The 56,041-nt window shown below is 60.2% G+C and carries 55 protein-coding genes, 1 tRNA gene and 1 pseudogene (2 of these 57 cut by a window edge); 27 read left to right on the top strand and 30 right to left on the bottom strand.

Annotated features, from left to right (window positions below; translation table 11 throughout):
- The 6 genes in view from M2401_RS08390 to M2401_RS08415 are tightly spaced (at most 51 nt apart) and all read left to right on the top strand, a layout consistent with a single transcriptional unit that may run on beyond the window.
- A protein-coding gene (locus tag M2401_RS08390) for a pitrilysin family protein (RefSeq protein ID WP_259101469.1) crosses the window boundary here: on the top strand, positions 1-143 show its 3' end. It extends 1,234 nt beyond the left edge of the window; 143 of the gene's 1,377 nt are visible here — the last part of the coding sequence; its start codon lies beyond the left edge, outside the window; the stop codon is at positions 141-143.
- A 51-nt stretch (positions 144-194) separates the two neighbouring features.
- Positions 195-1,304 carry a DUF2914 domain-containing protein gene (locus M2401_RS08395; RefSeq protein WP_259101470.1) on the top strand — a complete coding sequence of 370 codons (1,110 nt, stop codon included), beginning with the start codon at positions 195-197 and terminating at the stop codon, positions 1,302-1,304.
- Positions 1,305-1,311: 7 nt separating this feature from the next.
- On the top strand, positions 1,312-2,499 hold the full coding sequence (locus M2401_RS08400) for an ABC transporter permease (protein ID WP_259101472.1): 1,188 nt from the start codon (positions 1,312-1,314) through the stop codon (positions 2,497-2,499).
- Positions 2,496-3,299, top strand: coding sequence for an ABC transporter ATP-binding protein (locus M2401_RS08405; RefSeq protein WP_409033891.1), 804 nt, complete (start codon positions 2,496-2,498; stop codon positions 3,297-3,299). Before M2401_RS08400 ends, M2401_RS08405 begins: the two co-directional genes overlap by 4 nt.
- Before the next feature lie 2 nt (positions 3,300-3,301).
- On the top strand, positions 3,302-4,240 hold the full coding sequence (locus M2401_RS08410; RefSeq protein WP_259101714.1) for an MlaD family protein: 939 nt from the start codon (positions 3,302-3,304) through the stop codon (positions 4,238-4,240).
- Positions 4,237-4,872, top strand: coding sequence for an ABC-type transport auxiliary lipoprotein family protein (locus M2401_RS08415; protein ID WP_259101473.1), 636 nt, complete (start codon positions 4,237-4,239; stop codon positions 4,870-4,872). Before M2401_RS08410 ends, M2401_RS08415 begins: the two co-directional genes overlap by 4 nt.
- A gap of 119 nt (positions 4,873-4,991) precedes the next feature.
- Here the strand turns inward: M2401_RS08415 and M2401_RS08420 are convergent, their stop codons facing one another.
- The 6 genes from M2401_RS08420 to M2401_RS08445 all read right to left on the bottom strand — a co-directional run bounded on the left by M2401_RS08420 (position 4,992) and on the right by M2401_RS08445 (position 10,518).
- On the bottom strand, positions 4,992-6,236 hold the full coding sequence (locus tag M2401_RS08420; protein WP_259101474.1) for a nucleoside recognition domain-containing protein: 1,245 nt from the start codon (positions 6,234-6,236) through the stop codon (positions 4,992-4,994).
- A gap of 235 nt (positions 6,237-6,471) precedes the next feature.
- Positions 6,472-7,803: a glutamate/aspartate:proton symporter GltP gene (gltP, locus tag M2401_RS08425; protein ID WP_259101476.1), complete on the bottom strand. Its 1,332-nt coding sequence runs from the start codon at positions 7,801-7,803 to the stop codon at positions 6,472-6,474.
- A 668-nt stretch (positions 7,804-8,471) separates the two neighbouring features.
- A complete protein-coding gene (locus M2401_RS08430; RefSeq protein ID WP_259101478.1) occupies positions 8,472-8,939 on the bottom strand; it encodes an inhibitor of vertebrate lysozyme family protein in 468 nt (155 codons plus the stop codon).
- Positions 8,940-8,941: 2 nt separating this feature from the next.
- Positions 8,942-9,106 (bottom strand): DUF1328 domain-containing protein, encoded by a 165-nt coding sequence (locus M2401_RS08435; protein WP_025257796.1) that lies wholly within the window; start codon positions 9,104-9,106, stop codon positions 8,942-8,944.
- A gap of 48 nt (positions 9,107-9,154) precedes the next feature.
- Positions 9,155-9,448, bottom strand: coding sequence for a hypothetical protein (locus M2401_RS08440; protein ID WP_259101482.1), 294 nt, complete (start codon positions 9,446-9,448; stop codon positions 9,155-9,157).
- Between the two features lie 221 nt (positions 9,449-9,669).
- Positions 9,670-10,518, bottom strand: a complete 849-nt coding sequence (locus tag M2401_RS08445) for a BON domain-containing protein (protein ID WP_259101483.1) — start codon at positions 10,516-10,518, stop codon at positions 9,670-9,672.
- 245 nt (positions 10,519-10,763) lie between these two features.
- On the opposite strand from M2401_RS08445, the gene algB reads away from it, so the two are divergent.
- Both algB and M2401_RS08455 read left to right on the top strand, forming a co-directional pair.
- A complete protein-coding gene (gene algB, locus M2401_RS08450) occupies positions 10,764-12,110 on the top strand; it encodes a sigma-54-dependent response regulator transcription factor AlgB (RefSeq protein ID WP_259101485.1) in 1,347 nt (448 codons plus the stop codon).
- Between the two features lie 7 nt (positions 12,111-12,117).
- Entirely contained in the window at positions 12,118-13,905 is a 1,788-nt protein-coding gene (locus M2401_RS08455) for a KinB sensor domain-containing domain (protein ID WP_259101486.1), read from the top strand.
- A 128-nt stretch (positions 13,906-14,033) separates the two neighbouring features.
- Here the strand turns inward: M2401_RS08455 and M2401_RS08460 are convergent, their stop codons facing one another.
- The 6 genes from M2401_RS08460 to M2401_RS08485 form a co-directional block, all read right to left on the bottom strand.
- Positions 14,034-15,653 (bottom strand): EAL domain-containing protein, encoded by a 1,620-nt coding sequence (locus tag M2401_RS08460; protein ID WP_259101488.1) that lies wholly within the window; start codon positions 15,651-15,653, stop codon positions 14,034-14,036.
- Positions 15,654-15,750: 97 nt separating this feature from the next.
- Complete coding sequence (locus M2401_RS08465; protein ID WP_259101489.1) at positions 15,751-16,530, bottom strand: N-acetylmuramoyl-L-alanine amidase; 780 nt, start codon at positions 16,528-16,530, stop codon at positions 15,751-15,753.
- A 93-nt stretch (positions 16,531-16,623) separates the two neighbouring features.
- Entirely contained in the window at positions 16,624-18,756 is a 2,133-nt protein-coding gene (locus M2401_RS08470) for a GGDEF domain-containing protein (RefSeq protein ID WP_259101491.1), read from the bottom strand.
- Positions 18,753-19,628 carry an endonuclease/exonuclease/phosphatase family protein gene (locus M2401_RS08475; protein WP_259101493.1) on the bottom strand — a complete coding sequence of 292 codons (876 nt, stop codon included), beginning with the start codon at positions 19,626-19,628 and terminating at the stop codon, positions 18,753-18,755. Before M2401_RS08475 ends, M2401_RS08470 begins: the two co-directional genes overlap by 4 nt.
- Positions 19,629-19,634: 6 nt before the next feature.
- Entirely contained in the window at positions 19,635-20,276 is a 642-nt protein-coding gene (locus M2401_RS08480) for a thiol:disulfide interchange protein DsbA/DsbL (protein WP_259101494.1), read from the bottom strand.
- Between the two features lie 198 nt (positions 20,277-20,474).
- Positions 20,475-21,089, bottom strand: coding sequence for a cytochrome c (locus tag M2401_RS08485; protein WP_259101496.1), 615 nt, complete (start codon positions 21,087-21,089; stop codon positions 20,475-20,477).
- A 358-nt stretch (positions 21,090-21,447) separates the two neighbouring features.
- On the opposite strand from M2401_RS08485, the gene yihA reads away from it, so the two are divergent.
- The gene (gene yihA, locus M2401_RS08490) at positions 21,448-22,083 is read left to right on the top strand and encodes a ribosome biogenesis GTP-binding protein YihA/YsxC (RefSeq protein WP_259101497.1); all 636 of its coding nucleotides are present in this window, start codon (positions 21,448-21,450) and stop codon (positions 22,081-22,083) included.
- 278 nt (positions 22,084-22,361) lie between these two features.
- Here yihA and polA read toward each other — a convergent pair whose 3' ends face one another.
- On the bottom strand, positions 22,362-25,124 hold the full coding sequence (polA, locus tag M2401_RS08495) for a DNA polymerase I (protein WP_259101499.1): 2,763 nt from the start codon (positions 25,122-25,124) through the stop codon (positions 22,362-22,364).
- A gap of 74 nt (positions 25,125-25,198) precedes the next feature.
- Between polA and M2401_RS08500 the strand changes: the two genes are divergently transcribed.
- On the top strand, positions 25,199-25,498 hold the full coding sequence (locus M2401_RS08500) for a DUF2782 domain-containing protein (RefSeq protein WP_259101501.1): 300 nt from the start codon (positions 25,199-25,201) through the stop codon (positions 25,496-25,498).
- A 36-nt stretch (positions 25,499-25,534) separates the two neighbouring features.
- The gene (locus tag M2401_RS08505; protein WP_259101503.1) at positions 25,535-26,485 is read left to right on the top strand and encodes a homoserine kinase; all 951 of its coding nucleotides are present in this window, start codon (positions 25,535-25,537) and stop codon (positions 26,483-26,485) included.
- Between the two features lie 177 nt (positions 26,486-26,662).
- Here the strand turns inward: M2401_RS08505 and M2401_RS08510 are convergent, their stop codons facing one another.
- Positions 26,663-27,589: a zinc ABC transporter substrate-binding protein gene (locus tag M2401_RS08510; protein ID WP_259101506.1), complete on the bottom strand. Its 927-nt coding sequence runs from the start codon at positions 27,587-27,589 to the stop codon at positions 26,663-26,665.
- Positions 27,590-27,656: 67 nt separating this feature from the next.
- Between M2401_RS08510 and M2401_RS08515 the strand changes: the two genes are divergently transcribed.
- The 7 genes from M2401_RS08515 (at position 27,657) to M2401_RS08545 (ending at position 33,266) form a co-directional block, all read left to right on the top strand.
- A complete protein-coding gene (locus M2401_RS08515) occupies positions 27,657-28,139 on the top strand; it encodes a Fur family transcriptional regulator (RefSeq protein ID WP_259101508.1) in 483 nt (160 codons plus the stop codon).
- Positions 28,139-28,936: a zinc ABC transporter ATP-binding protein ZnuC gene (gene znuC, locus M2401_RS08520; protein WP_259101511.1), complete on the top strand. Its 798-nt coding sequence runs from the start codon at positions 28,139-28,141 to the stop codon at positions 28,934-28,936. The genes M2401_RS08515 and znuC overlap by 1 nt, the downstream gene beginning before the upstream one ends.
- Entirely contained in the window at positions 28,929-29,711 is a 783-nt protein-coding gene (znuB, locus tag M2401_RS08525) for a zinc ABC transporter permease subunit ZnuB (protein ID WP_259101512.1), read from the top strand. Before znuC ends, znuB begins: the two co-directional genes overlap by 8 nt.
- Positions 29,712-29,867: 156 nt before the next feature.
- Entirely contained in the window at positions 29,868-30,584 is a 717-nt protein-coding gene (locus M2401_RS08530) for a PA5502 family lipoprotein (RefSeq protein ID WP_259101514.1), read from the top strand.
- 211 nt (positions 30,585-30,795) lie between these two features.
- Positions 30,796-31,803 (top strand): methionine ABC transporter ATP-binding protein, encoded by a 1,008-nt coding sequence (locus M2401_RS08535; RefSeq protein ID WP_259101515.1) that lies wholly within the window; start codon positions 30,796-30,798, stop codon positions 31,801-31,803.
- Positions 31,803-32,477 carry a methionine ABC transporter permease gene (locus tag M2401_RS08540; RefSeq protein WP_259101517.1) on the top strand — a complete coding sequence of 225 codons (675 nt, stop codon included), beginning with the start codon at positions 31,803-31,805 and terminating at the stop codon, positions 32,475-32,477. The genes M2401_RS08535 and M2401_RS08540 overlap by 1 nt, the downstream gene beginning before the upstream one ends.
- Positions 32,478-32,492: 15 nt before the next feature.
- Positions 32,493-33,266, top strand: coding sequence for a MetQ/NlpA family ABC transporter substrate-binding protein (locus M2401_RS08545; RefSeq protein WP_259101518.1), 774 nt, complete (start codon positions 32,493-32,495; stop codon positions 33,264-33,266).
- 177 nt (positions 33,267-33,443) lie between these two features.
- Here M2401_RS08545 and M2401_RS08550 read toward each other — a convergent pair whose 3' ends face one another.
- From M2401_RS08550 to M2401_RS08570, 5 genes are all read right to left on the bottom strand, one after another.
- Positions 33,444-33,959 (bottom strand): Dps family protein, encoded by a 516-nt coding sequence (locus M2401_RS08550; RefSeq protein ID WP_259101520.1) that lies wholly within the window; start codon positions 33,957-33,959, stop codon positions 33,444-33,446.
- Between the two features lie 396 nt (positions 33,960-34,355).
- A complete protein-coding gene (locus tag M2401_RS08555; protein WP_259101521.1) occupies positions 34,356-35,573 on the bottom strand; it encodes an SAM-dependent methyltransferase in 1,218 nt (405 codons plus the stop codon).
- A 123-nt stretch (positions 35,574-35,696) separates the two neighbouring features.
- Positions 35,697-36,461, bottom strand: a complete 765-nt coding sequence (locus M2401_RS08560) for a transporter substrate-binding domain-containing protein (protein ID WP_259101523.1) — start codon at positions 36,459-36,461, stop codon at positions 35,697-35,699.
- Between the two features lie 71 nt (positions 36,462-36,532).
- Complete coding sequence (locus tag M2401_RS08565) at positions 36,533-37,069, bottom strand: cytochrome b (RefSeq protein WP_259101524.1); 537 nt, start codon at positions 37,067-37,069, stop codon at positions 36,533-36,535.
- A 111-nt stretch (positions 37,070-37,180) separates the two neighbouring features.
- Positions 37,181-37,669, bottom strand: a complete 489-nt coding sequence (locus M2401_RS08570) for a hypothetical protein (protein ID WP_259101526.1) — start codon at positions 37,667-37,669, stop codon at positions 37,181-37,183.
- 548 nt (positions 37,670-38,217) lie between these two features.
- On the opposite strand from M2401_RS08570, the gene M2401_RS08575 reads away from it, so the two are divergent.
- A complete protein-coding gene (locus M2401_RS08575; protein ID WP_259101528.1) occupies positions 38,218-38,421 on the top strand; it encodes a DUF6124 family protein in 204 nt (67 codons plus the stop codon).
- A 172-nt stretch (positions 38,422-38,593) separates the two neighbouring features.
- A complete protein-coding gene (locus M2401_RS08580; protein ID WP_259101530.1) occupies positions 38,594-39,961 on the top strand; it encodes a diguanylate cyclase in 1,368 nt (455 codons plus the stop codon).
- A gap of 32 nt (positions 39,962-39,993) precedes the next feature.
- On the opposite strand, the gene M2401_RS08585 is transcribed toward M2401_RS08580, so the two are convergent.
- From M2401_RS08585 to M2401_RS08615, 7 genes are all read right to left on the bottom strand, one after another.
- Positions 39,994-40,449: a hypothetical protein gene (locus tag M2401_RS08585; protein ID WP_259101532.1), complete on the bottom strand. Its 456-nt coding sequence runs from the start codon at positions 40,447-40,449 to the stop codon at positions 39,994-39,996.
- A 118-nt stretch (positions 40,450-40,567) separates the two neighbouring features.
- Positions 40,568-40,747: a hypothetical protein gene (locus M2401_RS08590; protein WP_259101533.1), complete on the bottom strand. Its 180-nt coding sequence runs from the start codon at positions 40,745-40,747 to the stop codon at positions 40,568-40,570.
- A gap of 195 nt (positions 40,748-40,942) precedes the next feature.
- Positions 40,943-41,018 (bottom strand) — tRNA-Phe (locus tag M2401_RS08595).
- 101 nt (positions 41,019-41,119) lie between these two features.
- The gene (locus tag M2401_RS08600; protein WP_259101534.1) at positions 41,120-41,392 is read right to left on the bottom strand and encodes an oxidative damage protection protein; all 273 of its coding nucleotides are present in this window, start codon (positions 41,390-41,392) and stop codon (positions 41,120-41,122) included.
- Positions 41,389-42,456 (bottom strand): A/G-specific adenine glycosylase, encoded by a 1,068-nt coding sequence (gene mutY / locus M2401_RS08605; RefSeq protein WP_259101536.1) that lies wholly within the window; start codon positions 42,454-42,456, stop codon positions 41,389-41,391. Before mutY ends, M2401_RS08600 begins: the two co-directional genes overlap by 4 nt.
- Before the next feature lie 28 nt (positions 42,457-42,484).
- On the bottom strand, positions 42,485-44,695 hold the full coding sequence (locus M2401_RS08610; protein ID WP_259101538.1) for an AsmA family protein: 2,211 nt from the start codon (positions 44,693-44,695) through the stop codon (positions 42,485-42,487).
- Positions 44,696-44,799: 104 nt separating this feature from the next.
- Positions 44,800-45,198 carry a PanM family protein gene (locus M2401_RS08615; RefSeq protein WP_259101539.1) on the bottom strand — a complete coding sequence of 133 codons (399 nt, stop codon included), beginning with the start codon at positions 45,196-45,198 and terminating at the stop codon, positions 44,800-44,802.
- A 274-nt stretch (positions 45,199-45,472) separates the two neighbouring features.
- Between M2401_RS08615 and M2401_RS08620 the strand changes: the two genes are divergently transcribed.
- The 7 genes from M2401_RS08620 to M2401_RS08650 all read left to right on the top strand — a co-directional run bounded on the left by M2401_RS08620 (position 45,473) and on the right by M2401_RS08650 (position 51,539).
- On the top strand, positions 45,473-47,134 hold the full coding sequence (locus M2401_RS08620; protein ID WP_259101541.1) for an OFA family MFS transporter: 1,662 nt from the start codon (positions 45,473-45,475) through the stop codon (positions 47,132-47,134).
- Between the two features lie 265 nt (positions 47,135-47,399).
- On the top strand, positions 47,400-47,993 hold the full coding sequence (gene hisB, locus M2401_RS08625; protein WP_259101542.1) for an imidazoleglycerol-phosphate dehydratase HisB: 594 nt from the start codon (positions 47,400-47,402) through the stop codon (positions 47,991-47,993).
- Positions 47,993-48,631 (top strand): imidazole glycerol phosphate synthase subunit HisH, encoded by a 639-nt coding sequence (gene hisH / locus M2401_RS08630; protein ID WP_259101543.1) that lies wholly within the window; start codon positions 47,993-47,995, stop codon positions 48,629-48,631. Before hisB ends, hisH begins: the two co-directional genes overlap by 1 nt.
- Complete coding sequence (locus tag M2401_RS08635; RefSeq protein ID WP_259101545.1) at positions 48,631-48,888, top strand: DUF2164 domain-containing protein; 258 nt, start codon at positions 48,631-48,633, stop codon at positions 48,886-48,888. Before hisH ends, M2401_RS08635 begins: the two co-directional genes overlap by 1 nt.
- A 102-nt stretch (positions 48,889-48,990) precedes the next feature.
- Positions 48,991-49,728, top strand: a complete 738-nt coding sequence (gene hisA, locus M2401_RS08640) for a 1-(5-phosphoribosyl)-5-[(5-phosphoribosylamino)methylideneamino]imidazole-4-carboxamide isomerase (RefSeq protein ID WP_259101547.1) — start codon at positions 48,991-48,993, stop codon at positions 49,726-49,728.
- Between the two features lie 209 nt (positions 49,729-49,937).
- Complete coding sequence (gene hisF / locus M2401_RS08645) at positions 49,938-50,708, top strand: imidazole glycerol phosphate synthase subunit HisF (protein WP_259101548.1); 771 nt, start codon at positions 49,938-49,940, stop codon at positions 50,706-50,708.
- A gap of 75 nt (positions 50,709-50,783) precedes the next feature.
- Positions 50,784-51,539, top strand: coding sequence for an ABC transporter substrate-binding protein (locus tag M2401_RS08650; protein ID WP_259101550.1), 756 nt, complete (start codon positions 50,784-50,786; stop codon positions 51,537-51,539).
- Here M2401_RS08650 and M2401_RS08655 read toward each other — a convergent pair whose 3' ends face one another.
- From M2401_RS08655 to M2401_RS08670, 4 genes and pseudogenes are all read right to left on the bottom strand, one after another.
- On the bottom strand, positions 51,540-53,081 hold the full coding sequence (locus M2401_RS08655) for a serine protease (RefSeq protein WP_259101551.1): 1,542 nt from the start codon (positions 53,079-53,081) through the stop codon (positions 51,540-51,542).
- A 372-nt stretch (positions 53,082-53,453) separates the two neighbouring features.
- Positions 53,454-54,245 (bottom strand): annotated as a pseudogene (locus M2401_RS08660) (divergent polysaccharide deacetylase family protein); the annotation flags it as partial.
- Between the two features lie 9 nt (positions 54,246-54,254).
- The gene (locus M2401_RS08665) at positions 54,255-55,589 is read right to left on the bottom strand and encodes a S41 family peptidase (protein ID WP_259101553.1); all 1,335 of its coding nucleotides are present in this window, start codon (positions 55,587-55,589) and stop codon (positions 54,255-54,257) included.
- A 30-nt stretch (positions 55,590-55,619) separates the two neighbouring features.
- Positions 55,620-56,041, bottom strand: the end of a protein-coding gene (locus M2401_RS08670; RefSeq protein WP_259101554.1) for a murein hydrolase activator EnvC. It continues 907 nt past the right edge of the window; 422 of the gene's 1,329 nt are visible here — the last part of the coding sequence; its start codon lies beyond the right edge, outside the window — the gene reads right to left on this strand; its stop codon occupies positions 55,620-55,622.

The following is a 56,041-nucleotide window of genomic DNA, read 5'->3' on the forward strand; positions in this document are numbered from 1 at the left end:
TGCATCGTTTGTTGGTGCAGACACCCTACACGCGTATTGAAAAGCCACTATTGAGCTACGACGGCTTATATTGGCTGGTTGCCGCCATCGCGGGCCTGCTGCTGTTGCTGTGCATGCTGCTCATGTGGCGCAAGCGCAGGTAGAGGCTGTTATCCTGCGGCCCCTTTTTTTGTAACGACAAAGCGAACGCCTAAATGCTCGATTGGAACGCCCACATATCCCGCGTGCTTGGCCTGATGAAGCGCTATCCGGGGGTGATTGCGGCGGGCGGTTTCATTTCGGGGATTTGCAGCTTCATTCTGGTCGACCGGCAACAGGGCCTGGCCACCTGGATTGCCACGGTGATGCTGATCAGCTGGCTGTGGCTGATGATCGAAAACAGCGCCACCGCCCTGTTCACCCGGCTGTTCAAGCGCGAGATTCCTCAGGGGCTGCTGCGTTACGGCACCCAGATGATCCATCAGGAAAGCCTGTTTTTCGTCCTGCCGTTCTTCTTTATCACCACCACCTGGAACAGCGGCCAGTCGGTGTTTACCACGGTACTGGGCATCGCCGGGCTGATCTCCATCACCGACCCGTTGTACTACCACTGGCTGGCGCCGCGGCGGTGGCTGTTCATGGCCCTGCACACGCTTACCCTGTTCGCCGCGCTGCTGACGGCGCTGCCGATCATCCTGCACCTGACCACCGCTGAGAGCTACAAGCTGGCCCTGGGTATTGCCATGCTGCTGTCGTTTCCCAGCCTGGCCACGAGTTTCCCCATCAATACCTGGCGCCGAGGCATCGTTCTGGTGCTGATGACCTTTTCCATCGGCGCGGCGGGCTGGACCCTGCGTTCCTGGGTGCCGCCAGCCACCCTGTGGATGACCGAGTTCGCCGTCAGCACCAGCTTCGATGAGAAGAACCGCACTCCCGGCGACAATATCGAGCAGATCAGCGCCAATCAGATGCGCAGTGGCGGTCTTTACGCCTATACCTCGATCAACGCACCGCGCGGCCTGGACGAGCAGATTTTCCACGTCTGGTCGCGCGATGGCGTGGAAATGGACCGCATTGCCATGAACATTCATGGCGGGCGCAAAGAAGGCTATCGTGCGTGGACACACAAACAGAACTTTCCGGCTGATATCGTCGGCCACTGGCAGGTACGGGTGCTGACCGAAGACGGGCAAATGATCGGTGTGCTGCGCTTTGACGTGGTCGACGGTGATCAGCCTGCGGTGACCAGCCCCGTGGTCAAACCCATGGGCCTGAAGCCGCGCGATGACTCGGCCCCCGATAAGGCAGACGCTCCAGCGAAATAGAGGCAGCATGACCACGCAGACGCTGACCGCACATGACCATTCTCCGGCAGCCACTGCCCCCGGACGGGCCGGCAGCGCTGTGCTGGATACTTCGACTACGCCTGCGCAACTGCGCATCGACGGTGACTGGACGCTGCCCCATTACCGTGTGCTGAAGCAGCAGACCGACGCACTTGGCAGCAACTATGACGCCAGTGTGCCGGTGGACATGAGCCGCCTGCGCGCGCTGGACACGGCAGGCGCCTCGCTGTTGGTGGAGCTGCTCGGCACCGAACGCCTGGCCAGACTTGCGGTGAATGCTCCGGAGCTGCCCCTGTCCAGCCGCGCCCTGCTGCAAACCATCCAGACAGCTTTATGTGACTACTGCGCCCCGGCCAAGGAGCCGGAAATTGCCGTCGGCATGCAGTTGTTGGCGCGTATCGGTTGCGCAGTGGACAAGGTCTGGACCGACACCCTGCAACTGCTGGGCTTTATCGGCCTGATCCTGCAAACCGTAGTGTTCAATCTGCCCCGCCCCAAGCGCTGGCGCATGACGTCGGTGATCACCCATATCGAACAGACCGGCCTCGATGCCGCGCCCATCGTTGCGCTGCTGACCTTTCTGGTCGGCGCTGTGGTGGCGTTCCTGGGCGCCACGGTGCTGAAAACATTCGGCGCGAGTATCTTCACCGTCGACCTGGTGGCGTTCTCTTTCCTGCGCGAGTTTGGCGTGCTGCTGACCGCTATTCTGATGGCCGGCCGTACCGCCAGTGCCTTTACCGCGCAGATCGGCTCGATGAAGGCCAACGAAGAAATCGATGCCATCCGCACCCTCGGCTTGAGCCCTGTGGAATTGCTGGTCGCGCCGCGGGTATTGGCCTTGTTGATTTCCCTGCCGCTGCTGACCTTTCTGGCGATGATCTGCGGCATTATCGGCGGCGGTGTGGTCTGCGCCTTGTCCCTGGATATTTCCCCGGCCATGTTCCTCTCGTTGTTGCAGGCAGATATCGGGGTGCAGCACTTTCTGGTGGGGATCGTCAAAGCGCCGATCTTTGCCTTTTTGATTGCTGCCATTGGTTGCCTGGAAGGCTTCAAGGTCAGCGGCAGCGCCGAGTCTGTCGGCGCCCACACCACCTCCAGCGTGGTGCAGTCGATTTTCGTGGTCATCGTCCTCGACGCCATGGCCGCACTGTTTTTCATGGAGATGGGTTGGTGATCAAGAGTCCGCACCTGCGCAGTGAAGCGGTGATCGAAGTGCGTGGCCTGTGCAATCGTTTTGGCAGCCAGAGCGTGCACGAAAACCTCGATCTGGACCTGTATCGCGGCGAAATCCTCGGCGTGGTCGGTGGCTCGGGGACCGGCAAGTCAGTGCTGCTGCGCAGCATCGTCGGCCTGCAGCGGCCCAGCGCCGGGAGCATTCGGGTCTTTGGCGAGGATTTGCAGCAGTTATCCGAGAACGCTCGCTCCCAGGTCGAGCGGCGCTTTGGCGTGTTGTTTCAGAAGGGTGCGCTGTTTTCCTCCCTGACCCTCACGGAAAACGTCGCCCTGCCCTTGATTGAGCACGCCCGGCTCAGTCGCGACGAAGCCGAGCACTTGGCCGGGGTCAAGCTGGCTCTGGCCGGGTTGCCGCTGTCGGCGGCGCACAAGTACCCGGCCTCACTGTCGGGCGGCATGATCAAGCGTGCCGCTCTGGCCCGCGCGTTGGCTCTGGACCCGGACATCCTGTTTCTCGACGAGCCCACAGCGGGGCTTGATCCCATCGGCGCCGCAGCCTTCGACCAGTTGATCCTGACCCTGCGCGATGCCCTGGGCCTGAGCGTGTTTCTGGTCACCCATGACCTGGACACGCTCTATACCATCACCGACCGGGTCGCGGTGCTGTCGCAGAAACGCGTGCTGGTGGCCGCGCCCATCGACAAGGTCGCGGCGACTCAGGATGCGTGGATTCACGAGTATTTCCACGGGCCGCGCGGACGCGCTGCCTATTCCGCCATGTCCCTGCCCAAAGAGGTTTGATGATGGAAACCCGTGCCCATCATGTCTTGATCGGCCTGTTCACTGTGATCGTGGTGGCGGCGGCGCTGCTGTTCGGCCTGTGGCTGGCCAAGTCCAGTGTCGACAGCGCCTTCAAGGATTACGAAGTGGTGTTCAACGAGGCGGTGACCGGCCTGACCAAAGGCAGCGCCGTGCAGTACAGCGGCATTACTGTGGGCAGCGTCATGCAGCTGCGTCTGGACCCCAAGGACCCGCGCCGGGTGCTGGCGCAGATCCGCCTGGTCGGCGAAACCCCGATCAAGCAGGACACCCAGGCCAAGCTGGCGCTGACGGGCATCACCGGCACCTCGATCATCCAGCTCAGTGGCGGCACGCCGCAAAGTGCCGAGCTGATCGGCCTCGACGGGCGCCTGCCGGTGATCATCGCCTCGCCCTCGCCTATCTCGCGGCTGCTCAATGACAGCAATGACCTGATGAGCAGCATCAACCAGCTGCTGCATAACGCCAACCAGATGTTCTCCGCCGAGAACGTGCAGAACCTTTCCGCCACCCTCGCCCATCTGGAGCAGGCGACCGGCGCTGTCGCCGATCAGCGCGATGACATCCGCCAGACCCTCAAGCAGATGGGCCAGCTCAGCAAGCAGGCCAGTGCCACTCTGGAGCAGACCGCCGGGCTGATGCGCAGCGCTGGCGGCCTGCTTAACAATGAGGGCAAGCAGGCATTCACCAGTGCCGAGCAGGCGATGAAGTCCCTGGCCCAAAGCACGGCGACCATCAACGGCCTGCTCAAAGACAACCGCCAGTCTCTGGACAGCGGCATGCAGGGCCTCAATGACCTCGGCCCCGCCATCAACGAATTGCGCGAGACCCTGGCCTCGCTGCGGGCGGTGTCCAAGCGTCTGGAAGCCAACCCCAGCGGCTATTTGCTCGGGCGTGACAAGAACAAGGAGTTTGAACCATGACAGACCTGAAATCAGTGGTAGGCCGCTGCTTGATCGTGAGTGCGATGGCGCTATCCAGCGCCTGCTCGATCTTGCCGCCTGCTGAACCGATGGATGTCTATCAGTTGCACGGCGGGCCTTACTCGCGCCTGACCGGCACCAAAGAGCTGGTGCAATGGTCCCTGCGCATCGATCGGCCCAAGGCCAGCGAGGCTCTGGACAGCCCGCGCATTGCCGTGGTGCCCCAGGACAACCTGATCAGCAGCTACAAAGGCGCGCGCTGGAGCGACGCCGGGCCGCTGATGCTGCGTAACCAGATTCGCGACCTGTTCGTCACCGACCATCGGGTGCAGGCTGTCAGCACCGATGACACTAATCTGCAGGCCGATTTCGAGCTAAATGGCGACCTGCTGGCCTTTCAGAGCGAATACCGGGGGGCGGCGATTGACGTGGTGATTCGCTACGACGCGCGATTGGTCGACGACCGCCAGCGCATCATCGCCGGTCACCGCTTCGAAGTGCGTCAGCCAGCCAAGGGCAAGGAAGTACCGGCGGTAGTTGCGGCTTTTGACACTGCGAGCAACGAGCTGGCGTGGCAGGTATTGGAGTGGACGTTGCAGGAAGGGAGCAAGAATCACCCTTCCTCAAGATAAGCGCAGATCCGTGGGAGCGAGGCTTGCCCGCGAAGAGGCCGATACATTCAAAACATTTGTTATGAAAGATAAATCGCTTTCGCGGGCAAGCCTCGCTCCAACGCAGGCGTGTTTTATCACTAACCCTGGGCGGTAGCCCCAAAGAACCAATAGCAGACGAAAATCGCCGCAATCACTCCGGCCAGCTCCGCCAGCAGGGCGCAGCCCACTGCATGCCGGGCGCGCTGGATGCCGACGGCGCCGAAATACACCGCCAACACATAGAAGGTGGTCTCGGTACTGCCCTGAATCGTCGCCGCCACCAGCGCCGGGAAGCTATCCACGCCCTGGGTTTTCATGGTCTCGATCAGCATGGCCCTGGCCGCGCTGCCGGAGAACGGTTTGACCAGCGCGGTGGGTAGGGCATCGACGAAACGGGTGTCCAGGCCCAGCCACTGCACCACATGGCGAATGCCTTCAAGACCGAAGTCCAGCGCCCCGGATGCGCGCAACACGCCCACTGCGCAGAGCATCGCCACCAGATAGGGCAGCAGGCTCTTGGCCACGTCGAAGCCTTCCTTGGCGCCTTCGACAAACATCTCGTAGACCTTGACCTTGCGCAGCGCGCCGACGATCAGGAATAGCAGGATCAGGCCGAACATCATCAGATTGCCGAGGATCGACGACAGACTCGCCAAGGCCGTGGCCGACAGGGTCGCCAGCAGGGCCATGAAGCCACCCAGGATCAGCGCGCCAGGCACCAAGTACGCGAGCACCACCGGGTCCCACAGGCGCAGGCGCTGCATGAAGGCCACCGACAGCAGACCCACCAGGGTCGAGGCGCTGGTTGCCAGCAGGATCGGCAGGAACACCAGGGTAGGGTCCACGGCACCCTGCTGGGCGCGATAGATAAAAATCGTCACCGGCAGCAGGGTCAGGGACGACGCATTGAGTACCAGGAACAGGATCTGCGCGTTACTGGCCGTGGTTTCGCTGGGGTTAAGCTCCTGCAGCGAGCGCATGGCCTTCAGGCCGATCGGCGTGGCGGCGTTGTCCAGGCCCAGGGCGTTGGCAGCGAAGTTCAGGGTGATCAGGCCCAGGGCAGGGTGCCCGGCCGGCACGCCCGGCATCAGGCGCAAGAACAGCGGCCCAAGAACCTTGGCCAGCCAGTCGACGATCCCGGCCCGCTCGGCGATACGCAGGAAGCCCAGCCAAAGAGTGAGAGTGCCGAACAGCACCACCATCACCTCAACCGACAGCTTGGCCATGGCAAAGATACTTTCCACCATCGCGGCAAAGATCCCGGCGTTGCCGCCCACCAGCCATTGCGCCAGTGCCGACACCGCTGCCACGAGAAAAAAGCTGAGCCATAGGCCATTGAGCATCAGGCGGATCCTTCAACTGAAAACTACGGATTGTGGGACCGGCTTTAGCCGGGAAAGCGCCGGTCCAGCCGATACTCTTCTATCGTCTGGTAACCGGTCTTCCCGGCTAAAGCCGGTCCCACAACAACCCCCACACCGAGTGGGATTTTTATGTGACGCGGCGATGATAGCGGTGGCACCCCGGAAACAACAAACCCCGAAGATGTCGGGGTTTGTGTGTGCTGCGTTGCCGGGGTTATTCGGCGGCGGTACGGCCTGCCGGAATGGCTTCCTTGCTGCGCCAGTGCGGCAGGGAGTTCCAGTAGCGCTGGCCCTTGGCATCGTCGTACATGCCTTCCCAGCGCGCGATGACCAGCACGGCCAAGGCGTTGCCGATTACGTTCAGCGCGGTGCGGGCCATGTCCATGATGCGGTCGACGCCAGCAATAAAGGCCAGGCCTTCCAGCGGGATGCCAGCGCTGCCCAAGGTCGCGAGCAGGACCACGAAGGACACGCCCGGCACACCGGCAATACCCTTGGAGGTGACCATCAGCGTCAGCACCAGCATGATCTGAGCGCCGACCGACAGGTCAATGCCATACAGCTGGGCGATGAAGATGGCGGCGATGCTCTGGTACAGGGTCGAGCCGTCGAGGTTGAACGAGTAGCCGGTCGGCACCACGAAACTGCAGATGGCTTTCGGCGCGCCGTAGGCTTCCATCTTCTCGATGACCCGTGGCAGCACGGTTTCGGAGCTGGCGGTGGAGTAGGCCAGCACCAGCTCATCCTTGAAAATGCGCATCAGCTTGATCACCGAAAAGCCGAACAGGCGAGCAATCAGGCCCAGGACCACGAAGGCGAAGAAGGCAATCGCGATGTAAACCAGGATCACCAGCTTGGCCAGTGGCAGCAGCGAGGCGAAACCGAAGTTGGCGACGGTCACGGCGATCAGGGCGAACACACCGATCGGGGCGTAGTTCATGATCATGTGCGTGACCTTGAACATGGTCTCCGAAACGCCCTGGAATACCTTGACCAGAGGCTCGCGCACGTCGTTTTGCAAGGCCGACAGGCCCATGCCGAACAGTACCGAGAAGAAAATGATCGGCAGCATGTCGCCACGGGCAACAGCGGCGAAGATATTCGAGGGTATCAGGTTGAGAATGGTCGCGATAAAGGCGTGATCATGCTGAACTTCGGCAGTGGTCTTCTGGTACTGGGAGATATCCACAGTACCCAGGGTGCTCATGTCGATGCCGCTGCCTGGATGGAATAGATTGGCCAATACCAGCCCGACGATGATGGCGACCGTGGTGACAATTTCAAAGTAAATGATGGTTTTCAGGCCGATGCGGCCCAGCTTCTTGGCATCGCCAACCCCGGCGATCCCCACGATCAGCGACGATACGACAATCGGGATGACGATCATCTTGATCAGGCGAATGAAGATATCGCCTGCCGGTTGCAGAATGTTGCTGATCCACCAGGCCTTCTCGGCGCTGAAGTGGTTGAGCAGCGCCCCCAGCGCGACGCCCAGTACCAAGCCAATGACGATCTGCCAGGCGAGGCTCAGTTTTGCCTTCTTCATATCGTTACCCTTGTTTTCAAGTGGCCAGGGGTTCTGAAACCGACATTTCCCGTGCCGTTTTCAGGCATGGGCTTTTTACGCCGAAATGGATCCAGAATTGCCCTGAAGATCACTGCAAACGAGCGTCCCAGCTCTGTAGCAGGCGAAAAAAGGCGCAACTATTCCGATGCAGGCGGGGTGCGTCTAATGCCGTAAATGACTACCCCATGCCGAATCGGCATAACGCTTGGGGGCGGATAAAGCCGCAGGCGACTGGAAGGAGGGCGTGACGAAATGCCGCTATTCGGCTTCAGGCTGGCTAAAACGTCGCCTGTAGCGTGGCAAGGGAGGGCAACAAGAGATGTGTTTCAAATAAAGAACGTCACATCAGCTGCAAGGTGGGAGGATGAAAATTCTCGATAAGTGGCTGATTTATTTCAGGTCGGCTCAAGGGATTGACGATTTATAGGTCGAGCAGGACCGGCTTGGCAGGGAGGAAGTCGCTGACGTCCTTCCTGTTGAAACCGGTCCTGTCGCCTCACCTGACCCGGCCCTCATCGGAGGCACTCCCTGTGCCCCTAGGTCACACCGATTAACCTCATCAGCGCATCCCGGCCCCTTGGTCATGCGCGCACCGTCCTCGGGTGGCGCAGCGTTCGGAGAGCACAGTGTCGTGCTCTCGTCGTGATTCAGTACCAGTTCGGGTCTTTGCGCAGCTCTTCTTGCAACAGAGCCTGCATGCCCTCATTGGGTTTGCCCAGATAACGGACGGTGTCATGGCGCGTCGGAGATTTGTCCGCTGGCAAGCCAGCAGGCACCTCGACCAACATCGCATAGGCATCCTGTTTGTCGAAACTGAACGCCACGATCAGGCGTTTGTTTCGGCAGCTATCTGCTGTTTCGCACAGTGGCCCGACCAGGTATTTCTCGCCTTTTTCGGTCACTGCAGACATTTGCTCGGTACTGGCGCCGGAGAGATTGATCACCCAATCGGGTAAACGTTCCTCGCGTTTGACCAGGCCCGTCCAGGTTTCACGGTACTCGGGGGCGGCGTGCAGCAGCTCATTAACCCGAGATTGCCCGTCATTGCCTGCCATGACGCTGGCGCTGCCGCCCACTAGCAGGGCGGCGACCAGTGACTGCCAACGAGTCAGCATGTTCAGCCTCGACCGCGGCGACCGAAGAAGAACGACACTACGAACATCACCAGGAACACGATGAACAGGATCTTCGCGATACCAGTTGCAGTGCCTGCGATACCACCGAAGCCCAGTACGGCGGCGACAATGGCGATGATCAGAAACGTGATAGCCCAACTCAACATGGTGAATCTCCTTTCTTTCCGTTTTAAATCAAGTAAGCAACAGAGGGATCAGAAGACCCAGCTTTGACGTTGCGGCATTTCACCCACTTCTTTGGCTGCCGCCTGGTTTTCTACAGACGTGAAGCTCAGTGCCGCGTCTTTGGTAACAGGCGCGGTCGCTGCGGTGAAAGGGGTGTGATGAATCATGGAAATGCGGTTGACCGCAGGGGTTTGATCGACGGAGGTCCAATGAACGAACTGCTGAACCACGATCAAAGTCACCAACAGCGCCAGGCTCAAAAACAGGCCTTGCTGGATGTGCGCTGGGGAAACCTTTGATTTGGCAAAGTGCAGGCTGTTCATCCGAAGCTCCTTCCACCTGAGTGGCATTCAATCTTGTTGTGGCCGATACGTCCCGGCCTTGCTTGAAGGAGATATTGCAGCCTGCATGCCAGCTTTTTTTAAATAAAAAGTACAATAAAATCAGTTAGTTATAATTGATGTGGGAATCTTCCTGCGAGCATCCTGCACGATTAAACATTTAGCGTCGTGCGTTTTGCATGATCGCTCGCAGGGACTCTGGGTCAGCCCGTACTGCGTGCCATCACCTTGAGCGCATCTGCATTGACGCCTTTGACCCCACGGATGTTGCGGGTAATTTCCACTGCCAGTTCCTTTTCGGCGAAATTGGCGACCACCCCGTTGAGGGTGACCAGACCGTCCTTGGTCTCGACCTTGATATTCAAGCCGTCCAGATTGCGGCTATAAATCAGGCTGGATTTCACCTTGCTGGTGATCCACGCATCGCTGAGCTGCTCGGCGGGATTACTGGTCTGGGGTTCAGTGCGCGAGGCGATGGAGTCGGCGGCGCTGATGCTGATCAGGTTATTCACACTGGTCACACCATCGGTATTGCTCGCCAGGCTGCCGGCCAGATCCTTGCCTTCGGGGCTGGTCGCGCGGCCCTTGAGGGTGACCACGCCGGCCTCGCTATCGACGTCGATATTCAGCGCTTCAGTCACGCTGTTCCATAACAGCTTGGATTTCACCGTGGCGGTGAGGGTCGCGTCCTCAAAGCGCTGGGCCATATTGGCCTTGGTGCCCGGCTCGGCGGCGACGTTGGCGTCGATTTCCAGCTGGTTGTCGACCTTTTGAATGCCTTGGGTGTCGAGAGCAATGCGTTCGGCCAGTTCGCGGTCGACCTGGTTTTCCACTTTGCCCTTGAGCACCGCAGTGCCTTGTTCGACATGTACGTCGATCTTGAACGGGCTCAGGTGCCGATTGAGGGCGAAGGCCGTCCAGATTGAACCTTCTTGACGGGCTTCGGCCAATTGAGTGGGCAGGTCGTTCTGCGCCGCACTGGCCATGAGCGGGGTCAGGCCAAGGGCTATGGTGGTGGCGGTGGCCAGGGCGAGCTTTTTCAGCGGGGGCATGGCACGTCTCCATTGATGGCGATGCGTGGGTTTTCAGGTTTGTCATGTGCTTAGACAAGCCTGTGAACCTCGCAAGCCATGTGCCAGCCCTGATATACGGGTAAATACCCTTTAAATTCAGTCGGTTAAATTAAATCTTGGCAGATAGATACCATGCAGCCCGCATAATCAATCAGAATTCGCCATGCAACTTGCACGATTATTCCGTGACTAACCAAGATCATTCACTTAGGAGCGTAGGAAAAATGGAAGAAGCCACTGAGATTCAGGGCCGTATTCTGCTTGTGGATGACGAATCCGCGATCCTGCGAACGTTCCGCTATTGCCTTGAAGACGAGGGCTACACCGTCGCTACGGCTAACAGCGCGGCCCAGGCCGATTCGCTGTTGCAGCGCCAGGTGTTCGATCTGTGTTTCCTCGACCTGCGTCTTGGCGAAGACAACGGCCTTGAGGTGCTGGCACAAATGCGCATTCAGGCGCCATGGATGCGCGTAGTCATAGTGACCGCGCACTCGGCAGTGGATACGGCGGTGGACGCCATTCAAGCCGGCGCTGCCGATTACTTGGTCAAACCCTGCAGCCCGGACCAATTGCGTCTGGCCACGGCCAAACAGCTCGAAGTACGACAATTGTCGGCGCGCCTTGAAGCCTTGGAAGGCGAAGTGCGCAAGCCCAAGGACGGTCTGGACTCCCACAGCCCGTCGATGATGGCTGTGCTGGAAACCGCGCGGCAAGTTGCCAATACCGATGCCAACATCCTGATTCTCGGCGAGTCCGGTACCGGCAAGGGCGAGCTGGCCCGGGCCATTCACGGCTGGAGCAAGCGCGCCAAGAAGTCGTGCGTCACGATCAACTGTCCGTCGCTGACCGCCGAACTGATGGAAAGCGAGTTGTTCGGCCATAGCCGCGGCGCGTTTACCGGCGCCAGCGAGAGCACGCTGGGCCGCGTCAATCAGGCAGATGGCGGTACGTTGTTTCTCGACGAGATCGGCGATTTTCCTTTGACGTTGCAACCCAAGTTGCTGCGTTTTATTCAGGACAAGGAATACGAGCGTGTGGGCGACCCGGTTACCCGTCGCGCTGACGTGAGGATCCTGGCGGCCACCAACCTCAATCTGGAGGACATGGTACGCAGCGGTCGTTTCCGTGAAGACCTGCTGTATCGTCTGAACGTCATCACCTTAAACCTGCCGCCATTGCGCGAGCGCAGCGAAGACATCCTGACCCTGGCCGATCGTTTTCTCGCCCGCTTCGTCAAGGATTACGCGCGCCCGGCTCGTGGTTTCAGTGAAGAGGCCCAGGCAGCCCTGCTCAACTATCGCTGGCCCGGCAATATCCGTGAGCTGCGCAACGTAATCGAGCGTGCCAGCATCATCTGCGGGCAGGAGCGGGTGGAAGTCAGTCATCTCGGAATGGGTGAGCAGCCGACCAACAACGCCCCGCGTGTCGGCGCCGCATTGAGTCTTGATGAGTTGGAAAAGGCCCATATCGGTGCCGTGCTTGCCACCAGCGACACTCTGGATCAGGCAGCCAAGACCCTGGGCATTGACGCCTCCACGCTGTATCGCAAACGCAAGCAGTACAACCTGTGACCCGCCCATGAAACTGGCGATGAAGTTAAGAACCCGGCTATTTCTCAGCATTTCGGCGCTGATCACCGTCGCTTTGCTGGGGTTGCTGCTTGGATTGGTCAGTGTCGTGCAGATGGCCAAGACCCAGGAAGTTTTGATTCAGCACAGCTTTGAAACCCTCGACATGGGGCTCAAGCTGCGGCAGAACCTGGGTGATCAACTGGTGATCATGCTCAAGGGCAGGCCGGATGGTGATGTCCTGAGGAGCACGCAGGCGCAATTCAGCGAGTTGTTAAGCGGCGCGACTGAATATGAGCGCGAGAACCACCTTCGCACAGGCTTCGGCGACGTTTCCCAGGCTTACAAGAGCTTTATCGACACCTACGAGCAGTCTGATGGCGGCTCGCGCAGTCTGCGCGACAACCCGGCGCTGAGTTCCAGTTTCAATGCCTTGCGCACTTCACTACTGGCTTCGCACAAGCTCGCTCTGGACAGCATCAGCGAGGCCGAGAGTGATTCGCGCCAGCGCGCGCTGTGGATTGCCGGGCTGCTGGGGCTGGTCGGTATCGCAGTGTTGGGCATAGGTTTCATCACCGCTCACGGTATCGCCCGACGCTTTGGCGCGCCCATCGAGGCGCTGGCCAAGGCGGCGGACAATATCGGCCAGGGTAATTTCGAGGTGACACTGCCGATTTCGTCGGCGGCAGAGATGAACCAGTTGACCCGCCGCTTTGGCATCATGGCCGAAGCCTTGCGCCAGCATCAGGCCACCAATATCGATGAACTGCTGGCCGGTCAGCAACGCTTGCAGGCGGTGCTCGACAGTATCGACGACGGCCTGCTGATCATCGACCGTCAGGGTCGCCTGGAGCACCTTAACCCCGTGGCCCAGCGTCAGTTGGGCTGGGACGAGGAGCGCCTTGGTCAGGGCCTTGGCGAAGCCTTGGAACGTCCGGAAATGGACGAGCAGCTGTATTTGACCCTGCGCGGCGGTACGCCGGATCAGGCGCCTGAAGACCTGAGTGTGGAGGTGGATGGCGAATCGCGCCTGCTGACCTACAGCCTGACTCCGGTCAGCCACACCAAGGGGCATATTCTCGGAGCGGTGATGGTTCTGCACGATGTCACCGAACAGCGTGCCTTCGAGCGGGTACGCAGCGAGTTTGTCCTGCGCGCCTCTCACGAGTTGCGCACCCCGGTGACCGGCATGCATATGGCTTTCGGCCTGTTGCAGGAGCGTCTGCATTTCCCTTCCGAATCCCGGGAAACCGACCTGTTGACCACGGTCAACGAAGAAATGCAGCGCCTGATGCAGTTGATCAACGACCTGCTGAACTTCTCTCGTTATCAGAATGGCCTGCAAAAGCTCAGCCTTGGCGCGATCGCCGTCGACGAACTGCTTGAGCACACGCGTGACCGCTATGAAGCTCAGGCCCAGGAGCGCGGGATTGTGCTGATGGTGGAGATGCAGGGCACCCTGCCGCATCTGCATGCCGACCGCGCGCAGCTGGATCGGGTGCTGGAAAACCTGCTCGACAACGCCCTGCGCCACACGCCCGACAATGGCCTGATCCGCCTGCAGGCCCGACGTCACGCCGAGCGGCTGATCATCGGTGTCGAAGATAACGGCGAGGGCATTGCTTACGGGCAGCAGGGCCGGATCTTCGAGCCGTTCGTCCAGGTCGGCCGCAAGAAAGGCGGCGCGGGTCTTGGGCTGGCGCTGTGCAAGGAAATCGTCCAGTTGCATGGCGGACGCATGGGTGTGTATTCACGGCCGGGGCAGGGGACGCAGTTCTATATGGCGTTGCCGGTTTAGAAGTGAAACAAGCATGGTGGGAGCGAATGTATTCGCGAAGAGGTCGGTAGATTCAGTACATCTACATCGCCTGACTAAACAGCTTCGCGAATGAATTCGCTCCCACATAATTCGCTTATACCTTTGATTTACGCCACATCATCCGTGCGCCGTCCCTTCTGTCTGCGCCGCCCGCCTGTCACCAACTCCCGGAATTGACCTGCACTCAGCGGTCGGGCGAACAGCCAGCCCTGGCCGTAGAGCACGCCTTCGCTCCTGAGCAGCGTTGCTTGTGCCTCAAACTCGATGCCTTCGGCAATCACGCGCAGTTGCAGGGCGTGGGCCATGCGGATGATGTGAGGGGCGACGCCGCTGCTGGCCGCGTCATGGCCGAGGGCGTCGATAAATGCCTTGTCGATTTTCAGGCAGTCCACCGGCAGGGTCTGGAGATAGGCCAGGCTGCAATAACCGGTGCCAAAATCGTCGATCAGCACTTGGTGGCCGCGATCACGCAGGGTTTGCAGATGATTGCGCGCCACTACCACATCGATCAACCCGCGTTCGGTTACTTCAAAGGCGATTTGCTGCGGCGCAACTTTATGCAGGGCCAGCAGGCGCGCCGTGACCCGGCCGATACGTGGGGCCATGACGTCGCAGGCCGCCAGATTGACCGAGATATACAGCCGTGGATTGGCCCGTAGCAATGGCCCCAGCTGTTCCAGCGTCTGTTGCAGGACGAAGTCGGTGATCTGGCGAATCTGCCCGGTATTTTCCGCCAGCGGGATGAACAGGTCGGGGCTGGTCAGGGTACCGTCCGGGCGCCGCCAGCGCACCAATGCTTCAGCGCCGACGCACAGGCGGCTGTCGAGGTCGAATATCGGCTGATACAGCACCTGCAGCTCGCCACGGCGCACAGCGCCATGCAGCTCCCCGCCGAGGGAGCGGCGCTGCCGGGCCAGTTGTAGCACCAATGCGCCGACGCATAATGCAATCAGCAGGCTGATCGGCACCAGCAGCCACCATGCGGCAGTGATGTTTTGCTGCAGGCTGCTGCGCGGGGCGATGACCACCAGTTGATATTCGGGGCTTTGCGTAGGCATGCGGTAAATCAGCTGCGTGCCGGTGCTGATCAAGGTCTGGGAGCTGGTGTTGGACCAATCCGGGGTCGGCGGCCAAGGCTGATCCGCTCCAAGTACCGGTATGGCCTTCAGGCCGTTATTGAGCACCACCAACAGACTGGCTTTCGCGGGCAGGTCGACGACATCGGTCAGATGGCCGCGGGATGTAGAGACCCGGAAGTCCCCGCGACCCAATACCAGGGCGGCGAGGTTGTCATCCGGCTGGGCTGACGTGTTGAGCCAGTAATCATAAGCAGGCCCGCGAATGTCCGGGGCCCTTGGCGGCGCCAGCATGCTGGGTCGCGACCAGCTCGAACAAACCTGACCGTCGCCCACGTACGCCGCTTCGTAGATAAATCGATAGCTGAAAATCACCTGGCGCAGGCGCTCGACCAGTTGCGGTGTGCATTGGCGCAAGGGTTGCGCCTCCAGTTGGTCGAGCCCTGCACGCAATTGAGCGAACAACTGCTCAAGACGGATCAGGAAGCGCGAGCCCTGGGCGTTCATCTGCGCGCTCTCGTTCTGCCTGGCCTGATGCACCGCCAGCCCGGCACTGGCGCATAACAGCAGCACGGCACTGAGCAGTGCTGCGGACAGGGCCAGCGGCAAAGGGCGGCAGAATAGGGTTCGCAAGCTTGCAGCGTTGAACATTGCGGGCATCTCGGTAGATACCCATCAGGTATAGCAAGCGTCAGAAAAAAAGCACGCTTATGCGGCGAACGGCACTGATCAAGATAAGTACTGGTCCTTACTCGCTTTTATTCAGAACCTGCAGAATCGCTGCGCTTTGCACGTCGGCCTCGCCATCAAAGCGCTCGGGACGGTAATGCATCTGGAAGGCGGCCAGTACATGGCGGCTGGCTACGTCCCACTCACCGGTTTGCGGGGTTGCATAGCCAAGACGCGCCAGTTGCTGCTGGAACCAGGCCGGGCTGGGGATTTCTTCAATCATCATGGCCTGGCGTCGAGCGACCTCGGCTTCGTTGGGCCAGATGCCGATGCCTTCCTGGGCGAGGCGTTTCCACGGGAACATCGGGCCAGGATCGAGCTTGCGCAAAGGCGCGATATCGCTGTGGCCGAGGACATGACGCGGATCGATATGATTGCGTGCGATCACATCTTTTAGCAGCACAATCAGTGCCTGCACCTGATCTTCGTTGTACGGATACCAGACGCGTCCGGTCGGCGAGTCAGTGTAGCCAGGGTTGACGATCTCGATACCGATGGAGCTGGAATTGAGCCAGGTGCGGCCTTCCCACTCGCTTTCCCCGGCGTGCCAGGCGCGGTCGTTTTCATCGACCAGCTTGTAGATGGTCGCCGGTGAATCGCCGATCAGGTAATGGCTGCTGACCTCGCCGCGAGTCAGTAGCTCAAGGGAGCGTTCCAGCGAGGCGGAGGTGTAGTGGACGATGACGTATTGCACGCGGTTGTCATGATTGGTGGGCGTCAGGTGGCTGGTGTCGTACCGGTTGGCGGTGACACAGGAGGTCAGCAAGACGAAGAAAAACAGAGAAAGCAGCAGTTTCATGACACACCGGGCCTGGCTGGCAGGAAATGCAATAGCATAACGTAATGCTGTGCCGAGGTTGCATATTGACTGTAGTGGTAGTGTGTCAGGCTGTTAACCCTGTTCGACGCGGTTGCGGCCGTTTTCCTTGGCGCGGTACAAGGCCTGGTCCGCGCGCTTGAGCGCCACATCCGTGCGTTCGCCCTGACGCAGCGCGGTTACGCCGATCGATACAGTAATGGTCACCGGCTCGCTCTTGAAGTGAAACGGGCACGCTTCCACGGCGGCGCGCAGCTTTTCCAGGTGGACGAGGCCGGTGCCGACGGTGGTGTTGGGCAGCAGCATGACGAATTCTTCGCCGCCAAAGCGGGCGATGAAATCCTCCGAGCGCAGGCGCTGTTTGAGCTGGCTGGCGATGATCTTCAGGACCTTGTCGCCGGCCAGATGGCCGTAGCCATCGTTGATGCGCTTGAAATGGTCCAGATCGAAGATGCACATCAGCAGGCTGCTTTTGTTCTTCTGCCAGCGGTCGGTTTCCTGCTCCAGGCGCTCGCCCCAGGCCGCGCGGTTGGGCAGGTTGGTCAGCGGGTCGATCAGGGCTTTCTGCCGCTGTTCTTCGAGGTGGCTGCGGAAACCCAAGGCTTCCTGTTCCATGGTAGCCACCCGTGCAGACAGGCCTTGCAGCTTGGCTGCCACTTCCTGCTCGCGGGCATCGCGTTGCTGCTGGTGGTGGTCCATGGTGCCGATCAGGGTTTCCAGGCGGCTTTCCAGGATGTGCTTGAGAGTTGGCAAGTCTGCCGCGCCCTGAACGCTGGTCTGCAAGCCACCCACCTGTTCGCGCAGCTGGCTGTCGTACTGGCGTGAAGTGGCGTGGTGGTCGGCGTGGTCTTCGCTGGCTGCTTGCAGGTTGCTCTGAAATGACTCCAGACGCTCGTTGAGCTGTTGCAGATAAATTTCAAATTCGTGCTGACCACCGTCGGTGATTGCCAGCATCAATACCGCAAGATCGTCGAGGATCGGCAGCAATTCGTACCAGTTAAGCCCGTGTTCCAGGCGCAGGCGCATTGCTTCGGCCTGGGGCCGATGGTGTTCGGGCAGGACCAGATCGTTGAGCAGGCCCAGCAGGGTTTCTTCGATATGGGCGGCGACCGAGCTGTAGCTGGGCTCAGGGGAGGACGGCAGGGCGAATTCACCTTCGCCTTCGGTCTCTTCGCCTTCTTCGCCGCTTTCTTCGCTCTCGTCCCTGGCGGCTATCTCGGGCCGGTAGTCGAACTCCACGGCTGGGGTAGGGGCGAGCAGGAACTCCAGCGCCGGATCGACGACGGGGGCGACCGCTTGAGCTTCGTGTTGAGTGGCGAGCGGAGCCGCGACAGGCGCGCTCGTTACCGGTGCCGGTGCCTGTGTCGCGGGCTCGGGGGCGGCTACGAGTTCGTCCTGAGCGTTGACTGGAACAGGCTCGGCTGCGGCTATCGGCTCCGGAGTCGGGGCTGCAGCCGGTGCGGCCATCACCGCTGCGGCGGGAACTGCCTCTGTCACGGCAGTAGCGGCGACAGATGCAGCAGGTGCTGCCGGTTTTGCCGTTGCTGCTGGCGCTGCGGGGGTGGGCGCCACAGTTGCTACGTCATCATCCTCGTCGTCGTCATCGCCGCTATGCTGCGCAGCCTGGGGTGCGCTGGCGGTTGGCGAAGAGGCCGCGGGCGCCGGCTGTGTCTCGTCATGACCGGCTTCCTTGCTGCCAAACAGGCGTTGCAGCAGGCCGGGGCGCTCGGTTTCGTCTTTCTCCAGATAGGTCAGTGCCTGGCCCTGCAGGCCGCTCAGTTCGCTGAGCAGTAGCGGCAGTTCCCGGGCCTGGCCGGCGCGTTCTTCAAGATCCTTGGCGAAGCGCTTGAGTGGCTTGCTGACATCCCGCGGCAGCGGCAGGGTTTGCAGTTGTGTGACCAGTGCAGCCAGCGCGCTGCTGATTTGCCCCACGCGCACTTCGCGGCGCTGCTCGGAGTCGAGCACGGCTTTTTCCAGTCGCGGAATGAGGCCGGCAAGACCGGCGTCCATATCGTCCTTGCGCACGATCTCGCGCATTTCCTTCATGCACAGGTCGACCGCCTTGTCGGTGCCTTCCGCCGCCAGGCTGCTGCGCACCAGGCCGCGACGCAACAGGTCGAGGCGGGCATTCCAGCGCCGTTCGAGTTTGTCCTGTTGTTCGATGCCCTTGAGGTATTTCTCTTTCCAGCGCTCTGCTTCTTCGCTCATGCAAGGGGTCCGGCAGGGTTACCTGGCACAGGCAGCGAGTCCTTGCGCAGCGAATCGGGGAGGCGGATCTCCACGGCTACGGGCAGGTGATCGGATATGGGTTGGGCCAGCACTGCAACCCGTTCGAGGGTCAGTGTAGGGCTGAGCAAAATATGGTCAAGGCAGCGTTGCGGCCGCCAGCTGGGAAAAGTCGCTTCGACTTGCGGAGCGAGCAGCCCCAGATCGCGCAATGGCGAGTGTTCCAGCAGGTCGACGGCATGGGTGTTCATGTCGCCCATGAGAACCTGGTGCTTATAATCGCTGATCATGTCGCGAATATACGCAAGTTGCATGGTTCGAGTGCGTGCCCCCAGGGCGAGGTGCATCATCACCACGACCAGTGCGTCCGCGCCCTCACCAAAACGCACAAGAATCGCCCCGCGCCCGGCAGGGCCTGGCAGCGGATGGTCTTCAAGGGCGGTCGGGCACAGGCGGCTGAGTACGCCGTTGCTGTGCTGGGCAAAACGCCCGAGATTGCGATTGAGCTGTTGATACCAGTAAGGGAACGCGCCCAAGTGAGCCAGATGCTCGACCTGATTGACGTAGCCCGAGCGCATGCTGCCGCCGTCGACTTCCTGCAGGGCGACCAGATCAAAATCATTGAGCAGGTTGCCGATCTTCTGCAGGTTGTTGGCGCGCCCGGTGTGCGGCAGCAGATGCTGCCAGCTGCGGGTCAGGTAATGTTGGTAGCGCTCGGTGCTGATGCCCACCTGAATATTGAAGCTGAGCAAGCGCAGCCGACCGTCAGCCGGGAGTGCGCTTGCCTGCAGGTGGTGTTCGTTGACCTTGGGATCAGGTCGGCCAACTACACGTTCACTACGCCAGCGACGCATGGCCGCTTACTGCTTCACGCCCGCAGCGCGCTCTTTGGCGATAAGGTCGTCAGCAAGTTTCAAGGTTGCTTCCGGGCCGCCGGCAGAGGAGATGTCGAAGCGATACTTGCCATTGACGATCATGGTGGGTACGCCAGTAATCTCGTACTTCTTGGCCAATTCCTTGTACTGCGCGATCTTGCCTTTGACGGCGAACGAGTTGAAGGTTTCGAGGAACTTGGCTTTGTCGACGCCCTGGGTGGCCACGAATTCAGCCATGTCGTTTGGATCGGTCAGGCGCTTACCGCCTTTCTGAATAGCATCGAATACCGCTGCGTGAACCTTTTTCTCTACACCCATGGTGTCCAGAGTGATGAACAGTTGGCCGTGGGCATCCCATGGGCCGCCGAACATGGCTGGAATGCGGACGAAGTGAACGTCAGCCGGCAGCTTCTCGATCCATGGATTGATGGTCGGCTCGAACGCGTAGCAGTGCGGGCAGCCGTACCAGAACATTTCCACGACTTCGATCTTGCCTGGCTCGGAGACAGGTACGGCACTCTTCAGCTCCACGTAGGGTTGGCCGGCATTGGCTGGCTCAGCCGCCTGGGCGGACATACCGAATGCGCTGGCAACAACCAGTGCGGCGCTGAGAATCAGATTACGCATGCTTAACTCCTGAGACAGTTTGAGTCGTCTTCCAATGACCGTAATAGACAGATCGTGGAGACATCAGTTCGCTAGTGTAACGCTGGCAGGCACAAAAAAGGGCCGCCGAGGCCGCCCTTTTTAACACCGTGTAGCCACTCAAATCATGTGAAAAGATTTCTATTTATTTGAGCCGATTTCTTAACGATCCCTTAATTATCAATGCAGGCCCTGAATGTACTGCGACAGGGCTTCGATATCCTTGTTGCTCAGCTTCGCGGCGATGGAACGCATGACAGTAGTGTCGCCGTCATTGGTGCGCTCGCCTTCGCGGAATGCTGTGAGCTGCTTGGCGATATAGGCTGCATGTTGACCGCCCAGATGCGGGAAGCCGGCCGGGGAATTGCCTGCGCCGTCAGGCGAGTGACAGCCGATGCACGATGGCATGCCCTGGTCCAGCTTGCCGCCGCGGAACAGCGCTTCACCCTTGGCGACCAGATTCGGATCGGCGGCACCTACCGAGCCTTTCTGGCTCGAGAAGTAAGCGGCGATGTCTGCCATGTCCTGATCGCTGAGGTTGGTCAACAGGCCGGTCATTTCCAGTACGGTACGCTTGCCGTCCTTGATGTCATGCAGTTGTTTGAGCAGGTAACGATCGCCCTGGCCGGCCAGCTTCGGAAAGTTGGGAGCCATGCTGTTACCATCCGGACCGTGACAGGCACCGCACACGGCGGCCTTGGTTTGTCCGGCCGCAGCGTTGCCGATCAGATCGGCAGCCTGGGTCGCACCGCAAATGCCCAGGCTCAGGAGCAGACTCACGAGTATTTTGTTCATCAGGTAATCCAAATCGGCTTTAAGGTGAAAAGTTAGTAGAGGGATCGGGTTTGCTCACTTTTTTGTGATGGTTCACAAGCCCTTAACTACTGCTGTCCCTGCACTGTCCACGCATTGGCATCGCTTTGAATCCCCTGTCGCGAACGGCGCCAAAGTCTTCATGGCTAGCGAAACCCTTATCAGGTTGAAAGCGGATTGCGTTCTAATGCGCAATATTGGTTCTCGCTATAGCGGTGTTTGGTGCCGTGATACGGGACAAAACACACACAAAATCTGCGGCATTATATACTTGCGTCGCTTAAACGGAAATGACACCTCTTGCCGCACCCCTGCTGGCGCTGGCCTCACCGGAAATCACATGCAACTCAAGAATCCAATCCTCGGTCTGTGCCAACAGGCAACCTTCATGCTCAGCGCCGCCAAAGTCGATCAGTGCCCTGACGACGAAGGCTTCGAAGTGGCGTTTGCCGGTCGTTCCAACGCTGGTAAGTCTAGTGCACTGAACACGCTGACCCACGCCAGTCTTGCGCGAACTTCCAAAACTCCGGGCCGCACCCAGCTGCTCAACTTCTTTCAGCTCGACGATGAGCGCCGCCTGGTCGACTTGCCAGGTTATGGCTACGCCAAGGTGCCGATTCCGCTCAAGTTGCACTGGCAGCGCCACCTTGAGGCCTATCTGGGTAGCCGCGAGAGCTTGAAGGGCTTGATTCTGATGATGGACATCCGCCATCCGATGACCGACTTCGACCTGCTGATGCTGGATTGGGCAATCGCCAGTCAGATGCCGATGCACATTCTGCTGACCAAGGCCGACAAGCTGACCTATGGCGCGGCAAAAAATACCTTGCTCAAGGTGCAGTCCGATATTCGCAAGGGTTGGGGTGACGCCGTCACTATCCAGCTGTTCTCGGCACCCAAGCGCATGGGCCTGGAAGAGGCTTATGTGGTGCTGGCAGGCTGGATGGAGCTGGAAGACAAGGCGCCCGCCGAGTAAATCGCGGGCAAAAAAAACCCCGGACTTCATATGGGGAGGGGAAGTTCGGGGTTTAAGTCCGGAACCTTAGGGTGGGTTCCAGATATCTGCCAACACTTAACACAACTAGGAGCATTGAAAGGCTTTTCGGCCAATCGCAAGATCAGACCGGGGGTTTGCCTGCAAAGTTCCGTAACGCCTGAAATCTCTTTTAGCGCCCGGAGATAGCGCCCGTAGGAGCGGCTTGAGCCGCGAGGGCGTCCTCCCGGCTCAAGCAAGTCCTACAAGGCCGCGTTGGATCAATGCGCCTCATCCCAGTTATCGCCCACGCCCACTTCAACCAGCAGCGGCACATCCAGTTGCGCGGCGCCGCACATGTGCGGGCGGATCTGTTCGCTGACTTGCTCGACCAGGTCCTCGCGCACTTCCAGCACCAGTTCATCGTGTACCTGCAGGATCACGCGGGCGTCCAGGCCTGATATTTCCAGCCAGTCATTCACCGCCACCATGGCTTTCTTGATGATGTCCGCTGCTGTGCCCTGCATCGGCGCGTTGATCGCCGTACGTTCGGCGCCGGCGCGCTGCATTGGCTTGTCGGAGTTGATTTCCGGCAGATACAGGCGACGACCGAACAGGGTTTCCACGTAGCCCTGCTCCGAGGCTTTTTCCCGGGTCCGGTCCATGTACTCACGAACGCCTGGGTAGCGGGCGAAATAGCGTTCGATATAGGCCTTGGCCTGCTTGCCATCGACGCCGATCTGTCGCGCCAGGCCCTGTGCACCCATGCCGTAGATCAGGCCGAAGTTGATCGCCTTGGCACTGCGGCGCTGGTCGTTGGTCACCTGATCCAGTTCGACCGCAAAAACCTCTGCAGCCGTGGCCCGGTGAACGTCCAGACCTTCACGGAAGGCGCTGAGCAGCCCTTCGTCCTTGGCCAGGTGGGCCATGATCCGCAGTTCGATCTGCGAATAGTCGGCCGCCAGCAGCTTGTAGCCCGGCTTGGCGATGAAGGCCTGGCGAATCCGGCGACCTTCGGCAGTGCGCACCGGGATGTTCTGCAGGTTTGGTTCGCTGGACGAGAAGCGACCGGTGGCCGCGCCCGCCTGGTTGTAGGACGTATGCACACGGCCCGTACGAGGGTTGATCTGCCCTGGCAGGGTGTCGGTGTAGGTGCTTTTTAGTTTGCTGATGGTGCGGTACTGCAGGAGCACCTTGGGCAGCTCATGGTCCGCTTCGGCCAGCTTGACCAGTACTTCTTCCGCGGTGGACGGTTTGCCCCCCGGCGTCTTGCCCAGAATCGGCAGATTGAGTTTTTCGTAGAGAATTTTACCCAGCTGCGTCGGTGAGCCCAGGTTGAACTCTTCACCGGCGATGGCGAAGGCTTCACGCTCCAGCTCAACCATCTTGTTACCCAGTTCGACGCTTTGCAGGCCGAGCAATTTGGGATCAATCATGGCGCCTTCACGCTCGATTTTCGCCAATACCGGTACCAACGGCATCTCAATGTCGGTCAGTACGCTAAGCAGGCCGGGTTCTTTTTGCAGTTTGTCGAACAGCGCCTGATGCAGGCGCAGGGTAATGTCGGCATCTTCGGCGGCGTAGGGCCCGGCCTGTTCCAGGGCGATCTGGTCGAAGGTCAGTTGTTTCTTACCTTTACCAGCTATGTCAGTGAAGCTGGTGGTCTGATGCCCCAGATACTTCATCGCCAGGCTGTCCATGTCGTGCTGGGTCGCCACGGAATTCAGCACGTAGGATTCGAGCATGGTGTCGAAGGCCACGCCCTGCACGGCAATGCCGCACTCCACGTCGCCACCGATGGCGCAGTTGGCGAGGATATTCATGTCGAACTTGGCGTTTTGCCCGACCTTGGCCTTATTCGGGTCTTCCAGCAGCGGCTTGAGCGCGCGCAGGACGTCGTCGCGATTCAGTTGCTCAGGCACACCCATGTAGGAGTGGGTCAGCGGAATGTAAGCGGCTTCCCCGGCTTTGACGGCGAAGGACAGGCCCACCAGTTGCGCCTGTTGGGCGTCGAGGCCGGTGGTTTCAGTATCGAAGGCGATCAGGCTGGCACCGCGCAGCTTTTGCAGCCAAACATCGAGGCGGGCCTGATCAAGGATGGTCTCGTAGCTCGACTCGGCATTTGCCACCACCGGTACTGGCGCAACTTCAAGGCCTGCGCGCTTGGCATCACGCTCGATCTCAGCGATCCAGCTCTTGAATTCCAGTTCGGTGTACAGCGCCAGCAGGGCGGCGTGATCCGGTGTTGCGCAATGCAATGCGTCGATTTCCACTGCCAAGGGCACGTCAGTCTTGATCGTCGCCAGGGCGTAGGACATGAACGCGGCGTCCCGATGCAGCTCCAGCTTGGGGGCCAGGGTTTTCGCGCCGCGAATCGGCAGGCCGGCGACCGCATCAAGGTTTTCGTAGATATTTTTCAGGCCGCCGCCGATGCCGATCAGCAGACCGACGGCGGTTTTTTCGCCAACGCCCGGTACGCCGGGGATGTTGTCCGACGAATCTCCCATCAAGGCGAGCAAATCGATGATGTGCTCAGGACCGACGCCAAATTTCTCCTTTACGCCAGCGATGTCGCGCACGCTACCGGTCATGGTGTCGACCACGGTAATGTGATCGTCGACCAACTGAGCCATGTCCTTGTCGCCTGTGGAGATGATCACTGGCCGCGAGGCTGCCGCGCTGCTGCGGGCCAGGGTGCCGATCACGTCGTCGGCTTCCACGCCTTCCACGCACAGCAGCGGGTAGCCAATGCCCTTGATGCAGGCATGCAGCAGGTCGACCTGCACGCGCAGCTCCTCCGGCATGCTCGGGCGGTTGGCCTTGTACTCGGGGTACATGTCGTCACGGAAGGTCTTGCCCTTGGCGTCGAAGACGACTGCGAACGGGCTGTCGGGATATTGCTTGCGCAGGCTCTTGAGCATGTTCAGCACGCCCTTGACCGCGCCGGTCGGCAAGCCCTTGGAGGTGGTGAGGGGCGGCAGCGCGTTGAAGGCGCGGTACAGGTAGGACGAACCGTCCACCAGGACGAGGGGAGCTTGGCTCATGGGCAGAATCAACCTTTTCGGCGGGTGCGGCGCTAGAATGCGCGGACCATTGACGACAAAGCGACAAGGTTATCATGCGCAAAGAAAATCGCCTGTTGCTGGCAATCCTGTTGTTGTCCTCCTCGTTGGTGGGCTGCGCAGGGACCGGCGCACAGAAAGACCCGCTGGCAGCGGAGCCTGGTGTCACGGCGCATTACGACCCGGACACCCGCATCACCGAGTACCGCAAGAACGGCGCCGTGTATGCGGTCAAGGTCACGCCGGAGCGCGGCAAGCCGTATTTTCTGGTGCCGCCTGACGGTTCCAGTGCCGGTTTCACCCGCCCGGACTCGCGGGAAATGCTGATCCCCCAGTGGGAAATTTTCAGCTGGTAACGCCCCACATTCACTTTTTTGATTGGCAGTGCTGATATGTCCGTGTTCACTCCCCTGACTCGCCCCGAGCTGGAAACTTTCCTGGCCCCTTACGGCCTTGGCCGTCTGCGTGACTTTCAAGGCATTGCCGCCGGTAGTGAAAACACCAATTACTTCATCAGCCTGGAGCAGGGCGAGTATGTGCTGACCCTGGTCGAGCGCGGCCCGGTGCAGGAAATGCCGTTCTTCATCGAGCTGCTGGATGTGCTGCACGGCGCCGATCTGCCGGTGCCCTACGCTCTGCGCACCACCGACGGCGCCGCTCTGCGAGAATTGGCCGGCAAACCGGCGCTGCTGCAGCCGCGCCTGCCGGGCAAGCACATCAAGGACGCCAACGCACAGCATTGCGTGCAGGTAGGCGAGCTGTTGGGTCATCTGCACCTGGCGACCCGCGACAAGCCTTTGGAGCGCAAGACTGATCGCGGCCTGGACTGGATGCTGCGTGAAGGCAGCAACTTTCTTTCGCACCTGCAACCGGATCAGGCTGCGCTGTTGCGCAGCGCCCTGGAAGAGATCGAGCCGCGCAAGGAGCGAATCCTCGCCCTGCCCAAGGCCAATCTGCATGCCGACCTGTTTCGCGACAACGCCATGTTCGAGGGCACCCACCTCACCGGGCTGATCGACTTCTACAACGCCTGCTCCGGGCCGATGCTCTACGACGTGGCGATTGCCCTGAATGACTGGTGCTCCGACGCCGAAGGCCAGCTCGATGCCGCCCGCGCCCGGGCGATGCTGGGTGCCTACGCGGCGCTACGGCCGTTTACTGCGGCCGAAGCCGAGCTGTGGCCGACCATGCTGCGGGTCGCCTGCGTGCGTTTCTGGCTGTCACGTTTGATCGCTGCCGAGAGCTTTGCCGGTCAGGACGTGCTGATTCACGACCCGATGGAATTGCAGAAGCGCCTGGAACATCGCCAGGGCGTGGTGATTGCGTTGCCGTTTGCGCTCTAGGGCAGCGTCTCGGGCAAGTTGTGGGAGCGAATTCTGTGGGAGCGAATTCTGTGGGAGCGAATTCATTCGCGAAGAGGCCGGTTCACTCGATATATCCCTATCGATCAAAACATCGCCTTCGCGAATGAATTCGCTCCCACAGTTCGCTTCCATAGAATTCACTCCTAAGGGTTCAGGTTACAAACCCTCCAGACACCCCGCCAAATCATCCCCCAGCTTCTGCAGCACCTGCTCATAGCCATTGGCTGTAGCCGGTGTATAGCCGCCCAATCCATCCAGTTCCGCCAGCTTGACCGGCAAGCCGCTGGTCAAGGTTTCGGCCAGACGTGGGCGTAGCGGTGGCTCGCTGAACACGCAGGTCTTGCCTGCAGCGGTCAGGCGCGCGCGCATGGCAGCGACGTGCTGGGCGCCGGGCTGGACTTCGGCGGCGACGGTGAACACCCCTGCGTGCTTGAGGCCATAGGCTTCTTCGAAGTAATCGAAAGCTTCGTGGAACACAAAAAACGGCTTGTCAGCGACTTTGGCTACCCGCGCCTTGAGCTTGCCGTCCAATGCATCCAGACGGCCGATAAAGGCCTTGGTGTTGCTCTGATAGCGCTCGGCATGGGCGGCGTCGATGGCGCTGAGGTCGTCGGCCATCTTCTGCGCGATGACCCGGGCGTTGACCGTGGACAGCCACAAATGCGCGTCGAGGCTGCCGGGGCGGTGGTCGTGATCGTGCTCGTCCGCGTCTTCGTCATGGTCGTGGGACTCGCCATCAGCCGCGAAATGGCGCAGGTGCATGCCTGGCAACGATTCCACGGCGACGTTCGGCAGGGTCCGGCCGGTCAGCACGCGAGGCAGGAAGCTCTCCATGTCCGGACCGATCCAATAGAACAGGTCGACGTCATGCACGCGCCGTACGTCGGATGGCCGCAGGGCGTAGTTATGTGGCGATGCGCCGGGGGGCAGCAGCACCTCGGGAATCGCTACACCGTCCTGCACGGCGGTGGCGATCAACTGTAAGGGTTTGATGCTGGTCAGGACCCGAACATCGGCCTGGGAAGGGGCTGCGGCCAACAAACTGGCCGAGAAAACGACAAAAAGGCTAAGAAGACGGCGCACGTAGAGCACTCATGGAGGACCGGAACGGGTAACATAATAACGTCTCTCACAAAACGCGTCGCTGCTCATGCCTAAAACTCCCCTGGCCAGTCGCCCACACGATCACTCCCACTGCGTGCATTCCGCACTCGCCGAAGCGGATGCCCTGTGCGCCCGCAAAGGCCTGCGCCTGACCGCGCTGCGTCGCCGCGTGCTGGAACTGGTCTGGCAAAGCCACAAGCCGTTGGGCGCTTACGACATTCTCGCCGTGCTCAGCGAAGAAGATGGCCGCCGCGCTGCGCCGCCGACGGTGTACCGCGCGCTGGATTTCCTCCTGGAAAACGGCCTGGTGCACCGCATTGCCTCGCTCAACGCCTTTACCGGCTGCAACCACCCGACCCACGCGCATCAGGGTCAGTTCCTGATCTGCCGGGAGTGCCATGCCGCTATCGAATTGCAACATCCTGTTATCAGTGAAGCGGTAATTGCCGCCGCCGCCGAAGTCGGCTTTCAGGTCGAAGGCCAAACCGTGGAAGTCATCGGGGTCTGCGCCGGGTGCAAGGCGGCCTGATGAGCGATGCGCTGATTCGCCTTGAACAGGTTGCGGTGACGCTGGCCGGGCAGAGCGTGCTGGACAATATCCAGCTGAGCGTGCGCCCCGGCGAGATCGTCACCCTGATCGGCCCCAATGGCGCGGGCAAGACCACCCTGGTGCGGGCAGTGCTTGGCCTGCTCAAGCCCACTTCCGGCAGTGTCTGGCGCAAACCGAAGCTGCGCATCGGTTACATGCCGCAAAAATTGCACGTAGACCCAACCCTGCCGTTATCGGTACTGCGCTTTCTGCGCCTGGTGCCGGGTGTCGATCGCGCTGCTGCTCTGGCCGCTCTGGTCGAGGTCGGCGCCGAGAAGGTCATCGACAGCCCGGTGCAAGGCATTTCCGGCGGCGAAATGCAGCGCGTGCTGCTGGCCCGGGCGCTGTTGCGCGAGCCTGAACTGTTGGTCCTTGATGAGCCGGTACAGGGTGTCGATGTGGCCGGGCAGGCTGAGCTGTACAGCCTGATCACCCGTCTGCGCGACCGCCACCGTTGCGGCGTGCTGATGGTTTCCCATGACTTGCATCTGGTCATGAGCACTACCGATCAGGTGGTCTGCCTCAACCGGCACGTCTGCTGTTCCGGCCACCCGGAGCAGGTCAGTCACGATCCGGCGTTCGTCGAGCTGTTCGGCAATCATGCGCCGAGCCTGGCCATCTACCACCACCATCACGACCATGCCCACGACCTGCATGGCAGCGTGGTCGAAGAAGTTGCGCCTGCTGCGGCGCATGCTCATACCCATGTTCACGGAGACGGCTGCAAGCATGGCTGATTTTCTACTCTATGCCTTGCTGGCGGGCCTTGCCCTGGCTGTGGTGGCCGGCCCCTTGGGGTCGTTCGTGGTCTGGCGACGCATGGCCTATTTTGGCGACACCCTATCCCATGCGGCTTTGCTGGGCGTGGCGTTGGGCTTTCTGCTGGATGTCAGCCCGACCTTGGCAGTAACCGTCGGCTGCCTGCTGCTGGCGATCCTGTTGGTGACGCTGCAACAACGCCAGCCCTTGGCGTCGGACACCCTGCTGGGGATTCTGGCACCGAGTACGCTGTCCCTCGGCCTGGTCGTGCTGAGCTTCATGCGCGAAGTGCGTATCGACCTGATGGGTTATCTGTTCGGCGACCTGCTGGCCATCGGCCCCACCGATCTGGCCTGGATTCTCGGCGGCAGCGCGGCGGTACTGGTGCTGATCATCGCCCTGTGGCGGCCGTTGTTGGCCATTACCGTGCACGAAGAGCTGGCCCGGGTCGAAGGCCTGCCGGTGGCGACCCTGCGCATGACGCTGATGTTGCTGATAGCCATTGTCATAGCCGTCGCGATGAAAATCGTCGGTGTACTGCTGATTACCTCGCTGCTGATCATCCCGGCGGCTGCGGCACAACGTCACGCCCGTTCGCCGGAGCAAATGGCCCTTGGCGCCAGCGTGCTCGGAATACTGGCTGTTTGCCTCGGCCTGGCCATGTCCTGGTTCAAGGACACCCCCGCAGGCCCGTCTATAGTGGTTTCAGCGGCCGCGTTGTTCTTGCTCAGTTTCCTTTTACCCAAGCGATAGAACCTTGTGCCGGAATGCGAGTCATACTGCCCAGGTAAATAGCGGCAATATGCAATGACGGCTCTATCAAGCCCTTGCAGATTGAACAGTTATTTTCGGGGCAGGGTCATTTTGTGTAGACTTGCTCGTTTTTTGCGCAATTAGAGAATCGCAGGAATGAAGCCGTTCGCATCCCGTTATCTGCTGCTTGCCGCATTTTCCATACTGTTGGGCGCCTGCCAGAGCACGCCGCAAGCACAGGCTCCGGCTTCGGTCGAAGCGCCGGATCCTTATGCTCAGCTTGAGCAGAGCATCAACAGCAAGGAACTGGCGACTGCCGAAGACCAACTGGCAGCGTTGCAAGCCAAGAGCCCCGATGACAGCCGCCTGGAGCAATATCAGCGCCAACTGGCCGAAGCCTATCTGAGCCGCAGCCAGATCGTGCTGCAAAAAGGCGATGTCAACGCCGCCGCCACCGCGCTGAGCCGTGCCCGTGCCTTGATGCCCAAGGCCCCGGCCTTGACCAGTGGCGTCAACGGCGCCATCGCCCATGCGCGCAAGGCCGAGTTGGACAAGGCCGAAGCTGAACTCAAGGCCGCTGAAGCCAAGCGCATCGCCAAAGTCATCGATCCTACCGCCGAAACCAGCGTAGTAGAGCTGAAAATCGGCCAGATGCCACAACTGCGCAAGCAACTGGACGCGATTGCCGCCGATATCGTTGCTTTCAACTGTGAAGTGACGCTGCAGGTGCCTCGCGTTGATGACTACCCGTGGCTGTCGACACTGCTGGCCAAGCGCATCGTCAAGCTCAACCCGAATTTCGAGCTGCATCTGCAACGCCAGATCGAGCGCAACGCGCCTGCCCAGGTTGTGATCAAGCCCGCCCAGCTGTAAGCCGTGCCATTGCCTTCGCGCTCCCCGCGCGAGGGCCCGCGCCGCTGATCGCGTTATGCCATAAACCATGGTTTGTCGCGAAATAAATGCTAAGAACCTCCCGGCGGACAGGCTAAAATGCGCGCCCGGTTTATCCAGCCGATGCGAAACAGCCCGTGCGTGCCCAGCCCGTCGGGCTGAATTTATTACCGCGCCCCACAAGGTTCGCTCAGTGATCGAGTTTCATAACGTCCATAAAACTTATCGGGTTGCAGGCAAGGAAATCCCTGCGCTGCACGCCACCAGCCTGCGCGTCGAAGACGGCCAGGTGTTCGGCCTGATCGGCCACTCCGGTGCTGGCAAAAGCACCTTGTTGCGCCTGATCAACCGCCTGGAAACCCCCAGTGGCGGCCAGATCGTCGTCGATGGCGAAGACGTCACCGCCCTTGATGCCAATGGTCTGCGGCGCTTCCGTCAGCAGGTCGGCATGATCTTCCAGCACTTCAACTTGCTGGCCTCGCGCACGGTCGCTGATAACGTCGCCATGCCGCTTACCCTGAGTGGCGACATGCCACGCGCCGAGATCGATCAGCGCGTCGCCGAGTTGCTGGCGCGGGTTGGGCTGTCTGAGCACGCGAAGAAATACCCGTCGCAGTTGTCCGGCGGCCAGAAGCAGCGTGTCGGCATCGCCCGCGCGCTGGCGACGAAACCGAAGATTTTGCTGTGCGACGAAGCCACCAGCGCCCTCGACCCGCAGACCACTGCGTCGGTCCTGCAGCTATTGGCCGAGATCAATCGCGAGCTGAAGCTGACCATTGTGCTGATCACCCATGAAATGGACGTGATCCGCCGGGTTTGTGATCAGGTCGCAGTGATGGATGCCGGACGTATCGTCGAGCAGGGCCCGGTGGCCGATGTGTTCCTGCATCCGCAACACCCGACCACCAAGCGCTTTGTTCAGGAAGACGAACAGGTCGACGAGAACGAGCAGCGCAATGACTTTGCCCATGTGCAGGGCCGCATTGTGCGTCTGACCTTCCAGGGCGAAGCGACCTACGCGCCGTTGCTGGGTACTGTCGCTCGCGAGACCGGTGTGGACTACAGCATCCTGGCCGGGCGTATCGACCGCATCAAAGACACCCCCTACGGGCAGTTGACCCTGGCCATTACCGGCGGCGATATGGAGGCGGCTTTTGCCCGCTTCACCGCGGCTGACGTTCACATGGAGGTGTTGCGCTAATGGAAGCCCTGATCGCCCTGTTTTCCAATGTCGACTGGTATGAAATCTGGGTCGCCACTGGCGATACTCTGACCATGCTCGGCATTTCCCTTGGTTTCACCGTGCTGCTGGGCTTGCCCCTGGGCGTGCTGATGTTCCTCACCTCGCCGCATCAGTTGCTGGAAAACAAGCCGCTGTACACGGCGGTCGGTCTGGTGGTGAACATTCTGCGGGCGTTGCCGTTCATCATCCTGCTGATCGTCATGATGCCGCTGACGGAAATCATCACCGGCACCTCCCTGGGTATCCTCGGCACCTTGCCGCCGCTGATCGCCGGGGCCACGCCATTCTTCGCCCGCCTGGTGGAAACCGCGCTGCGTGAAGTGGATCGCGGCATCATCGAAGCGACCCAGGCCATGGGCGCCACCACTCGCCAGATCATCATCAAGGCGCTGCTACCCGAGGCCCGCCCCGGCATCCTCGCGGCCATTACCGTGACCGCTATCGCTTTGGTGTCTTTTACCGCCATGGCCGGTGCCGTGGGCGCCGGTGGTCTGGGCGACCTGGCCATTCGCTACGGTTACCAGCGCTTCCAGAACGATGTGATGTTCGTGACGGTCATATTGCTGTTGGTGCTGGTGCAGATTCTGCAAACCGTCGGCGACAAACTGGTCGCGCATTTTACGTACCGCTAAAAAAGGATTTGTTTCATGAAGAAGTTGCTGGCCATCGCGGCCGCCCTGGTTATCCTGTCCGCCCACGCCGACGAAACCCTGACCGTCGCTGCCAGTGCAGTCCCTCACGCCGAGATCCTCGAGTTCGTCAAACCGACGCTGGCCAAGGAAGGTGTGGACCTGAAGATCAAGGTCTTCAACGACTACGTACAGCCCAACGTGCAGGTCGATCAGAAGCGCATGGACGCCAACTTCTTCCAGCACCAGCCGTATCTGGATGAGTTCAACAAAGGCAAGGGCACCGATCTGGTCGCCGTGGCCAAGGTGCATGTTGAGCCTTTCGGGGCTTATTCCGACAAGATCAAAAACATCGCTGATTTGCCTGACGGTGCCGTGGTTGCGCTGCCCAACGATGCAACCAACGAAGGCCGGGCCTTTCTGCTGCTGGCCAAGGCCGGGCTGATCACTCTCAAGGATCCGACCAGCATCCTGGCCAAGCCGAGCGATGTTGCGCAGAACCCGAAGAACTTGAAATTCCGTGAGCTGGAAGCCGCGACCCTGCCGCGTGTGCTGACCCAGGTCGACTTGGCGCTGATCAACACCAACTACGCGCTGACCGCCAAGCTGGACCCGATGAAGGATGCGCTGGTCATCGAAGGTGCCGAATCGCCCTACGCCAACATCCTCGTGACCCGTCAGGACAACAAGGACAGCGATGCGGTGAAGAAACTGGTAGCGGCGCTGAACAGCCCGCAAACCAAGGCCTTTATCCTCGAGAAGTACAAAGGCGCGGTGGTTCCGGCGTTCTGATCACGCCTGAATGATTTCAGGTGTTGTCGGGGGGGATTGTGGGAGCGAATTAAGTGGGAGCGAATTCATTCGCGAAGAGGCCAGTACATTCAACGCACCTGTATCGTCTGATACACAGCTTTCGCGAATGAATTCGCTCCCACAATTGTTCCCACAGATTTGCAATCCGAGGGTTGTTTACGTCCGACCGGTTTCAAACAGGAACCAGGTACGGCGCTCTGCCTCATCGATCCAGTTTTCCAGCAGGCTGGCGGTCGCCACGTCGTTGTGCTCGTCGCACAGGGCATGGGTGCCGCGCATGTAAGCGGTCAGTTGCATGTTGTCTTCGCGCAGCTCGGCGAGCATGTCGGCCGGGGTGACGAAGTCGGCGTCGTTGTCCAACAGGCGTTGCAGCTTCTTGATATGGCCGGTGGAGCGCAGGGTGGTGCCACCCAGTTTGCGCACGCGCTCGGCTACGGCGTCGGTGATGGCGAAGATCTGGTCAGCCTGCTCATCGAGCAACAGGTGATAGTCGCGAAAGTTCGGGCCCGACATGTGCCAATGGAAGTTCTTGGTCTTCATGTACAGGGCAAAAGTGTCGGCCAACAGGGCGTTCAGTTCTGCCGACAGATCGCGGCGGGCCTCTTCGCCCAATTGGTTGGGCGTACGCAGGTCGGCTTTTCTGATTGCTTGAGCGGCTTCAAGATTTTTCATCGAGCGTGTCCTCTTTAAGCGAAAGGGGTGGTCGGGCTCCAGAAGCGGGGCCGGTTATCCGACGGTCCAGACAAGATTGCCAATGCTACACCCGCCATGACTAATGCAAATTGGCTATGGCCAGTCTTTAGCACATGCATGATAAAAATGCGTCGCCATATTTCTGCTTTAGCAGCGGGCCAGACAGCTTTATTCACAACTGCGATTAACAATTGCCGCTTCAGTGCGTTTTTTGTGGAGCGCTTCTCAGCATTCTGTAAGGCCCTGTATTTACGGGCCTTTCAGCGCAGATCGGAAAAACGCCGTTGGTCAATTTAGCAAGCAAGCTAAGTTTTCGACACAGCTAATCCAACTTCCATCAACAGAGTTATCCACAGGCTGAAGGCTTGATCTGGATCAACGGCGCTCGGCCAGCAACAACAGGTTGCGCGGCGTCAGTTGGCTATCGCAGAAGGTGCCGACCCGCACCTCGTACTGGCGTTCTTGCAGAAACAGCGCACGGTCCAGCACCAGCCAGAGTTCCAGTGGACGGCGGAACAGATTGCGCAGCAACTCAAGGTTGCGCACGTGCGCCAGGCGTTGCCAGCCGGCAGCTTCGAGGGCCGCCCAGTCAGGATTGCCCAGGGCGGGCAGGCCCTTGAGTTCGGCCAGCTCGCGGCAATAGTCGGCGAACGGCTTGTCGAGCCAGGCGGTCGGCAGCGACGGTGTGGATAAGTACTGATCGACGCCCCTGACCTCCCGTTGCAGCAGATCGAAGCCCAGGCGTCGCGCCATGGAGGTATCGCGCTGACGACGCACACGGGCGCCGGCAGTGACGGTTTCGCTGAGCGGCAAGCCCAGATCATCCAGGGACAGATGCAGGGCTGATGCCTGACCCTCGCGGGATAACGGCTGATAGCTCGGAGCGCTCGTGCGGTTGTAACAGCAGGGCGCGATGGCCAGTTGTGGGCAACCGACCTGGCTCGCCAGATGCATCAACTGCACATGCAGATCGCCGCAAGCATGCAGGGCAACGGCCGTATGGTGGTTGCCCAGCCGCCGCCAGGTGTCGTCGGCCATGACATCCTGGCAGACATGCTCGGCCTCGACATTCAGTCGCGCACTGAGCAGGCGTCCGGCCTCGATCAGGGCCGGATCGTATTCCAGGCAGGTCAGCGCCTGCCCGCCGCGAGTCAGGCGTCGCCCCAGATGCCCTTTGCCCGCGCACCAGTCAAGCCAATGCTCGGGCGCCTTGCCAAAGCTCAGGCGGCTGGCGAAGGCCTCGATCTGCTGCCACTTGCGGCCAGGCACATCGACACTCATGCGTGCCGCAACCGGCTCAAGCACTGTGGCAGGCAGCGCGGCAACCTGGCTCAGCGCCGTGGCTTCGGCGGCCAGGGCCTTGAACGGGAAAGGCGCATCGAGCTGTTCCGGGTGGTTATGCGCCGCTTCTGCTTCGCTCAACGAGCGTTGACGCAGCCAGTGGGCCAGCTCCGGGTACTTGCGCTCCCAGGGCAGTTGCAGATAGGTGAAGGGGCGTGGGTGCCACAAATCCTGATACGCGAACAGGAAGCTATCCAGCGCGCGGAAGCGGCTGTGTATAGGTTCGTCCTGCCGGGTGGGATCAAGGGGCATGAGTAGCAGCCGCTCTTTTTGGGCGCCATAAATCCCTGTAGGAGCTGCCGAAGGCCGCGATAGGATCCGGGATCTTTTCGCAGCCTTCGGCAGCTCCTACAGGAAGCCTTGTTTCAACCGCAATCAGAGAATACTGAACGGGAAATACTTGTCGTTGATCTTCTTGTAGCTGCCGTCTTCGATAATTGACTTGAGTGCGGTATTGAGGCGATCACGCAATGGATCGTCCTTGCGCACAGCGATACCGACCTGATCGCGCTCGACCACGGGCTCGCCCTTGAATTCGAAGTTATGCCCGGCCTCGCTTTTCAGCCATTCGTAGCTGGCGTATTTATCGGCCAGCAAGGCATCGACGCCGCCATTTGCCAGGTCGCTGTAAGCTTTTTCCGGAGTGCCGTAGAGTTTGATGGTAATGGCTGCACCGAGATTGCTCTGCAGCCAGTCACTGGCCTGGGTCGCGATGGGCGCGCCAATGGTCTTGTCCAACAAGGTCTGTTTCAGCGTGCTCTTGTCGGTAGGAAAATCCTTGGACTTGAGCGCCACGAATTGCAACTTGTTGACGTAGTAGGGCGCTGTGAAGTCCACCTGCTGCTTGCGCTCGTCGGTGATGGACATCGAGGAGATGATGAAGTCAGTCTGATGCTCGTTCAGCGCCGGGATCAGTCCGTCGAAGTCCGAGGTTACCACCTCGCACTCGACCTTCATCCGCGCGCACAGGGCGTTGCCGATCTCCAGGTCAAAACCGGCCACCTGGCCACTGGTGTCCTTGCTGTTGAAGGGCGGATTGGCACCCTGGATGCCCATCTTCATTTTTTCCACGGCAAATGCCTGGGTGGTCAGTGCCAGGACGGCGATCGTCGCCAGCAGCATTGTTCTACAAGCGTGCATGCATGTTGCTCCATGTGGGACATGCAGCGTTTATACGCGAGCTGACGTGGGCCGGATAGCAGGGGTGTGCTTCACTTCATCCGGTACAGCACCGAATGCCCGGCCAATTGATGCTGCAGGACTGCCAGGACATGCCCGGCCACCGCCACGCCCAGGGCTGCGCAGAGGATATGGTGCACCGTATGCAGCTCGGCCAGGGCATCGACCGAGTAGACCAACTGCGGCAAAGGCAGCAGCGAAAACAGGGTTACAGGGTGGCTCATCATCAATACGCCGGTCAGCAGTACGCCGAAAATCAGCAGGTACAGGGCGAGATGCGCCAGGCGGGCGATTTTCTGGCGAGTGCTTTGCGCTTCTTCCGGCCCGGCCTTGAGGTAAAGCCACAGGCGCCAGAGGAAAAATGGAATGAATACGGTGGTGAGTTGCGGATTGAGGTTCTCGACCCAGGCGCGCACGGCATCGTGCTCAGGCAGCAGGGCCACACCGAAACCGCTGAAGGTGGCCCAGATGATGACCACGGCGGATATCCAGTGCAGCAGCACACGGTTGCGCGGATAAGGTCTGGCTTCGCCGAAAGGTTGATGGCGAAACAGCGGGCGGGACTTCATGGCGGACACGACGGGCACTCAAACTGGCGATAGGACACTATTTAGAGGTGTACGCTACGCTTTTGTCCGCCGTGTTGTAAATGCCAATCTTTCTCAGTTGCTTGATTCAGGTCAGCGCACAGTCTTTTCGTTGCGCTTGAGCAGCAGACGCGATGCTTCGTCGTAATCAGCCTGGAATGCCGCGCTGGAGATCCAGGCGATGGCGGCTTCTTCGTCTTCATCGTGGAACAGGCCACGGTAGGTGATGAGCAGACCCATCATGAAGTCGGTGGCGTTTTCCGGTTCTTCCTCAGCTACCACCAGTTCCAGCACCGGGTATTGCAGGAACACCAGGCACAGCGCCAGTTGGCTGATGGTGGCGGCGGCCTTCATGGCTTCAAACAGCTCGTCGAAGTGGGCCGGTTCGAAGCCGTTTTCGAGGATGTCCTGGAAGTCGAAGGTGCTCAGATCCAGTTCGAGGTCGTCGAAGGGCTGGCTGACCAGTGGGGAGGCGAACACCGGGTGCAGGTTGTTCTGTACCGGTTTGTTGCCGGAACGATTCTGCTTGGCTTTGACTTTGGCCCGTTTGGCGCGTTTTTGCTGTTTGTCTGGCGAGGCCATGAACGTCGGTCCTGTGGCGGTTGTAGGCGCGAACGTGTTCGCAAGAGATGGCTATTGAAGCGCAGGTTTGCGCAAATCGCACCCATTAAAAACAAAACGGGTGATACGTCGCGGACTGTGGGAGCGAGGCTTGCCCGCGAAGAGGCCAGTGGGTTCAACGCAGTTATATACGTCGAAAAATCGCTTTCGCGGGCAATCCTCGCTCCAACGAGTCGGAGTACAGAGTCGCAATGGCAGGACGCCTCCGTTTCCCGTGAGTGAAATTTCCGATTTAATTGCGACCCCTTGCGCCTCCAAATACAGCGCTCTAGCCTCCTGCCGTCGCTGCAAAATCAGCGACCTGACCGTGGTAGGTCTGTGCTGAAAGCCCGCGGCGCCTCACTCTGTGAGGCGCTTCATGCGGCCTGTGTTCTGGCGGCCGTGCGCATTGCGCCTTCGGGCGGGCCGGGCTGCGCTTTCACCGGTTCTACCACCTTTGCGTACGGCCGCCACCCTTCGCGTCGGTAGCGATATGTGGCGGCTCCTGAACCTTTTGAGAGCTGCTATTTATGACCAACCCAACCCCCTTCCTGATCGCCAACGAATCCCTCACCAAGGAGCAATCGCTGATCCACGCCTGCGATCTGCTGCGCTATATGAAGGCCATCGGCAATGAGTTCGGCGAGAGCCTGACCGGTGAAGACCGCGACAAGGCTTTCGCGATGGTGCATCTGGCCGAGTCGACCCAGAGCCTGGTTGAAAGATCGCTGTAATAAATCCACCACATGCGTCGAACAGGTGCATTTCTCCTGCGAAAAGCCTAAGGTTGCAGCCTTCATTTATGGCGCTATGCCGCTACTGCACACTTGAGCGCTTGAGTTGAGGGCAACAATGTTCGTTACACCGGCTGCTACCTGGCGAGATGACGTAAAAGCGGGATGTTGGGTGGCTGTCGTTGTTTTTCTCGCAGCCCTGCTAGGCATTTTCACCCGCCCGACCGATTATCTCGCCTCCCTGTGGCCGGCCAACGCCCTGCTCGTCGGGCTGATGGTGCGTAATCCACGCTTGGCAACGCCCCTGGGCTGGATCGGCGCGGTGATCGGCTACGTCGCCGCCGACACCATCACCGGCGGCGGGCTATTCAAGACCGTGATGCTGACCGGCGCTAACCTGATGGGTGTTTCCACCGGCTACCTGCTGTATATGCGCATCTCCAACGAGCATCGGCGGCTGCGGGTGCCGCGCTCTGTGTTGTATCTGATGCTGGTTAGCGTGGCCAGCGCGGCGGCGTCCGGGGTTGGCGGGGCGGTTGTCGACCTGATCTTCTTTCACGAGGGCCCGTTCCCTGCCTGGACCTTCTGGTTCATGGCCGAACTGGTCAGTTATGTGATTATCCTGCCGGTGGCCTTGAGTGCGCCGAGCTGGCGGCAGTGGCGCACGCTCCTCAACTATCTGCGAGGCATGTCCCGGCCTGAACAGTTCGTGCAGCAATGCGCGCCGGTGGCGGCCTTTATCCTGTGCTGCATTGCGGGGGTGCTGATCGGCGGGCCGGGCGCGGTGATGTTCCCGGTGGCGGCGCTGCTCTGGTGCGCCCTGAGCTACAGCCTGTTCACCACGACGCTGATGACCCTGATCTTCAGCAGCTGGACCCTGCTGGCTATCTCCGCGCGTTATCTGACGCTGTCCAGCATTGACCTCAACCTGCAGCCGGACATGCAGTCGCTGCGTATTGGCGTGCTGCTGCTGGCCCTGAGCCCGTTGATCGTGGCGATCATCTCCTCGGTGCGCAACGAGCTGCTGCGTAACGTCCAGTACCTGGCCTCCCACGATCAGCTCAGCGGCCTGCTTAATCGCCGGGCTTTCAATGAGCTGGCGGTAGAAAGGCTCAAGCCCCTGCTTGAGAAGGACTTCTTCGCCGTACTGATGCTGGATATCGACCACTTCAAGAAAATCAACGACGCCTGGGGCCATGCCGGCGGTGATCAGGTGCTCGTTGCCTTTGCCGACATCGCCAGCAGTTGCCTGCGCGAAGGCGATGTCTTCGGCCGCATCGGTGGCGAGGAATTCGCCATGGTTTTGCCCAACTGCTCCCTCGAAGAGGCGCGCGGTATCGCCGAGCGAATCCGTCAGACCTACGCAGCCACCCCTATCGATATCGGCGAAGGTCGCAGTGTCTCATCCACCGTCAGCATCGGCGGCGCAGTGGCCCTGCCACCCGAAGACCTCGAATCCCTGCTGCTGGTCGCGGACCGCTCGCTGTACAAGGCCAAGCATCTGGGGCGGGATCGGGTGCAGTTGGAGGAGGCTCTGTAGGCTCGAGTATCCGAAATCTCGGAGTTCGGGCGTCACTGTATGAATCTTGCCGCAGTGAACGCCAGGCCCGCCAATACCCCGGCAACGGCAATAAATTTCCAGGTCTGGTCGTTGATTGCCTTGTGGAATGAGACAGCCAGGTCTTGCATGTCCTTGCCGCTGGCACGAATAAATTCGTTCAGGTCGTCTTTTGAGGCTAGGTTTGCCAGGTCCGCTTTTGTCGCCATATTTGCTGCCATATGGGTCATGTTGACCTCGATGGAATGGAGTCGCATCTCCACGCCGACGAATCTTTTCTCAATGTCGGGAATGGCTTTTTCAAGTGCCGTTACTCGTGCGTCCATGTCGGATCCCCCTCCGTTGCCGCCATTGTTATTTCCTGTTTCCGGTTTGTCGCTGACCTTGCGCGAGTAGTCGTTTCTCAGCTGATAGACCAGGAACTCTCTTAGGGTGATAGCCCTGTCGAGAGGGTCTATGTCCTGGTTCATGTTGTTCCTCTGAATGAGAGTCGGGGCGGGGGCTTTGTCCTGAATTATCTCTCCCTCGTTTCTCAGTCATTCTGTCGTCTCTCATCAGAGGCATGTCCGTAACTATTTATTTTTTGGGTCAGGATCCATAACCACTGATCCGTACGATGAGATAAATGAGTAACCCGACGACAATCACTCGATAAAGAATGAGCGCGTACCGTCGACGGTACCCGACAGGCATGCCATCGCGATTGTCGGCTTCATCAATCAATAGCAACCACAGGGCCAGCCTGCTCAGCACATCAATGATGCTCATCGCGAATGTCTCCGTTTGTCCGCCGATCGTAGCGCGCTGACCTGCATAGGCAACTGCTCGGCAAGAACGGTATCACTTAGCCAGGCCCGAAATCGAGTGACCCGGGAAGGGGTAAAAACTCCAGACAACAAAAAACCCGCACTAGGCGGGTTTTTTGGTTTTCAGGTGATTTTGACACCACCTGAATCTAATTAGTGGTGCCCAGAGACGGAATCGAACCGCCGACACGGGGATTTTCAATCCCCTGCTCTACCGACTGAGCTATCTGGGCAACGGGGCGCATTAGACGTGTTTTTCAGGGGGTCGTCAAGCAGGTTTTTAAAAAAATTTGAATTATTACCGTCGCTTACGACCCACACTGCTGGAAACGCTTTATTTCTCGGGGGCAACGTAGCCTTCGGCCTGTGCGTATTCTTCGCCCGAAAGGTACTTGTCCATCTCGGCTTGCAGGAATTTGCGGTCTTCAGCGTTCATCATGTTCAGGCGACGCTCGTTGATCAGCAGGGTCTGGTGTTTCTGCCAGTCGGCCCAGGCTTTCTGCGAGACGTGGTTGTAGATGTCTTCGCCCTTGGCGCCCGGATACGGAGGGCGCTCCAGGCCGGGTAGTTCTTCGTGGTACTTGCGGCACATCACGGTGCGGGTCATGACGACTCTCCTGCATTCAATACGTCTGCTGCGCGTTTGAGCAGCTTCTTCACCGGGGCGGCGAGGCCTAGGCGTGGCGGGGTGGCGAGGTTATACCAGAGCCAGTCGGCCTCGGCCACGTGGTGGCTTGCCGCCTCGACCTCGACCAGCCAGGGTTCGATGCTCAGCTGGAAGTGGCTGAAGGTGTGGACCAGCCCAGGCAGTTCCCGGTGCTTGCCCAGTTCCAGCGAGTGTTGCACGGCCAGGTGTTGCAGGTCATTGAAGTCATCCAGCTCCGGCAGGCTCCACAGGCCGCCCCACAGCCCCGTGGACGGGCGTCGGTAAAGCAGGATGGCGCCGTCGCGATTGGCCAGCATGGGCATCAGCGTGCGCTTCTGCGGGATGGCCTTGCGCGGCTTGGGGATCGGGTAGCGAGTCTCAAGGCCGAGCATGTGCGCTTCGCAGCCGCGCTCCAGCGGGCACAGCAGGCAGCTGGGCTTGCTGCGGGTACACAGGGTCGCGCCCAGGTCCATCATCGCCTGGGTGTAGTTATTGACCCGCGCATGGGGCGTAAAGCGCTCTGCGGCCGCCCACAGCTGCTTGGCGACCTTGGGCTCGCCCGGATAACCCTCTTGCGCAGTAAAGCGCGCCAGCACGCGTTTGACGTTGCCGTCGAGGATCGGTGCGCGCAGGCCCATGCTCAGGCTGGCGATGGCGCCAGCAGTGGACAGGCCGATGCCGGGCAGCTCGGTAAGCTGTTCGACGTCACGGGGGAATTGGCCGCCATGTTTGGCGACGACGATCTGCGCGGTCTTTTGCAGGTTGCGGGCGCGGGTGTAGTAACCCAGGCCCGTCCACAGGTGCAGCACTTCGTCTTCCGGGGCTTCGGCCAGGGCCTGCACGCTGGGCAGGGCGCTCATGAAACGGTCGAAGTAACCCAGCACGGTGCTGACCTGGGTCTGTTGCAGCATGATTTCCGAGACCCACACCCGGTAAGGCGTGATGCCCTGTTGCCAGGGCAGGTCGTGGCGGCCATGGCGGTCGTACCAGTCAAGGACCGCGGTGGAGAACTGCTCGGGTTGCATTAATTTCGCTCAGTAAGTGGATCCGGTCCTAGCGTTTGAACAAGCCCTTGAGGGCATCCTTGAGTTCCGGGCTGACTTTGTCGCCCAGCTTCTCTTCGAGTTTTTCACCGAGTTTGTCGGTCGCCAGTTTGGCAGCGATACGGCCAATGCCTTCCTTGTCCAGGCGGCAGGCCTTGGCGCCCATTTCCAGGGGGCCACGACACTGGATCGGCCATTCGATGCCGACATAGCGCGGGTTGACCTGGCAGGCCGGGTCGGGCATGTCGCTCTTGTCGCCTTCGATGATGACGCCCAGGCGGTAGTTCATGCCCAGTACGCGCAGGTCGATATCGCCGTTACCGTTGACGGTAAGGCCAGGGATCTGCACCTTGAGGTCGGGGTTGCTGGCGACGCCGTTGCGCACTGTCAGGCTGCCGTTGAGTTGCTGGAACGGCGTGTCGTGACCGCGTGGGTTGCCGCTCAGGGTCTCGCGATTGAGCACGGCGATGCCCTGGCACAGTTGCTGTTCGATATTGGCGTTGACCAGCACGCCGTCGTTGATGGCAAAGCTGGTGGTGCCGTTGAGGCTGTCGACCAGGGCCTTTTCGCTATTGCCCTTGGCGGTCAGGTTGTTGTTGAGAGTCAGCAGGCCCTTGACCGGCGGCGTCTGGCCCATGGCCTGAAGCACCCTGTCGACAGGCACTTTGGCGACGCGGGTCTGTACGGTGGCCACTGGCACGTCAGGGCGGGTGTCGAGATTGCCTTTGACTTCGAAGTTGCCGTTGTACAGATCGCCACGCAGGCTGCTGACGGTAATGACGCCGTCCTGCGCCTGGGTTTGCAGCGCTGCATTCTGGATTGGCAGCTTCTTGATGATTAGCTTGTCGAATCTCAGGTCGGCGTTCACGTCCAGCTTGCGCATACGTTCCAGCGGGAACAGTTTCTCCGTGCTCCAGGCCTGCTTGGTCGGCTGTTCGGGCAGCGTCGTCGTGCCACCGGCTGCGGCGTCTTCACCGCTGGCCACTTCAGCCTTGCGTGCGGCGCTGGCGCTTTTTGACTCCTCGGACTCGACCGGGCGATAACGATCAGCGTCGAAGGTGTCGCCCTTGAGTTGCAGACGCAGCGCCTGTTTGGCGACATCTTCGATGGCAAGGCGGCCGGTGAAGCTGCTGTCGTCGAGTTTGAAGTTAAGGCCATCCAGGGTCAGGCTGGTGGGGCTGGCGCTGATACGGGTGACCAGCTCGAGTTTCTTCAGGCTGCCCTCGGCCATGGCCGGAGCGGGCATGGCGATATTGTCGAGGAAGTTGCGCAGGTCGAACTGGGCGACGGAAAGAGCGCCGCTGACTTGCGGGGTTTTGTCCAGATCACGCACATGCAACTCACCCAGCGCACGCAACTGGTTGGCCGACAGCTTGAGGCTGGTCCAGTCGGCGACGTTGGCCATCAGGTCGGTCAGCAACTGCCCCTGGGCGCTGAAGGTCACGGTCTTGCCTTGCAGCGGGTCGCCGGACAGTTCGCCGGTCACGCGCATGTCACCCAACTGGTAGCGCTTGAGGGCGCGGTTGAGGCGCAGCTGACCGGTGAGTTCGGTCTTGGCGCGCAGCACCGGCTGGTTGGTGCCAAGGAAGGCGGTCAGCTTGATCGGGATATCGGTATTTTCATGGACCGCGCCGGTGCTCAGCTGGATGCTTTCGGCGCTGAAGGTCTGGTTCTTGCGCGCATCGGTGTACTCGACCCGAGCGTTATTGACGGTGAGGCTGTCGATATCCAGTTTGATCGGCTGCGACGGCTTTTCAGTCTTGTCGGTTTTATCCGACTCAGGCGTCACTTGGCTCTGGGCGGTGCTGTCAGACGGGGCGCGGCGGCCGATGTCTTCCCAGTTGCCATGGCCGGTTTCGTCGCGGCTTAGCATCAGGTCCAGGCCTTCCACCCGCACATCGCTCATCTGGATTTCACGGCGCAGCAGCGGCAGGACTCGCACGGACAAGCCGAGCATTTGCAGATTGGCGAACGGCTTGGTCGGCGTGATCAGCGTGGCGACGCTGGCATCGTGCAGCTCAAGGCCGAGCCAGGGGAACAGGCTCCAGCCGATATCGCCATTGAGGGTCAGTTCGATGTGCGCCTTGTCGCGGGCAATCTTGCGAATCTCGTCTTTGTAGTCGTTGGGATCAAACAGATGGGTCAGCGCGAAGCCGAGAGCCACGATGATCAGCAACAGCCCGAGAATAAACAGTCCCAGGATTTTGCCGAACGCTTTCATGGGCGAGTCCTTGTAATCGACGTTCAAAAATAGCCCGCGAGTATAGCCTCCTCACGCGGGTTTACGGGTCATCTATGACCACACGCAGTTGCTCATTGTTGCAATCAACCGGTCAGCAACGGCAGATGGAGTTTGGCCGCCAGGGCCTGGACTGCGGGAGACTCGGCGGTTCCCAGCAAGCGTAGTTGGCTGCCTGCATCCCTGGCGGACTTTTCTGTCAGGGTCACCAGACGTTCCGCGACGCCGCGTCGGCGAGTCGGTATACGCACGCACAAATGAGACAGCAGCCAGTGATTTGCCTGACGCTGCAGGCGTGCCGCGCCGAGTAAACGGTCATTGAAACGAGCACCGATCAGTTGCCCTTCGGCGCTAGCCTGTTCGAGCAGTTCTGCGGCGTCGGCAAAGGGGGCGAAAAAGCCTGGCGGCGTATCGTGATAAATTTTCTGCAGATCTTCTTTGTCTTGATAACTAAGGATATTTAACGACTCAACTAAGACGGGCATCAGGTTTCCTTGACGAGGTTCGCAGTAGATGCAGATGGTGTTTAAAAGAGCGGATCAGAATGCTGGCAAATGCTAATCTCTCGCTATTCGCGCGTTCTGTAGTGGTCTTTTGCCACTATTTCAGGGCTTATGCAGTCCATACGTAACTTTGCCCCGTGCAAACGAAGGTGTGGTCGCATTCGGGTCTGTACGAAAAGTCGGCGAGCGCAGCCACTTTTCGTGCAGATCCTAGAGCGAATGTCTTGCGAGTAATACATACCTGGGGGAAATAATAATGAGTTCAAGCTCAGCCCTGAGCGGTTCAGCCGCTCAACCTGCGTTCCTGTCCAAGGAGCGCATTATTGCCAAATCCGGTTTCAACCGTTGGCTCGTTCCACCTGCTGCTCTGGCAATTCACCTGTGCATCGGCATGGCCTATGGCTTCTCCGTGTTCTGGTTGCCGCTGTCCAAGGCTGTCGGCATTTCCACGCCGACTGCCTGCGCGCCCGATATGGGCTTCTTTGCCCAGGTATTCTCGTCGACCTGCGACTGGCCGATCTCGATGCTGGGCTGGATCTACACCCTGTTCTTCATCTTCCTGGGCTGCTCGGCAGCGATCTGGGGCGGCTGGCTTGAGCATGCCGGGCCACGCAAGGCCGGTGTCGTTTCGGCCCTGTGCTGGTGCGGTGGCCTGTTGATTTCGGCGCTGGGCATCTACAGCCATCAGATATGGCTGATGTGGCTCGGTTCCGGGGTTATTGGCGGGATCGGTCTGGGCCTTGGCTATATCTCCCCGGTCTCGACCCTGATCAAGTGGTTCCCGGACAAACGCGGCATGGCGACCGGCATGGCGATCATGGGCTTCGGCGGCGGTGCGATGGTGGGTGCACCCCTGGCGACTGCGCTGATGAGCCATTTCGCAACGCCGGACAGCGTTGGCGTATGGCAGAGCTTCGTGGCCATGGCGGTGATTTACTTCATCTTCATGATCGGCGGCGCTCTGGCGTATCGCGTTCCACCGACTGGCTGGAAGCCTGAAGGCTGGACCGCTCCGGCGAAGAAGGCCAACAACACGATGATCACTCATCGTCACGTACACGTCAGCGTGGCGTGGAAAACCCCGCAGTTCCGTCTGGTCTGGCTGGTGCTGTGCCTGAACGTTTCGGCGGGTATCGGCATTCTCGGCATGGCTTCGCCCTTGCTGCAGGAAGTCTTTGCTGGCCAGTTGCTGGGTAACACGCTGACCTTCAGCCAGCTCAGCGCTGCGCAGTTGGGCCAGATCGCGGCCATTGCTGCCGGTTTCACCGGTCTGTTGAGCCTGTTCAATATCGGTGGGCGGTTCTTCTGGGCTTCGTTCTCCGACTACATCGGCCGCAAAGCCACGTACTTCGTGTTCTTTGCCCTGGGCTTTTTGCTGTACGCCTCGGTGCCAACTCTCGGTCACCTGGGCAGCGTCGCGCTGTTCGTGGCGGCGTTCTGCGTGGTGCTGTCGATGTACGGCGGTGGTTTCGCCACGGTTCCGGCCTACCTGGCAGACCTGTTCGGTACACAGATGGTCGGTGCGATCCACGGTCGTCTGCTGACCGCCTGGGCAGCGGCGGGCGTGCTGGGTCCGGTACTGGTCAACTACCTGCGCGAGTACCAGTTGAGCCATGGCGTGGCCCGTGCCGATGCCTATGACATCACCTTGTACATCCTCGCTGGCCTGCTGGTGCTGGGCTTTATCTGCAACATGCTGGTCCGTCCGGTGGCCGACAAGTACTTCATGACCGACGCCGAACTGGCGGCCGAACAGGCTATCGGCCATGACAAGGGCGCTGACCAGAACACCTCGCTGGAATGGAAAGCCTCGCCGGGCAGCAAGCCGCTGACCATCGCTGCGTGGCTGGCCGTGGGTATTCCGTTGGCGTGGGGTGTGTGGATTACCCTGCAGAAGACGGCGGTGCTGTTCCACTAAGGCCTTTGGCGGGCAGCCTTGCGGCCAACATTGTTGGCGCGAGGCTTGCCCGCGAACGCGTCGTGTCAGCAAAGCATGTGTGCACTGAGAAATCGATTCGCGGGCAAGCCTCGCTCCAACGATGATATTGGAGCGTGTTTGCCTGTGATACGCCCTGTCTGAAACCGCGCAGATAGTTCCCCGCGAATGCATTCGCTCCTACACCCGACACCGTTCTGGGCCTATAATGTCGCCCTTTTCGCCCAATGATTTTGCGGAGCTGGTGATGGCCGAACGTAAGGCATCCGTCGAGCGCGACACTCTGGAGACCCAGATCAAAGCCTCGATCAACCTGGATGGCACTGGAAAGGCCCGATTCGATATCGGTGTCCCATTCCTTGAGCACATGCTCGATCAGATCGCCCGGCACGGGTTGATCGACCTCGATATCGAATGCAAAGGCGACCTGGAGATCGATGACCACCATACCGTGGAGGATGTCGGTATCACCCTGGGCCAGGCATTCAGCAAAGCCATCGGCGACAAGAAAGGCATTCGTCGCTACGGCCACGCCTATGTTCCGCTCGACGAAGCGCTGTCGCGTGTGGTCATCGATTTCTCCGGGCGTCCGGGCCTGCAAATGCATGTGCCGTATACCCGGGCCACAGTCGGCGGCTTCGATGTGGACCTGTTCCAGGAGTTCTTCCAGGGCTTCGTCAACCACGCCAACGTGACTCTGCACATCGACAACCTGCGCGGCACCAACACGCACCACCAGATCGAGACCGTGTTCAAGGCCTTCGGTCGTGCGCTGCGCATGGCCGTCGAACTGGATGACCGCATGGCCGGGCAGATGCCTTCGACCAAGGGTGTGCTCTGATGCAGACAGTCGCGGTTATCGATTACGGCATGGGCAACCTGCACTCGGTCGCCAAGGCCCTGGAGCATGTGGGCGCCGGTCGGGTGCAGATCACCAGCGACGCCAATGTCATTCGTGAGGCTGACCGCGTGGTATTTCCCGGTGTTGGCGCGATTCGCGATTGCATGGCTGAAATTCGTCGCCTGGGCTTCGACTCGCTGGTGCGTGAAGTCAGCCAGGACCGTCCGTTCCTGGGGATCTGCGTGGGCATGCAAGCCCTGCTCGATCACAGTGAGGAGAACGGCGGCGTCGACTGCATCGGCCTGTTTCCCGGCCAGGTGAAGTTTTTCGGCAAGGACCTGCATGAAGACGGCGAGCACCTGAAAGTGCCGCACATGGGCTGGAACGAAGTGACTCAGGCGGTGGATCACCCGTTGTGGCACAACATTCCGGACCTGGCGCGCTTCTATTTCGTGCACAGCTTCTACATCGCCGCCGCCAATCAGCGGCAGGTGGTCGGCAGCGGTCACTATGGCGTCGATTTTGCGGCTGCCATGGCCGACGGCTCGCGCTTTGCCGTGCAGTTCCACCCGGAGAAGAGCCATACCCATGGCCTGCAACTGTTGCAGAACTTCGCCGCCTGGGACGGGCGCTGGTAATGAGCCGCAAGAACAAACCGCCGATCCTCACCCTCACGCCCGAGCAGGAAAGTGAGGCGAACCACAAGATCCAGCGGCTGATGGCCGATCGTTTCGATCTTGATCTGGGTTCTTTCGAGGCGGCGGAGATTCTTGAGCTGTTTACCCGTGAAATCGCCCCGCATTACTACAATCGGGCAATTTTCGACGTTCAGGCGCAACTCAAGGAACGGTTCGAGAGCATCGAAGTGGATCTTTGGGCGCTGGAAAAGAATTAGACGCAGCGGTAAGCCCCGAGCTTCAAGCTGCAAGAATGGCTCGATCGCCTGCTTGCAGCTTGAAGCTTGCAGCTTGCGGCTCTAAAAGACAAAGGATCAAGCATGCTGATTATCCCCGCTATCGACCTTAAAGACGGTGCCTGCGTGCGCCTGCGCCAGGGCCGGATGGAAGACTCCACGGTGTTCTCCGATGACCCTGTGGCCATGGCGGCCAAGTGGGTGGAAGGCGGTTGCCGTCGTCTGCACCTGGTCGATCTGAATGGCGCCTTCGAAGGCCAGCCAGTCAACGGTGACGTGGTCACGGCCATCGCCAAGCGTTACCCAAACCTGCCGATCCAGATCGGTGGCGGTATCCGCTCCCTGGAAACCATCGAGCATTACGTCAAGGCTGGCGTCAGCTACGTGATCATCGGCACCAAAGCGGTCAAGGAGCCTGAGTTCGTGGCCCAAGCCTGCCGCGCCTTCCCGGGCAAGGTCATTGTGGGTCTCGACGCCAAGGATGGCTTCGTCGCCACCGACGGCTGGGCTGAAGTCAGCTCGGTGCAGGTCATCGACCTGGCCAAGCGTTTCGAAGCGGATGGTGTGTCGGCTATCGTTTACACCGACATCGCCAAAGACGGCATGATGCAAGGCTGCAACGTGCCTTTCACCGCTGCACTGGCCGCCGCGACAAAGATTCCGGTGATCGCCTCTGGTGGCATTCATAACCTGGGCGACATCAAGGCCCTGCTGGACGCCCGCGCGCCCGGCATTATCGGCGCCATTACCGGCCGCGCGATTTATGAAGGCACGCTGGATGTGGCTGAAGCTCAGGCGCTGTGTGACCTGGAACAACGCTGATTAGCCCGGCAAACACCGGACTGTGGGAACCACCTATGTGGGAGCAAATTCTGTGGGAGCGAATTCATTCGCGAAGAGGCCGCTACATTCTCTTGCCCTGACAGACCGTTTTCGCGAATAAATTCGCTCCCACAAGAAGCGCAACGTGATTCGCTCTTGCTTGCAGCTAATAGCTTGCAGCTCGTAGCTCTTGATCGGAGATTAAGCCCATGGCCCTGGCCAAACGCATCATCCCTTGCCTGGACGTCGATAACGGTCGTGTGGTCAAGGGCGTCAAGTTCGAGAACATCCGTGACGCCGGTGACCCTGTGGAAATTGCCCGTCGCTACGATGAGCAGGGCGCCGACGAGATCACCTTCCTCGATATCACCGCCAGCGTCGATGGGCGTGATACCACCCTGCATACCGTTGAGCGCATGGCCAGCCAGGTGTTTATCCCGCTGACCGTCGGCGGTGGCGTGCGCACCATCCAGGACATCCGCAACCTGCTCAATGCCGGTGCCGACAAGGTGTCGATCAACACGGCAGCCGTGTTCAACCCTGAGTTCGTCGGCGAAGCCGCCGCGCACTTCGGCGCACAGTGCATCGTCGTCGCCATCGACGCCAAGAAAGTCTCCCTGCCGGGCGAAGCGCCGCGCTGGGAAATCTTCACCCACGGCGGGCGCAAGCCGACCGGTCTGGATGCGGTGATGTGGGCCAAGAAGATGGAAGACCTCGGTGCCGGTGAGATTCTGCTGACCAGCATGGATCAGGACGGCATGAAGAACGGCTTCGATCTGGGCGTGACCCGCGCAATCAGTGATGCCCTTGGCATTCCGGTGATCGCTTCCGGCGGTGTCGGCAACCTTGAGCATCTGGCGGCCGGTGTCCTGCAAGGTGGTGCCAGTGCGGTACTGGCGGCGAGTATTTTCCACTTTGGCGAATACACCGTACCCGAAGCCAAGGCTTACATGGCCAAGCAAGGTATCGTGGTGCGCTGATCGCCGCTCGCCGTGCTAGACAACGCAAAGTAATCCCTGCAACCTCTTTGCGTTGTCAGACTGGGGGCCCGCGAAATGCTCAAAGGTTTTTGTCTTGCGCTGATTAGTGTCATCGGGGTCCTGGCCGGTCCGTCCCGGGCTGCTGAAGTGCCCGCCGACACCATGGTCCTGCTGACGGAAAATCTGCCGCCATTCAATATGGCGGTCGATGGCAAGAACTTCGCCCAGGAAGCCAACATCGAGGGCATGGCGGCTGAGGTAGTGCGTGAGACGTTCAAGCGCGCGGGCCTCAAGTACAGCATGACCCTGCGTTTTCCCTGGGAGCGTATCTATAACCTGGCTCGGGAACAGCCCGGTTATGGTGTGTTTTCCACGGCCCGCCTGCCTGAGCGGGAAAAACTCTTCAAATGGGTTGGTCCCGTAGGTCGCTACGAATGGACCTTGCTCGCCCGGGCCGACAGCCCCATCACCCTGACCAGCCTGGAGCAGGCCAAGAGCTACCGGATTGGTGCTTATAAGGGTGACGCCATTGGTGAGCGGTTGCTGGCCCAGGGGCTGACTCCCATCCTTGCGCTTCGTGACCAGGACAACGTCAAGAAGCTGCTCAGCGGCCAGATCGACCTCTGGGCCACCAGCGATCCTGCCGGACCCTACCTGGCCCGGCTTGAGGGCGTCAGGGGTTTCAAGACCATCCTGCGCTTCAATACCGCCGAACTCTACCTGGCGCTGAACAAGGCCACGCCCGATGTCGTGGTCAACCGCTTGCAGCAGGCCCTCGACCAGTTGCGGGCCGAGGGCTTTGTCGATAAGGCGGCTGCGCGTTATCGCTGATCAGTCGCGAGGCTCGTCGCCCAGGCCGATATAGGAAAAGCGGGTTTTGCCGGGTTGAGGTTGTTGTCCTGCGGATCTTTTCTCCAGCAGGTCTTCGCGCACTGCCGATGGCTGGCCATTGAGGTCATAGGCCAGGGTGCACAACTTCAACGGCAGCTTATTGGCCGGGAAATGTAGCGGCCTGGAGGTAGCTGCCTTGCGCTGGCCTTGGGCGTCGAAGCAGTCGGTGCTCTCCGGTGGGCCGAACTTGAGGCTGTAGTGGCTGAACAGCCGTGGATCCTGTCCGTAGCTGACGCTGTAACCACCACCTGCGTGCTTCATCAATACCTTGGGTGCTTCGGTCGGGCCTGGGGGCAAAAGCTCCACCGCCAGTGTCAGGGCGTTGCGCATCATGCCCAGGCTTGGCCGCTCGTCTACTGCGGTGACTGCGATGATGCACAGTAGGTGCATGCCGGGGCGCAGGCCTATGGCGTCGTTGATCCGGGCGTTTTCAGTCGGGAGGGCGGTGCTGTAGTGATGCGGGCTTTCACATTGATGAGCGCGTTCAACCTGTTTGTAGCGGTAGAAGGGCGTATCGAGGCTAAAACGCAGATCCCAGGCCGGATAGACAGCCTGGCCGTGCATATCCAGCGCGATCTTGGCGTAGCGTTTGACGGGTGATTTGAACGTGATCGAATAAGTTGGAAACAGCGCGCACTCCTGCGGGTCCTGGACAAGCACGCCTTTGGCGAAGCAATTACGCAGGAAGGTCATTGCGCTGCCGTAGTTACTGTCAGGCGATGGCACCGGGAAGCCCTCCGGCAATTCCACTGGCTGGCCACGGCTGCCTTGAGTGGAAGTGCCCAGCACGGCAAACACTTCGTTGCTTTCACGTAACAGGACCGGGCTGCCCGAACTGCCCTCGCTTACATCACGGCACTGGTTTTTCACCGAGTTGCGCCAGAACCACGGCTGCTCCAATACATCAGAGGATTGTTGCTGTGTGCAGGCGGCGAGGCGCAAATAACCTGTGCCGTGCTTCAGCGGAGCGCCGACCAGCAGGATATCGCCGCCGATCGCGGGCATGTCCCTGGCTATTTGAATCGGCTCGATGCCCGCAGCGATCAGTTCGCTCAGTGGCGTCTGCAATTCGATAATGGCGAGATCGACACCCTGCATGCTGCTCCAGTTGATGCGTTTCAGCGCAAAAGAGCGGGGCTGGGTATCGCTGAAGTAGTTGAACAATACCTCGCCCTCGACCACGCGATCAGTGACGATCAAGCCGTTTTTCTTTTCCACGCAATGACCGCTGGTGAGCACGTAGGCCGGGGCATTGGCCGGGCTATCTTGGCTGCGGGTGTCGAGCAGGGTGGCAGTGCAATGCATGCCCCCCTTGGCCATGATCCGGCCAATACCGTTCCAATGGTTGTAGCGCCCGTCGTGGTTTTCCAGCACTTTGGAGTGGGCAAGATTGCCCAGGCCTTCGCCAAAGTCCCCGGCCTGGACCGATAGGGAAAGTCCCCCAACGCCGAGTAGAAGCCCGGCAAGCAATTTCTTGTTCATGAATCATCCTTGATTATTCGAGGGTCATTGCACGTCGGACGACGCGCCTGGCCTCTTTAAGCAAGGAGTAACTCGGGGAACAAGAGGGAAAGGAAAAAGCAGATTTTTCCCCAGGTAATAAATGGCGCGGGCCTACAACTCAGCGGGCGGTTCCTGCTCTGTTGCCGCCGGAGCTGCCGGAGCTGCCGGAGCTGCCGGAGCATCAGGTGCCGCAGCTGCTGGTGTGGAAGGTGCGTCAGGTATTGCAGGTTCTGCTGGCGTTGTAGGTGCGGGAGGTGCATCGGGTTTTGTTGGCGTTGCCGGTGCGGAAGGTGTCACCGGTGCCGCTTTGGGCTCCGATGGCTTGGCGGGGTGAGCCGCCGCTGTTTTGTGATAAACCCCGTTTTTGCCATGGGCGGCCATGGCGCCGTTGCCGCGTACGCTGATCATCCGCCGTACATCGATCCAGTTGATGCCCTGGGCTTTTAGTCCCGGCAGCTCGCGCTCCAGCAAATCCAGGGTCACCGGGTAGGGGTGGCCGATCATGATCACCGAGCCTTGCTTGTGGGCCAGGCGGATCGCGGTCTTGAGTTGCGTGGCGACAGCTTCCGGCGTGCGCACGTCATCGAGGAAAACATCCCGGGACGCACTGGCCAGGCCGATCAGTTGCGCCTGGGCGGCGGCGACGGTCTTGGCGCTGGTGCGGCTGTCGATCAGGAACAGGTGGCGACGTTGCAGCTCGGCCACCAGCCAGCCCATGGCTTCGGGCTGGGCGGTCATGCGACTGCCTTCGTGGTTGTTCAGGCCGGCGGCATAGGGGACTTTCAGCAAGGCGTCGTTCAGGCGCTTTGCCAGTTCCTCCATGGGCAGGTCGGGGCGCCAGGCATAAGGCCCGGTTGCCGGGTCCATGGGCATGTGCAGGATCACCGTCTTGCCAGCCTTGTGGGCTTCCCGGGCGAAGTCGGTGGCATGAGGTGTATCGGGCATGATGGCCAGCGTCACCGGCCCGGGCAGCGCCAGAGCACGACGGTCGCGCTCTGGATTCTGCCCAAGATCGTCGATGATCAGCGTCAGATAGGCGGATTTCCCCGCATTATCCTTGTCGCTCTCCGGCTCCGCCGATGCGCCATGGGCAACACCGGTGAGTCCGAGGAACAGCGCCAGCAGGCAACGTGACAGCCACATAGCCATCAGTTAGTTTCCGCGGGTGACGCTCAAGCCCTTGAGCAGGCTCAGGGCCTGGTTCAACTGGTAGTCGTCGTCCTGCGGACGCGCCTTGGCAGCCGACCCTTTGACGGTCGGTTTGTCCGCGCCGCCGTTGCCGTTGCCCAGGTGGCCGAGCAGATCGGCTTCCTTGTAGTTCTCGGCGTCGGCTTCGTTGGTGACCTTGGCCCGACGAACCACGATATCCGGGTTGATGCCCTGAGCTTGAATCGAGCGACCGTTAGGCGTGAAGTACAGCGCCGTGGTGATCTTGATTGCGCGATCGTTGTTCAGTGGCAGCACGGTCTGTACCGAGCCCTTGCCGAAGCTGTCGGTACCCATGAGCACGCCGCGCTTCTGGTCCTGCAGGGCACCGGCGACGATTTCCGAGGCCGAGGCGCTGCCGCCGTTGATCAGCACCACCAGTGGCGCGCCTTCGCTGGCGTCCGCCGCATCGGCATTGAAGCGCAGCTCGGAGTTGGCGATACGGCCCTTGGTGTAGACGATCAGACCCTTGGTCAGGAAGTGGTCGGCCACTTCCACGGCGGCCTGCAGCACGCCGCCAGGGTTGTTGCGCAGGTCCAGGACCAGGCCGTTCATCTTCTTGCCGTTGTCCTTGCGTAGCTTGGCCAGGGCCTTGCCGACTTCTTCACCGGTCTTGACCTGGAACTGGGTGATACGGATGTAACCGTAGCCAGGCTCCAGCATCTGCGATTTCACGCTCTTGACCTGAATGGTCGCCCGCGCCAGGGTCACGTCAAATGGCGTGCCGCCGTCGCGAACCAGCGTCAGGGTGATTTTTTCGCCGATCTTGCCGCGCATCTTGTCGACCGCTTCCTGCATGGTCTGACCCTGGGTCGGCGCGCCGTTGATCTTGACGATCAGGTCGCCAGCCTCGATGCCGGCCTTGGAGGCAGGAGTGTCATCGATGGGCGATACGACCTTGATGAAGCCGTCTTCGACGCCGACTTCGATGCCCAGGCCGCCAAACTCGCCGCTGGTGCTTTCCTGCAGCTCCTGGAAGTCTTCCGGGCCGAGGTAGGCGGAGTGCGGATCAAGGTTGCTGAGCATGCCCTTGATGGCGTTTTCCAGCAGGGTCTTGTCGTCCACCGGTTCGACGTAGGCGGACTTGATCCGGTCCATGACCTCGGCAAAAGTGCGCAGCTCGTCCAGCGGCAATGGCGCCTTGGCATTGGCGTTGGCAGTACTGCTCGCCGCTGCTGCGGCAGGCGCTACGGTGGCTTTCTCGGCGGCATGGGCCAGCGGAGCACCGATAACGACGGCGATGGTCAGGGCCAGCGAGGTGAGGCGGGACAAATGCAGCATGTCTAACGAACTCCTAAATGCGGTGCCTACTTATCCTTGAGTACGACACCATTGGGCCGGATCACTAGGGCGACCCTGCTGACGAATAGCAAAATACAACGCCGGAGTATCCTGACCGCCACTGGTACCGACAGTGGAAATCGCTTCCCCGGCTTTGACAATGTCCCCAGCGTCCTTGAGCAGACTCTGGTTATGACCATACAGGCTTAAGTAACCATTACCGTGGTCGAGAATGACCAGAAGCCCGGCGCCGCGCAACCAGTCGGCAAACACCACGCGACCGCCATGCACGGCGTGTACCTGAGTCCCGGCCGACGCGCTGATCATGACCCCGTCCCAGGTGGCGCGGGCGTCATCACCACGGCTTTCACCAAAGCGCGCTACCAATCGACCATCAACTGGCCATGGAAGTTTTCCCTTGGCATCAGCAAAAGGTCCACCATAAGACACGC

Origin of the sequence: Pseudomonas sp. JUb42, from assembly GCF_024807945.1 — a bacterium.
Classification (GTDB): domain Bacteria; phylum Pseudomonadota; class Gammaproteobacteria; order Pseudomonadales; family Pseudomonadaceae; genus Aquipseudomonas.

Excerpts from the sequence above, each read along its gene's own strand:
- M2401_RS08440 (WP_259101482.1), bottom strand. The coding sequence starts at position 9,448 with ATGAACAGCCTGCACTTTGCCAAATCAAAGGTTTCCCCAGCGCACATC.
- M2401_RS08635 (WP_259101545.1), top strand. The coding sequence starts at position 48,631 with ATGAGCCGCAAGAACAAACCGCCGATCCTCACCCTCACGCCCGAGCAG.
- M2401_RS08540 (WP_259101517.1), top strand. The coding sequence starts at position 31,803 with ATGGAAGCCCTGATCGCCCTGTTTTCCAATGTCGACTGGTATGAAATC.
- hisF (WP_259101548.1), top strand. The coding sequence starts at position 49,938 with ATGGCCCTGGCCAAACGCATCATCCCTTGCCTGGACGTCGATAACGGT.
- M2401_RS08485 (WP_259101496.1), bottom strand. The coding sequence starts at position 21,089 with ATGAACAAAATACTCGTGAGTCTGCTCCTGAGCCTGGGCATTTGCGGT.
- M2401_RS08455 (WP_259101486.1), top strand. The coding sequence starts at position 12,118 with ATGAAACTGGCGATGAAGTTAAGAACCCGGCTATTTCTCAGCATTTCG.
- M2401_RS08515 (WP_259101508.1), top strand. The coding sequence starts at position 27,657 with ATGCCTAAAACTCCCCTGGCCAGTCGCCCACACGATCACTCCCACTGC.
- M2401_RS08545 (WP_259101518.1), top strand. The coding sequence starts at position 32,493 with ATGAAGAAGTTGCTGGCCATCGCGGCCGCCCTGGTTATCCTGTCCGCC.
- M2401_RS08480 (WP_259101494.1), bottom strand. The coding sequence starts at position 20,276 with ATGCGTAATCTGATTCTCAGCGCCGCACTGGTTGTTGCCAGCGCATTC.
- M2401_RS08500 (WP_259101501.1), top strand. The coding sequence starts at position 25,199 with ATGCGCAAAGAAAATCGCCTGTTGCTGGCAATCCTGTTGTTGTCCTCC.
- M2401_RS08565 (WP_259101524.1), bottom strand. The coding sequence starts at position 37,069 with ATGAAGTCCCGCCCGCTGTTTCGCCATCAACCTTTCGGCGAAGCCAGA.
- hisB (WP_259101542.1), top strand. The coding sequence starts at position 47,400 with ATGGCCGAACGTAAGGCATCCGTCGAGCGCGACACTCTGGAGACCCAG.
- M2401_RS08570 (WP_259101526.1), bottom strand. The coding sequence starts at position 37,669 with ATGGCCTCGCCAGACAAACAGCAAAAACGCGCCAAACGGGCCAAAGTC.
- M2401_RS08470 (WP_259101491.1), bottom strand. The coding sequence starts at position 18,756 with ATGAGCGAAGAAGCAGAGCGCTGGAAAGAGAAATACCTCAAGGGCATC.
- hisA (WP_259101547.1), top strand. The coding sequence starts at position 48,991 with ATGCTGATTATCCCCGCTATCGACCTTAAAGACGGTGCCTGCGTGCGC.
- znuB (WP_259101512.1), top strand. The coding sequence starts at position 28,929 with ATGGCTGATTTTCTACTCTATGCCTTGCTGGCGGGCCTTGCCCTGGCT.
- M2401_RS08430 (WP_259101478.1), bottom strand. The coding sequence starts at position 8,939 with ATGCTGACTCGTTGGCAGTCACTGGTCGCCGCCCTGCTAGTGGGCGGC.
- M2401_RS08460 (WP_259101488.1), bottom strand. The coding sequence starts at position 15,653 with ATGTTCAACGCTGCAAGCTTGCGAACCCTATTCTGCCGCCCTTTGCCG.
- znuC (WP_259101511.1), top strand. The coding sequence starts at position 28,139 with ATGAGCGATGCGCTGATTCGCCTTGAACAGGTTGCGGTGACGCTGGCC.
- M2401_RS08600 (WP_259101534.1), bottom strand. The coding sequence starts at position 41,392 with ATGACCCGCACCGTGATGTGCCGCAAGTACCACGAAGAACTACCCGGC.
- M2401_RS08620 (WP_259101541.1), top strand. The coding sequence starts at position 45,473 with ATGAGTTCAAGCTCAGCCCTGAGCGGTTCAGCCGCTCAACCTGCGTTC.
- M2401_RS08590 (WP_259101533.1), bottom strand. The coding sequence starts at position 40,747 with ATGAGCATCATTGATGTGCTGAGCAGGCTGGCCCTGTGGTTGCTATTG.
- M2401_RS08410 (WP_259101714.1), top strand. The coding sequence starts at position 3,302 with ATGGAAACCCGTGCCCATCATGTCTTGATCGGCCTGTTCACTGTGATC.
- M2401_RS08475 (WP_259101493.1), bottom strand. The coding sequence starts at position 19,628 with ATGCGTCGCTGGCGTAGTGAACGTGTAGTTGGCCGACCTGATCCCAAG.
- M2401_RS08395 (WP_259101470.1), top strand. The coding sequence starts at position 195 with ATGCTCGATTGGAACGCCCACATATCCCGCGTGCTTGGCCTGATGAAG.
- M2401_RS08555 (WP_259101521.1), bottom strand. The coding sequence starts at position 35,573 with ATGCCCCTTGATCCCACCCGGCAGGACGAACCTATACACAGCCGCTTC.
- polA (WP_259101499.1), bottom strand. The coding sequence starts at position 25,124 with ATGAGCCAAGCTCCCCTCGTCCTGGTGGACGGTTCGTCCTACCTGTAC.
- M2401_RS08465 (WP_259101489.1), bottom strand. The coding sequence starts at position 16,530 with ATGAAACTGCTGCTTTCTCTGTTTTTCTTCGTCTTGCTGACCTCCTGT.
- mutY (WP_259101536.1), bottom strand. The coding sequence starts at position 42,456 with ATGCAACCCGAGCAGTTCTCCACCGCGGTCCTTGACTGGTACGACCGC.
- M2401_RS08420 (WP_259101474.1), bottom strand. The coding sequence starts at position 6,236 with ATGCTCAATGGCCTATGGCTCAGCTTTTTTCTCGTGGCAGCGGTGTCG.
- M2401_RS08530 (WP_259101514.1), top strand. The coding sequence starts at position 29,868 with ATGAAGCCGTTCGCATCCCGTTATCTGCTGCTTGCCGCATTTTCCATA.
- M2401_RS08610 (WP_259101538.1), bottom strand. The coding sequence starts at position 44,695 with ATGAAAGCGTTCGGCAAAATCCTGGGACTGTTTATTCTCGGGCTGTTG.
- M2401_RS08655 (WP_259101551.1), bottom strand. The coding sequence starts at position 53,081 with ATGAACAAGAAATTGCTTGCCGGGCTTCTACTCGGCGTTGGGGGACTT.
- gltP (WP_259101476.1), bottom strand. The coding sequence starts at position 7,803 with ATGAAGAAGGCAAAACTGAGCCTCGCCTGGCAGATCGTCATTGGCTTG.
- M2401_RS08665 (WP_259101553.1), bottom strand. The coding sequence starts at position 55,589 with ATGCTGCATTTGTCCCGCCTCACCTCGCTGGCCCTGACCATCGCCGTC.
- M2401_RS08585 (WP_259101532.1), bottom strand. The coding sequence starts at position 40,449 with ATGAACCAGGACATAGACCCTCTCGACAGGGCTATCACCCTAAGAGAG.
- yihA (WP_259101497.1), top strand. The coding sequence starts at position 21,448 with ATGCAACTCAAGAATCCAATCCTCGGTCTGTGCCAACAGGCAACCTTC.
- M2401_RS08445 (WP_259101483.1), bottom strand. The coding sequence starts at position 10,518 with ATGCCCCCGCTGAAAAAGCTCGCCCTGGCCACCGCCACCACCATAGCC.
- M2401_RS08575 (WP_259101528.1), top strand. The coding sequence starts at position 38,218 with ATGACCAACCCAACCCCCTTCCTGATCGCCAACGAATCCCTCACCAAG.
- M2401_RS08615 (WP_259101539.1), bottom strand. The coding sequence starts at position 45,198 with ATGCCCGTCTTAGTTGAGTCGTTAAATATCCTTAGTTATCAAGACAAA.
- M2401_RS08550 (WP_259101520.1), bottom strand. The coding sequence starts at position 33,959 with ATGAAAAATCTTGAAGCCGCTCAAGCAATCAGAAAAGCCGACCTGCGT.
- M2401_RS08505 (WP_259101503.1), top strand. The coding sequence starts at position 25,535 with ATGTCCGTGTTCACTCCCCTGACTCGCCCCGAGCTGGAAACTTTCCTG.
- M2401_RS08650 (WP_259101550.1), top strand. The coding sequence starts at position 50,784 with ATGCTCAAAGGTTTTTGTCTTGCGCTGATTAGTGTCATCGGGGTCCTG.
- M2401_RS08415 (WP_259101473.1), top strand. The coding sequence starts at position 4,237 with ATGACAGACCTGAAATCAGTGGTAGGCCGCTGCTTGATCGTGAGTGCG.
- M2401_RS08560 (WP_259101523.1), bottom strand. The coding sequence starts at position 36,461 with ATGCACGCTTGTAGAACAATGCTGCTGGCGACGATCGCCGTCCTGGCA.
- M2401_RS08400 (WP_259101472.1), top strand. The coding sequence starts at position 1,312 with ATGACCACGCAGACGCTGACCGCACATGACCATTCTCCGGCAGCCACT.
- M2401_RS08435 (WP_025257796.1), bottom strand. The coding sequence starts at position 9,106 with ATGTTGAGTTGGGCTATCACGTTTCTGATCATCGCCATTGTCGCCGCC.
- algB (WP_259101485.1), top strand. The coding sequence starts at position 10,764 with ATGGAAGAAGCCACTGAGATTCAGGGCCGTATTCTGCTTGTGGATGAC.
- hisH (WP_259101543.1), top strand. The coding sequence starts at position 47,993 with ATGCAGACAGTCGCGGTTATCGATTACGGCATGGGCAACCTGCACTCG.